56 protein-coding genes and 2 pseudogenes (1 of these 58 running past the window's edge) are annotated in these 55,676 nt (G+C 58.4%); 31 read left to right on the plus strand and 27 right to left on the minus strand.

Features of this window, described 5'->3' with window-relative positions:
• Both ACR0CA_RS13740 and ACR0CA_RS13745 read right to left on the minus strand, forming a co-directional pair.
• Window positions 1-224, minus strand: a pseudogene (locus tag ACR0CA_RS13740) (hypothetical protein); the annotation flags it as partial.
• 54 nt (window positions 225-278) lie between these two features.
• A complete protein-coding gene (locus tag ACR0CA_RS13745) occupies window positions 279-992 on the minus strand; it encodes a uroporphyrinogen-III synthase (RefSeq protein ID WP_480899635.1) in 714 nt (237 codons plus the stop codon).
• A 97-nt stretch (window positions 993-1,089) separates the two neighbouring features.
• Between ACR0CA_RS13745 and tsaD the strand changes: the two genes are divergently transcribed.
• Genes tsaD through ACR0CA_RS13765 form a run of 4 tightly spaced genes read left to right on the plus strand, consistent with a single transcriptional unit; the run spans window position 1,090 to window position 3,830 of the window.
• The gene (tsaD, locus tag ACR0CA_RS13750) at window positions 1,090-2,184 is read left to right on the plus strand and encodes a tRNA (adenosine(37)-N6)-threonylcarbamoyltransferase complex transferase subunit TsaD (protein WP_480899637.1); all 1,095 of its coding nucleotides are present in this window, start codon (window positions 1,090-1,092) and stop codon (window positions 2,182-2,184) included.
• Window positions 2,181-3,137, plus strand: coding sequence for an NAD(P)H-dependent glycerol-3-phosphate dehydrogenase (locus tag ACR0CA_RS13755; protein WP_480899638.1), 957 nt, complete (start codon window positions 2,181-2,183; stop codon window positions 3,135-3,137). The genes tsaD and ACR0CA_RS13755 overlap by 4 nt, the downstream gene beginning before the upstream one ends.
• A gap of 1 nt (window position 3,138) precedes the next feature.
• Window positions 3,139-3,408, plus strand: coding sequence for a YciI family protein (locus tag ACR0CA_RS13760; RefSeq protein WP_170771262.1), 270 nt, complete (start codon window positions 3,139-3,141; stop codon window positions 3,406-3,408).
• Window positions 3,408-3,830, plus strand: coding sequence for an EVE domain-containing protein (locus ACR0CA_RS13765; protein WP_170771264.1), 423 nt, complete (start codon window positions 3,408-3,410; stop codon window positions 3,828-3,830). Before ACR0CA_RS13760 ends, ACR0CA_RS13765 begins: the two co-directional genes overlap by 1 nt.
• Window positions 3,831-4,034: 204 nt before the next feature.
• Here the strand turns inward: ACR0CA_RS13765 and ACR0CA_RS13770 are convergent, their stop codons facing one another.
• Together ACR0CA_RS13770 and ACR0CA_RS13775 are read right to left on the minus strand one after the other, a co-directional pair.
• A complete protein-coding gene (locus tag ACR0CA_RS13770) occupies window positions 4,035-4,376 on the minus strand; it encodes a DUF2853 family protein (protein WP_170771266.1) in 342 nt (113 codons plus the stop codon).
• A gap of 124 nt (window positions 4,377-4,500) precedes the next feature.
• Window positions 4,501-5,376 carry a LysR family transcriptional regulator gene (locus ACR0CA_RS13775; protein WP_480899640.1) on the minus strand — a complete coding sequence of 292 codons (876 nt, stop codon included), beginning with the start codon at window positions 5,374-5,376 and terminating at the stop codon, window positions 4,501-4,503.
• A gap of 92 nt (window positions 5,377-5,468) precedes the next feature.
• Between ACR0CA_RS13775 and ACR0CA_RS13780 the strand changes: the two genes are divergently transcribed.
• On the plus strand, window positions 5,469-6,545 hold the full coding sequence (locus ACR0CA_RS13780; RefSeq protein ID WP_480859464.1) for an L-dopachrome tautomerase-related protein: 1,077 nt from the start codon (window positions 5,469-5,471) through the stop codon (window positions 6,543-6,545).
• A 32-nt stretch (window positions 6,546-6,577) separates the two neighbouring features.
• Here ACR0CA_RS13780 and ACR0CA_RS13785 read toward each other — a convergent pair whose 3' ends face one another.
• From ACR0CA_RS13785 to ACR0CA_RS13795, 3 genes are all read right to left on the minus strand, one after another.
• Window positions 6,578-7,324: an extensin-like domain-containing protein gene (locus ACR0CA_RS13785; RefSeq protein WP_170790180.1), complete on the minus strand. Its 747-nt coding sequence runs from the start codon at window positions 7,322-7,324 to the stop codon at window positions 6,578-6,580.
• Window positions 7,325-7,337: 13 nt separating this feature from the next.
• Complete coding sequence (gene ahcY, locus ACR0CA_RS13790) at window positions 7,338-8,726, minus strand: adenosylhomocysteinase (RefSeq protein WP_170771582.1); 1,389 nt, start codon at window positions 8,724-8,726, stop codon at window positions 7,338-7,340.
• Window positions 8,727-8,827: 101 nt separating this feature from the next.
• Complete coding sequence (locus ACR0CA_RS13795; protein ID WP_170771275.1) at window positions 8,828-9,148, minus strand: hypothetical protein; 321 nt, start codon at window positions 9,146-9,148, stop codon at window positions 8,828-8,830.
• 205 nt (window positions 9,149-9,353) lie between these two features.
• Here ACR0CA_RS13795 and ACR0CA_RS13800 point away from each other — a divergent pair, with 205 nt between their 5' ends.
• On the plus strand, window positions 9,354-9,947 hold the full coding sequence (locus ACR0CA_RS13800) for an HD domain-containing protein (RefSeq protein WP_170771277.1): 594 nt from the start codon (window positions 9,354-9,356) through the stop codon (window positions 9,945-9,947).
• On the opposite strand, the gene ACR0CA_RS13805 is transcribed toward ACR0CA_RS13800, so the two are convergent.
• The 4 genes and pseudogenes from ACR0CA_RS13805 to ACR0CA_RS13820 all read right to left on the minus strand — a co-directional run bounded on the left by ACR0CA_RS13805 (window position 9,944) and on the right by ACR0CA_RS13820 (window position 12,198).
• Complete coding sequence (locus ACR0CA_RS13805) at window positions 9,944-10,315, minus strand: VOC family protein (RefSeq protein ID WP_170771279.1); 372 nt, start codon at window positions 10,313-10,315, stop codon at window positions 9,944-9,946. The two genes, ACR0CA_RS13800 and ACR0CA_RS13805, sit on opposite strands and share 4 nt — an antisense overlap.
• 101 nt (window positions 10,316-10,416) lie before the next feature.
• Window positions 10,417-10,922: pseudogene (locus ACR0CA_RS13810) on the minus strand (DUF2199 domain-containing protein).
• A 14-nt stretch (window positions 10,923-10,936) separates the two neighbouring features.
• Window positions 10,937-11,491 carry an ActR/PrrA/RegA family redox response regulator transcription factor gene (locus tag ACR0CA_RS13815; protein ID WP_170771283.1) on the minus strand — a complete coding sequence of 185 codons (555 nt, stop codon included), beginning with the start codon at window positions 11,489-11,491 and terminating at the stop codon, window positions 10,937-10,939.
• Window positions 11,492-11,577: 86 nt separating this feature from the next.
• Window positions 11,578-12,198, minus strand: a complete 621-nt coding sequence (locus ACR0CA_RS13820; RefSeq protein WP_480899644.1) for an SCO family protein — start codon at window positions 12,196-12,198, stop codon at window positions 11,578-11,580.
• A gap of 93 nt (window positions 12,199-12,291) precedes the next feature.
• Here ACR0CA_RS13820 and regB point away from each other — a divergent pair, with 93 nt between their 5' ends.
• The 8 genes from regB (at window position 12,292) to trxA (ending at window position 24,118) form a co-directional block, all read left to right on the plus strand.
• A complete protein-coding gene (gene regB, locus ACR0CA_RS13825; protein ID WP_170790184.1) occupies window positions 12,292-13,689 on the plus strand; it encodes a sensor histidine kinase RegB in 1,398 nt (465 codons plus the stop codon).
• A 64-nt stretch (window positions 13,690-13,753) separates the two neighbouring features.
• Window positions 13,754-15,262: a PAS-domain containing protein gene (locus ACR0CA_RS13830; RefSeq protein WP_480899646.1), complete on the plus strand. Its 1,509-nt coding sequence runs from the start codon at window positions 13,754-13,756 to the stop codon at window positions 15,260-15,262.
• A gap of 41 nt (window positions 15,263-15,303) precedes the next feature.
• Window positions 15,304-15,777, plus strand: coding sequence for a tRNA (adenosine(37)-N6)-threonylcarbamoyltransferase complex ATPase subunit type 1 TsaE (gene tsaE, locus ACR0CA_RS13835; RefSeq protein WP_480899648.1), 474 nt, complete (start codon window positions 15,304-15,306; stop codon window positions 15,775-15,777).
• The gene (locus ACR0CA_RS13840; protein ID WP_170790187.1) at window positions 15,774-16,778 is read left to right on the plus strand and encodes an aminoglycoside phosphotransferase family protein; all 1,005 of its coding nucleotides are present in this window, start codon (window positions 15,774-15,776) and stop codon (window positions 16,776-16,778) included. Before tsaE ends, ACR0CA_RS13840 begins: the two co-directional genes overlap by 4 nt.
• On the plus strand, window positions 16,775-17,461 hold the full coding sequence (locus ACR0CA_RS13845; RefSeq protein WP_170771296.1) for a nucleotidyltransferase family protein: 687 nt from the start codon (window positions 16,775-16,777) through the stop codon (window positions 17,459-17,461). The genes ACR0CA_RS13840 and ACR0CA_RS13845 overlap by 4 nt, the downstream gene beginning before the upstream one ends.
• The gene (gene addB / locus ACR0CA_RS13850; RefSeq protein ID WP_480899650.1) at window positions 17,454-20,381 is read left to right on the plus strand and encodes a double-strand break repair protein AddB; all 2,928 of its coding nucleotides are present in this window, start codon (window positions 17,454-17,456) and stop codon (window positions 20,379-20,381) included. The genes ACR0CA_RS13845 and addB overlap by 8 nt, the downstream gene beginning before the upstream one ends.
• Window positions 20,378-23,737, plus strand: a complete 3,360-nt coding sequence (addA, locus tag ACR0CA_RS13855) for a double-strand break repair helicase AddA (protein WP_480899652.1) — start codon at window positions 20,378-20,380, stop codon at window positions 23,735-23,737. Before addB ends, addA begins: the two co-directional genes overlap by 4 nt.
• A gap of 60 nt (window positions 23,738-23,797) precedes the next feature.
• A complete protein-coding gene (gene trxA / locus ACR0CA_RS13860) occupies window positions 23,798-24,118 on the plus strand; it encodes a thioredoxin (RefSeq protein WP_170771302.1) in 321 nt (106 codons plus the stop codon).
• A gap of 136 nt (window positions 24,119-24,254) precedes the next feature.
• Here the strand turns inward: trxA and ACR0CA_RS13865 are convergent, their stop codons facing one another.
• Window positions 24,255-24,449 (minus strand): DUF1127 domain-containing protein, encoded by a 195-nt coding sequence (locus tag ACR0CA_RS13865; protein WP_480899654.1) that lies wholly within the window; start codon window positions 24,447-24,449, stop codon window positions 24,255-24,257.
• Between the two features lie 197 nt (window positions 24,450-24,646).
• Here ACR0CA_RS13865 and hslV point away from each other — a divergent pair, with 197 nt between their 5' ends.
• Window positions 24,647-25,207 carry an ATP-dependent protease subunit HslV gene (hslV, locus tag ACR0CA_RS13870; RefSeq protein ID WP_480899656.1) on the plus strand — a complete coding sequence of 187 codons (561 nt, stop codon included), beginning with the start codon at window positions 24,647-24,649 and terminating at the stop codon, window positions 25,205-25,207.
• Here hslV and ACR0CA_RS13875 read toward each other — a convergent pair.
• Complete coding sequence (locus ACR0CA_RS13875; RefSeq protein ID WP_480899658.1) at window positions 25,196-26,437, minus strand: MFS transporter; 1,242 nt, start codon at window positions 26,435-26,437, stop codon at window positions 25,196-25,198. The genes hslV and ACR0CA_RS13875 overlap by 12 nt on opposite strands.
• 172 nt (window positions 26,438-26,609) lie before the next feature.
• Here ACR0CA_RS13875 and hslU point away from each other — a divergent pair, with 172 nt between their 5' ends.
• The 3 genes from hslU (at window position 26,610) to ACR0CA_RS13890 (ending at window position 30,331) form a co-directional block, all read left to right on the plus strand.
• A complete protein-coding gene (gene hslU, locus ACR0CA_RS13880) occupies window positions 26,610-27,917 on the plus strand; it encodes an ATP-dependent protease ATPase subunit HslU (protein ID WP_480859446.1) in 1,308 nt (435 codons plus the stop codon).
• 123 nt (window positions 27,918-28,040) lie between these two features.
• Window positions 28,041-29,114 (plus strand): alpha/beta hydrolase, encoded by a 1,074-nt coding sequence (locus tag ACR0CA_RS13885; protein ID WP_480899660.1) that lies wholly within the window; start codon window positions 28,041-28,043, stop codon window positions 29,112-29,114.
• On the plus strand, window positions 29,114-30,331 hold the full coding sequence (locus tag ACR0CA_RS13890; RefSeq protein ID WP_480899662.1) for an MFS transporter: 1,218 nt from the start codon (window positions 29,114-29,116) through the stop codon (window positions 30,329-30,331). The genes ACR0CA_RS13885 and ACR0CA_RS13890 overlap by 1 nt, the downstream gene beginning before the upstream one ends.
• Here ACR0CA_RS13890 and ACR0CA_RS13895 read toward each other — a convergent pair.
• Genes ACR0CA_RS13895 through ACR0CA_RS13905 form a run of 3 tightly spaced genes read right to left on the minus strand, consistent with a single transcriptional unit; the run spans window position 30,328 to window position 32,608 of the window.
• Window positions 30,328-30,915 (minus strand): Smr/MutS family protein, encoded by a 588-nt coding sequence (locus ACR0CA_RS13895; RefSeq protein ID WP_480899663.1) that lies wholly within the window; start codon window positions 30,913-30,915, stop codon window positions 30,328-30,330. The two genes, ACR0CA_RS13890 and ACR0CA_RS13895, sit on opposite strands and share 4 nt — an antisense overlap.
• Window positions 30,915-31,949, minus strand: coding sequence for a murein transglycosylase A (gene mltA / locus ACR0CA_RS13900; RefSeq protein ID WP_480899665.1), 1,035 nt, complete (start codon window positions 31,947-31,949; stop codon window positions 30,915-30,917). Before mltA ends, ACR0CA_RS13895 begins: the two co-directional genes overlap by 1 nt.
• A complete protein-coding gene (locus tag ACR0CA_RS13905) occupies window positions 31,946-32,608 on the minus strand; it encodes a Tim44/TimA family putative adaptor protein (RefSeq protein ID WP_480899667.1) in 663 nt (220 codons plus the stop codon). Before ACR0CA_RS13905 ends, mltA begins: the two co-directional genes overlap by 4 nt.
• Before the next feature lie 108 nt (window positions 32,609-32,716).
• On the opposite strand from ACR0CA_RS13905, the gene ACR0CA_RS13910 reads away from it, so the two are divergent.
• Both ACR0CA_RS13910 and secB read left to right on the plus strand, forming a co-directional pair.
• Window positions 32,717-33,208 carry an FxsA family protein gene (locus ACR0CA_RS13910; RefSeq protein WP_480899669.1) on the plus strand — a complete coding sequence of 164 codons (492 nt, stop codon included), beginning with the start codon at window positions 32,717-32,719 and terminating at the stop codon, window positions 33,206-33,208.
• 64 nt (window positions 33,209-33,272) lie between these two features.
• Window positions 33,273-33,776: a protein-export chaperone SecB gene (secB, locus tag ACR0CA_RS13915; RefSeq protein WP_170771325.1), complete on the plus strand. Its 504-nt coding sequence runs from the start codon at window positions 33,273-33,275 to the stop codon at window positions 33,774-33,776.
• A gap of 27 nt (window positions 33,777-33,803) precedes the next feature.
• On the opposite strand, the gene dnaQ is transcribed toward secB, so the two are convergent.
• The 4 genes from dnaQ to ACR0CA_RS13935 are packed head-to-tail and all read right to left on the minus strand — an operon-like array spanning window position 33,804 to window position 36,538.
• The gene (gene dnaQ / locus ACR0CA_RS13920) at window positions 33,804-34,526 is read right to left on the minus strand and encodes a DNA polymerase III subunit epsilon (protein WP_480899671.1); all 723 of its coding nucleotides are present in this window, start codon (window positions 34,524-34,526) and stop codon (window positions 33,804-33,806) included.
• Window positions 34,519-35,112 carry a dephospho-CoA kinase gene (gene coaE / locus ACR0CA_RS13925; protein ID WP_170786191.1) on the minus strand — a complete coding sequence of 198 codons (594 nt, stop codon included), beginning with the start codon at window positions 35,110-35,112 and terminating at the stop codon, window positions 34,519-34,521. The genes dnaQ and coaE overlap by 8 nt, the downstream gene beginning before the upstream one ends.
• Window positions 35,109-35,942: a shikimate dehydrogenase gene (locus ACR0CA_RS13930; RefSeq protein ID WP_480899675.1), complete on the minus strand. Its 834-nt coding sequence runs from the start codon at window positions 35,940-35,942 to the stop codon at window positions 35,109-35,111. The genes coaE and ACR0CA_RS13930 overlap by 4 nt, the downstream gene beginning before the upstream one ends.
• Window positions 35,939-36,538, minus strand: coding sequence for a Maf family protein (locus tag ACR0CA_RS13935; RefSeq protein ID WP_480899679.1), 600 nt, complete (start codon window positions 36,536-36,538; stop codon window positions 35,939-35,941). The genes ACR0CA_RS13930 and ACR0CA_RS13935 overlap by 4 nt, the downstream gene beginning before the upstream one ends.
• A 404-nt stretch (window positions 36,539-36,942) precedes the next feature.
• Between ACR0CA_RS13935 and ACR0CA_RS13940 the strand changes: the two genes are divergently transcribed.
• The 7 genes from ACR0CA_RS13940 (at window position 36,943) to ACR0CA_RS13970 (ending at window position 44,318) form a co-directional block, all read left to right on the plus strand.
• Window positions 36,943-37,392 carry a CopD family protein gene (locus tag ACR0CA_RS13940; RefSeq protein WP_480899681.1) on the plus strand — a complete coding sequence of 150 codons (450 nt, stop codon included), beginning with the start codon at window positions 36,943-36,945 and terminating at the stop codon, window positions 37,390-37,392.
• Window positions 37,393-37,540: 148 nt separating this feature from the next.
• On the plus strand, window positions 37,541-38,812 hold the full coding sequence (rho, locus tag ACR0CA_RS13945; RefSeq protein ID WP_170771337.1) for a transcription termination factor Rho: 1,272 nt from the start codon (window positions 37,541-37,543) through the stop codon (window positions 38,810-38,812).
• A 30-nt stretch (window positions 38,813-38,842) separates the two neighbouring features.
• Window positions 38,843-40,129: a tRNA uridine-5-carboxymethylaminomethyl(34) synthesis GTPase MnmE gene (gene mnmE / locus ACR0CA_RS13950; RefSeq protein WP_480899682.1), complete on the plus strand. Its 1,287-nt coding sequence runs from the start codon at window positions 38,843-38,845 to the stop codon at window positions 40,127-40,129.
• Between the two features lie 12 nt (window positions 40,130-40,141).
• Window positions 40,142-42,010, plus strand: coding sequence for a tRNA uridine-5-carboxymethylaminomethyl(34) synthesis enzyme MnmG (gene mnmG, locus ACR0CA_RS13955; protein ID WP_480899685.1), 1,869 nt, complete (start codon window positions 40,142-40,144; stop codon window positions 42,008-42,010).
• Entirely contained in the window at window positions 42,007-42,609 is a 603-nt protein-coding gene (gene rsmG / locus ACR0CA_RS13960) for a 16S rRNA (guanine(527)-N(7))-methyltransferase RsmG (RefSeq protein WP_480899687.1), read from the plus strand. The genes mnmG and rsmG overlap by 4 nt, the downstream gene beginning before the upstream one ends.
• Window positions 42,602-43,402, plus strand: coding sequence for a ParA family protein (locus ACR0CA_RS13965; protein ID WP_170786181.1), 801 nt, complete (start codon window positions 42,602-42,604; stop codon window positions 43,400-43,402). The genes rsmG and ACR0CA_RS13965 overlap by 8 nt, the downstream gene beginning before the upstream one ends.
• A 19-nt stretch (window positions 43,403-43,421) precedes the next feature.
• Window positions 43,422-44,318 (plus strand): ParB/RepB/Spo0J family partition protein, encoded by an 897-nt coding sequence (locus tag ACR0CA_RS13970; RefSeq protein WP_480899689.1) that lies wholly within the window; start codon window positions 43,422-43,424, stop codon window positions 44,316-44,318.
• Here the strand turns inward: ACR0CA_RS13970 and ACR0CA_RS13975 are convergent.
• The 4 genes from ACR0CA_RS13975 to rph are packed head-to-tail and all read right to left on the minus strand — an operon-like array spanning window position 44,308 to window position 47,131.
• Window positions 44,308-44,661, minus strand: coding sequence for a YbaN family protein (locus ACR0CA_RS13975; protein ID WP_170790205.1), 354 nt, complete (start codon window positions 44,659-44,661; stop codon window positions 44,308-44,310). The genes ACR0CA_RS13970 and ACR0CA_RS13975 overlap by 11 nt on opposite strands.
• A gap of 1 nt (window position 44,662) precedes the next feature.
• Complete coding sequence (hemW, locus tag ACR0CA_RS13980) at window positions 44,663-45,817, minus strand: radical SAM family heme chaperone HemW (protein WP_480899692.1); 1,155 nt, start codon at window positions 45,815-45,817, stop codon at window positions 44,663-44,665.
• A complete protein-coding gene (gene rdgB / locus ACR0CA_RS13985; RefSeq protein ID WP_480876457.1) occupies window positions 45,807-46,421 on the minus strand; it encodes an RdgB/HAM1 family non-canonical purine NTP pyrophosphatase in 615 nt (204 codons plus the stop codon). Before rdgB ends, hemW begins: the two co-directional genes overlap by 11 nt.
• Window positions 46,418-47,131 carry a ribonuclease PH gene (gene rph, locus ACR0CA_RS13990; RefSeq protein ID WP_170771356.1) on the minus strand — a complete coding sequence of 238 codons (714 nt, stop codon included), beginning with the start codon at window positions 47,129-47,131 and terminating at the stop codon, window positions 46,418-46,420. The genes rdgB and rph overlap by 4 nt, the downstream gene beginning before the upstream one ends.
• A 112-nt stretch (window positions 47,132-47,243) precedes the next feature.
• Here rph and hrcA point away from each other — a divergent pair, with 112 nt between their 5' ends.
• A complete protein-coding gene (hrcA, locus tag ACR0CA_RS13995) occupies window positions 47,244-48,308 on the plus strand; it encodes a heat-inducible transcriptional repressor HrcA (RefSeq protein WP_170771358.1) in 1,065 nt (354 codons plus the stop codon).
• 10 nt (window positions 48,309-48,318) lie between these two features.
• Window positions 48,319-48,882 carry a nucleotide exchange factor GrpE gene (locus tag ACR0CA_RS14000; RefSeq protein ID WP_170771360.1) on the plus strand — a complete coding sequence of 188 codons (564 nt, stop codon included), beginning with the start codon at window positions 48,319-48,321 and terminating at the stop codon, window positions 48,880-48,882.
• Window positions 48,883-48,940: 58 nt separating this feature from the next.
• On the opposite strand, the gene mutS is transcribed toward ACR0CA_RS14000, so the two are convergent.
• A complete protein-coding gene (gene mutS, locus ACR0CA_RS14005) occupies window positions 48,941-51,556 on the minus strand; it encodes a DNA mismatch repair protein MutS (RefSeq protein ID WP_480899817.1) in 2,616 nt (871 codons plus the stop codon).
• Window positions 51,557-51,717: 161 nt separating this feature from the next.
• Here mutS and ACR0CA_RS14010 point away from each other — a divergent pair, with 161 nt between their 5' ends.
• Window positions 51,718-53,982, plus strand: coding sequence for an NADP-dependent malic enzyme (locus ACR0CA_RS14010; protein ID WP_170786172.1), 2,265 nt, complete (start codon window positions 51,718-51,720; stop codon window positions 53,980-53,982).
• Window positions 53,979-54,848, plus strand: a complete 870-nt coding sequence (locus ACR0CA_RS14015) for a ribokinase (RefSeq protein ID WP_480899696.1) — start codon at window positions 53,979-53,981, stop codon at window positions 54,846-54,848. Before ACR0CA_RS14010 ends, ACR0CA_RS14015 begins: the two co-directional genes overlap by 4 nt.
• Here ACR0CA_RS14015 and msrA read toward each other — a convergent pair.
• Entirely contained in the window at window positions 54,845-55,516 is a 672-nt protein-coding gene (gene msrA / locus ACR0CA_RS14020; RefSeq protein WP_480899699.1) for a peptide-methionine (S)-S-oxide reductase MsrA, read from the minus strand. The two genes, ACR0CA_RS14015 and msrA, sit on opposite strands and share 4 nt — an antisense overlap.
• An 89-nt stretch (window positions 55,517-55,605) precedes the next feature.
• Window positions 55,606-55,676, minus strand: partial view of an SCP2 sterol-binding domain-containing protein gene (locus ACR0CA_RS14025; RefSeq protein ID WP_170771368.1) — the 3' end only. 211 nt of this gene lie beyond the right edge of the window; the window shows 71 of its 282 coding nt (coding positions 212-282); the start codon falls outside the window, past its right edge; the stop codon is at window positions 55,606-55,608.

A 55,676-nucleotide genomic window follows, 5' to 3' on the forward strand; every position in this document is an offset into this window, starting at 1 on the left:
GCTTCGGCTTCGGCTTCGGCTTCGGCTTCGGCTTCGGCTTCGGCTTCGGCTTCGGCTTCGGCTTCGGCTTCGGCTTCGGCTTCGGCTTCGGCTTCGGAAGGGGCCTCGTCTAGCGCTGCGACCTCGTCAACCGATGCTTCGTCAGATACGGAAACAGCATCGACCGCCTCCTCCAACTTGGGGTCATCCACCGGTTTTTGATCGGACTTCTTCTTACCAGCCACCGCAATATTCCCCTTATCGAATCCGAAATGCTTGGAACAACAGACCCAGTCAAGTTAGTCGGTGGCCACGTCGCCCTCAACCCGCAACGCATGTTTCACAAGTTTTTTAACGGCCTTACGCATTTTCTTTGGTGTCGGCTCTTTCGCGACCTTCAACCGCGCATAGGGCAAAGAATAAAGGGGTTCGGCGGTGGCCTGGCTGATGGCAGCCACCCAAAGCGGGGCAGAACCGCGCCAGATGTCGGCAAAATGTCGCGCCGTTCTGGGCGAAAATATTGGAGCCAAAACAGCGGATTTGCCGTTTGCTGCGGCAGTCGCCTCCGGTGTCAGCGGTAACAGGTTTTGCTGGTAAACGGGCTGTTCGCGCACGGTCAGGCCGGATTCGGTCAGCCGCTCGGCAATATTGCCCCGGCTGTGCTCGCCGCGCAGGTGCAGTAGCGGACTGAGCGGGCGGGTTTGCAAAAGGGCTGCGATTAACTCCTCGGCGGTCTGGCCCAACAATTGCGCGTCCCATCCGACGCCCTTGGCCGTCCCGGTTGTCGCCGGTCCGACGCAAAAAGCCGGCAGCGACCGATCAACCCCCATTGAGGCCGCCGCGTTCACCGCATTGGCCGAGGTAAAGATCAGACCCTGCACGCCGCGCATATCCGTGCTCACCGGCAGGGGTTTGATTTCCAGAATCGGGGAATAGATGACCTGCACCCGAGACCTGACGCGGGTCGGAAGCTGCGCGACGAACCTTTCAGAGGCCGCGCGCGGGCGGGTCATCAACAAATACAACGTTCGGCGCCTTGGGCCTTGGGATTGTTTGCATCCGCGCAGGGTGATACCCCGCTTGGCAACCAAGGTGTAACGGATCAGGCCAATGGTGCAAACACTTACTGTCCTCGGGTTGGAAAGCAGCTGTGACGACACAGCCGCCGCCGTTGTGCGCCATGGCGAAAACGGGGCCGAGGTTTTGTCGTCTGTCGTGCATGGCCAAACCGAGCTGCATAGCGCCTTTGGCGGCGTCGTGCCCGAGATTGCCGCCCGTGCCCATGCCGAGAAGCTGGATACCTGCGTCGTGCAGGCACTGGCGGATGCCGGGCTGGGCCTGTCCGACATCGATGCCGTCGCAGTAACCGCTGGGCCGGGCCTGATCGGAGGCGTCATGTCCGGCGTCATGTGCGCAAAGGGGATCAGTGCGGCAACCGGGTTGCCTTTGATCGGGGTGAACCATCTGGCAGGCCACGCGCTGACGCCGCGCCTGACCGACGGGATCGCGTTTCCTTACCTAATGCTGCTGGTTTCGGGCGGGCATTGCCAATACCTGATCGCCCACGGGCCGGACCGCTTTACCCGTTTGGGCGGCACGATCGACGACGCGCCGGGTGAGGCGTTCGACAAAACCGCCCGCCTGTTGGGACTGCCGCAACCGGGTGGCCCTTCGGTAGAAACCGAGGCCCGCGCAGGTGATCCCAAACGGTTCCGCTTTCCGCGGCCTTTGTTGGACCGCCCCGGATGTGATCTGTCTTTTTCGGGCCTGAAGACTGCACTGATGCGGATGCGCGATCAGGTCGTGGCCGAGAAAGGTGGGCTGACCCGTCAGGACCGCGCCGACCTTTGCGCCGGATTTCAGCAAGCCATCGTGGATACACTGGCAGAGAAAACCCGCCGCGCGATGGATCTGTATTTGGACGAAAACCCCGCGGAGCCGGTGATTGCCGTGGCCGGAGGCGTCGCAGCAAATTCAGCCATTCGCTTTGCGTTAGAGGATGTTTGTGTTGAGAAAGGCGCGCGTTTCACCGCACCGCCACTGGCCCTGTGCACCGACAACGCCGCCATGATCGCCTATGCAGGGATCGAGCGGTTTCGCACCGGCGCGCGCGACGGGTTGGACCTGACCGCGCGACCCCGCTGGCCCCTGGACCAGACCAGCCCCGCCATGCTGGGCAGCGGCAAGAAAGGGGCCAAGGCATGAGCGTGTCCGTTCTGGGTTCGGGCGCGTTTGGCACAGCGCTGGCGATCTCATTGGCGGGGAACGGGCCGGTGACGCTGTGGGCGCGGGACTCGGAACAGGCGCGGGCGATGCTCACTACGCGTGAAAACGCGGCACGACTGCCGGGTGTGGCTTTGCCAGATGCGATCACTGTAACCTCTAACATCACGCAGGCTGCGGAAAGCCAGATATTGCTGGTCTCGGTTCCGATGCAGAAACTGCGTGGCGCGTTAGAGGATCACGCCGAGGTTCTGACCGGGAAAACGCTGGTGGCTTGCTGCAAGGGGATTGAACTGTCCACAGGGCTGGGTCCGATCTCGGTCATCCGCCAGACCATTCCCGACGCGCGCCTTGCCCTGCTGACCGGCCCGAGCTTTGCCGATGATATCGCACGCGGATTGCCCACCGCGCTGACGCTGGCCTGCGCTGAGGATGCGCATGAGCTACAGCATGACCTGACCACGGCGAACCTGCGCCTGTACCGCACCACAGATCTGATCGGGGCGGAACTGGGCGGCGCGTTGAAAAACGTCATGGCCATCGCTTGCGGAGCAGCGATCGGAGCCGGTTTGGGCGACAGCGCCCGCGCTGCGCTGATGACGCGGGGATTTGCTGAAATGCAGCGTTTTGCCCTGATGCGTGGCGCGCGGTCCGAGACCTTGATGGGCCTGTCTGGACTGGGCGATCTGGTATTGACCTGCTCATCTGAACTGTCCAGAAATTACCGATTTGGCCTTTGTTTAGGTCGAAAACAGCCATTTGACAGTACCACCACGGTCGAAGGTGTCGCCACCGCCCGCGCGATGTCGGATATCGCGAAAGCCGAAGGTCTGGACATGCCCATCAGCGCCACGGTGGCAGATCTTAGCCAGGGCACCTACAGCGTCATGCAAGCCATCGAAACCCTGCTCAACAGACCCCTGAAGGAGGAATAATATGCTCATCGCTCTGATCGCCCGTGACAAGGACGGCGCATTGCAAACCCGGCTGGACAATCGCGCCGACCACCTGGCTTACATCGAAGAAACCGGTGTCGTTGCACAGGCTGGACCCCTGTTGGATGGCGACGCAATGATAGGCTCGCTGATCATCCTTGAGGTGGAAGACATGGCTGCCGCCCAAAGCTGGGCTGACAATGATCCCTATGCCAAGGCGGGGTTGTTCCAGTCCGTCGATCTGATTGCCTGGAAGAAGGTCGTCGGCTGATGGCATATTGGCTGTTCAAGTCCGAACCCTCGACCTGGAGCTGGGACCAACAGGTCGCCAAAGGGGACGCAGGCGAGGAATGGGACGGCGTGCGCAACTATCAGGCGCGCAATTTCATGCGTCAGATGGAAGTGGGCGACCGGGGGTTCTTTTACCACTCGCAAAAGGACAAGGCGATCGTCGGCATTGTCGAGGTCTGCGCCGCCGCCCATCCCGATAGCACCACCGATGACGAACGCTGGGAATGTGTGGATATCAAAGCGGTTCGGCCCTTTGCAACGCCGGTCACGCTGGACCAGATCAAGGCCGACGAACGATTGGGCGCGATGGTGCTGGTCAAGAACTCGCGCCTGTCGGTTCAACCGGTCACAGATGCCGAATGGCAGGTGATCTGCGATCTGGGGCAGACCCCGGCCGAATAGTCGCAGGCAGAATAATAAAGGGAAGGTTCCGACGATGCAGAACCTTCCCTACCCCGCGTGCTCCCGACTCACCACACGCGTATAGAAATCTATTGGTTCTGACCGTCCTGGTCACATCCAGACATTAGCCGTTTGCAGCCGCGCATACAAACACCAAGTACCTAAAATTGAAAACGCCCGTCACAGGGACGGGCGCGTTTGTCATCAGCCGTAGACCGACTCTTTGCCAAAATGCTTGGTCAGCATGTAGTAGACGACCGCGCGGTATTTGTTACGCTCGGACTGGCCATAGGTCTCCAGCACCGACTGAATTGCCTCGTCCAGCGCAGGGCCGTCCGACAGGCCCAGTTTCTTGATCAGGAAATTGTTCTTGACCGTCTCGATCTCACCGTCCTGCGTTGCCGCCACGGTCGAGGCATCTGCATCGTAAATCGCCGGGCCGCAGCCAATCGTGACCTTGGTCAACAGATCCATATCGGCATCCATACCGCATTTGGATTTCAGATCTTCGGCATATTTGGCGATCAACTCGTCGCGTTTTCCCATGAATAACTCTCCGGTAAGGCGGCAGGGCCGCTGTTGTGTGAAACCTTGAAACACGTGCAGATAGGTTAATATGTCGGATGCAGGCCACAAAGGGGAAATTTAGCGGGTTTCCCCCCGCAGCGCTTTAATGGAAGGCGCGGCTTGCCAATTCCGAGAACGCCCGCACCTTGCGCCCGGCGGTGGTGCTGCCCGCATGCACGAAGGAAATCGGCGCATCAGGAGACCGCAGGCACCCAGGCAGAACCTCGATCAAAGCGCCGTTTTCCAGTTCACGTTGCACGGCCAACCGAGACTTAACGGCCAGTCCCAACCCCTGTACTGCCGCCTCGGTCAGCATGTCCGAGTTTGACACGGCAATGCCGCGCGGGATCGTGAATAATGTGGCGCTATGTCCGTCCGTTATATCCAGCCGCGTCTGCCACGGCAGGCATGCCCAGCGCATCACGCGCAGGTCCTCGACTGAACGCGGCATGCCATGCGTGTCGCAAAACGAGGGCGCAGCACAGATGATCCGGTCATTGTCGCTGAGCTTGCGCGCCTTTAGCGTGCTGTCAGCCAGCCGCCCCACCCGGATCGCGCAGTCTATCCCCTCATCCACCAGCGAGACATAGCGGTCAACGGCCAGAAACTCGACCGTCAGGTCCGGGTTTTCGGCCTGAAACGAGCTCATCACCGGCATGATGAAGCGCGACAGAATCCACGGGGAAAGCGTGACGCGTAGATGCCCGCGCAATGCTCCGCTGCCGCTGCCGGCATCCAGTTCGGCCTCGCGCAGATCGGCCAAAAGTGGTTCGATCCGGTCCAGAAAGATCAACCCCTCATCGGTCAGTTGGACTTTGCGGCTGTTACGGTGAAAGAGTTTGAGGTTCAGAACCTCCTCAAGTTTCGTGATGCGATGGCTGACTGTCGCCGCCGAGATCCCCTGCGCTTTGGCGGCGGACCCCACGCCGCCGGTTTTCGCGACCGAGACAAAGGTCAGTAGGTCATTCACATGATACATTCGAAATTTCCTAACGCTGGTTTCAAGATTGAGCCAGTTATCGCGGAAAATTTCAAATGGTATCTGCTGGATCACGACCAGAGGAGGACCTGATGAAATCACTTTACGCAGCCACATGCGCGCTTGCGCTGGCCTTGCCCGCCGCAGCAGCCGAGTTGGAAACTTATCTTGAGTTTGAAAAGGCCATGCCCCCGGGCAATCTGGCCATTGGCCCGGATGGGCGCATGTTCATGTCGGTGCATGAATTCTACGGCCCTGAATTGCGCGTGGTTGAGGTGATGCCTGATGGCTCCACCAAGCCTTACCCGACCGAAGACTGGGCCCGCGCACCCAACGACGATGCGGATGGGTTGAACGGCGTTTTGGGCCTGCGTGCGGATCGAGATGGTATCCTTTGGATGCTGGATGGTCAGGGAGAAAACCAGACCGGGCGCGTCGTCGGCTGGGACACCAAAACCGAAACCCTGCACGCGATCCATTATATCGGTGCGCCTGTGGCGCGGCCGACCTCATTCCTGAATGATCTGGCTGTAGACCGCGATCACGGGGCTATCTACATCTCAGATACAGGCGACGGGCAGAACTCGGCCATTATTGTGGTTGATCTGGATACAGGGCGCGCGCGGCGCGTTCTGGAGGGGTCGCAATACACGATCCCCGAAGATACGCCGATGGTGATTGACGGGCGCGAGATCACGCTGGGCGGCAATCCGGCCAAGATTGGCATCAACCCGATCACAGTCGATCCGACCAACACATGGGTCTATTTCGCCCCAATGACGGCAAGTGCGATGTACCGCATCCCCACCGCCGCGCTGCTGGATGAAAGCCTATCAGATGCCGATCTAGAGGCCAAGGTTGAACGCTATGGCGACAAGCCGATTTCGGATGGGTCGACCGTGGATACCGGCGGCAATGTCTATATCACTGCGATGACCGACAATGCGCTGGGCGTCACCAAGCCGGATGGCAGCTATGAAGTGCTGTTCCAGTCGGACGATGAATTGCCGTGGCCTGACGGATTTTCGATCGGTGCTGACGGGTATGTCTATGCCACGATTAACGAGCTGCACCGCTCGCCCGTACTGAACAATGGCGAGGATGCCTCGAAGGGTATCTACAAGATCGTTCGGTTCAAATCGCTGGCTGATGCGGTCAGCGGACGCTAAGCCAATCTCCGGCCCCGGTTCTCGGGGCCGGATTATCTGCAATAGCCCCAGCCCGGCCCCTGCAAATGGAAGTGGTCCGCGTGCAGCTTGTTGAAATTGGGGCTCAGCACCACCCGGAACCAATCACAAGCGCCCTGCCCGATCTGGCGTAGGAATTCGGATTCGGGCCCTTCAGTTGGCCAGTCGCGCAACAGGTTTAGTGTGCGTCCATCGGCCAGATCGACCCCCACGATATCAATGGAATCTGCAGTTGCATGACTGCTCCATCGGCTGTCCTGCCCCTGCGCGGTCCGCATCCGGCGGCAGTTATAGCTGCCCAGGTGCCGCAGAGCACGCGCCTCAGTACCCAAAATGTCCCGCGCAGCAGGCTGAACCACGTGATGTTCCCACATGGCAAGACGCAGAGCTGTGGTACAGCGCGTTTCGACCCCTCGGACATCTGCGGTAACAACGCGCGACAGAAGGCCCCGTCCGCTGATCCCGCAATTCTGATCGACGACCAAATCCTCCATCTCAGCAAACGCCACTTCGTCCGCAGACAGTACCGCCTTGCATTGCGCCCCATCCGCCAAAGCACGGTTCAACTGAAACCGCGTAACCAGAGTAACCGGGGCCGTAATCGACAGATCGCGCAGGGGGTTCCAATGGTCAGGCAAGGGTGACTTCGGGTGTGTCACCAGAAGGAATCCGGCAGAGCCAACAAGAAATAGAAATACGATGATGGAAAAGAAAGACGCCGCCAGTTGCGTGAACCGGCGGCGTCCTGTGCGTTTCGTCATACCCGATCCGCGATCAATAGCGGTAGTGCTCGGGCTTATAGGGGCCTTCGGGTTTCACGCCGATATAGGCCGCCTGTTCGCTATCCATCTGGGTCAGCTTCACGCCGATCCGGTCCAGATGCAGACGCGCGACTTTTTCATCCAGATGCTTTGGCAGGATATAGACCTTGTTTTCGTACTCATCACCCTTGGTAAACAGCTCGATCTGCGCCAGAACCTGGTTGGTGAAGGACGCCGACATCACGAAGGAGGGGTGGCCCGTGGCGTTGCCGAGGTTCAGCAACCGGCCTTCGGACAGCAGGATCAGACGATTGCCCGAGGGCATCTCGATCATGTCCACCTGTTCTTTGATGTTGGTCCACTTGTGGTTCTTCAGGCTGGCCACCTGAATTTCGTTGTCGAAGTGGCCAATGTTGCCGACGATGGCCATATCCTTCATCTCGCGCATATGCTCGATGCGGATCACATCCTTGTTGCCGGTGGTGGTGATGAAGATATCCGCGCTGGAAACTTCGTCTTCCAGCAGTGTCACCTCGAACCCGTCCATCGCGGCCTGTAGCGCGCAGATCGGATCAACCTCAGTGACTTTCACCCGGGCACCGGCACCGCGCAGTGAGGCGGCCGACCCCTTGCCTACGTCGCCATAGCCGCAGACGACGGCAACCTTGCCGGCCATCATGGTGTCGGTAGCGCGGCGGATACCGTCAACCAGCGATTCCTTACAGCCATATTTGTTGTCAAACTTCGATTTGGTGACCGAGTCATTGACGTTGATTGCCGGGAACGGCAGGTGGCCGTCTTTGACCAGTTGATACAGGCGGTTCACGCCGGTGGTGGTTTCCTCAGACACACCCTGGATCTGATCGCGCATCTTGGTGAACCAGCCCGGACTTGCGGCCATGCGCTTGGCGATCTGCTTCTTGATCACCTCTTCCTCTTCCGAACCCGGAACGGGGATGATGTCTTCGCCCGCTTCGGCACGCGCGCCCAGCAGGATGTACAGCGTCGCGTCGCCGCCATCGTCCAGGATCATGTTCGGGCCTTCGTCGAACAGGAAGGACTTGTCCAGATAATCCCAATGTTCTTCCAGCGTCTGGCCTTTGATGGCGAAGACGGGGATACCGGCCTCGGCAATCGCAGCGGCAGCATGGTCTTGGGTCGAGAAGATGTTGCACGACGCCCAGCGCACATCCGCGCCCAGCGCCACCAGCGTTTCGATCAGAACAGCGGTTTGGATGGTCATGTGCAGAGAGCCGACGATCCGCGCACCGCTTAGCGGCTTGCTTTCGCCATATTCCGCACGCAGGGACATCAGCCCCGGCATCTCGGTTTCGGCAATATCCAGCTCTTTGCGGCCGAACCCGGCCAATGAAATGTCTTTGACGATATAGTCCCCGGCCATCAGGTACTCCATTCCGGTAAATCTTGGTCCGGGTTGCCCCTAGCATCCCTTTGGGGACGTGGCAACGCAGATGGCCGGAAACGGGATTTTATGCGCCAAACTTAGCTAGGCGTGCCTTCTACCTTGATCTTGGGGATCGCTTCGAAAAAATCGGTGCCAACGGCGACGATACAACTCAGGCCGTTCGCATGGGTCACCAAAACGGTATAGCTTCCCGTTTCCCGTGAGGTCCAAACCTCCATCACCGATTGCCCGCCGCGTGATTTCTGCAATCCGCCAAACGCCAGCTGTTCCGAATAGCTGTCTTGTAGCTTGGCGATCACGTGGTCACGTTGCGCACAACTTTGCTGCTGGGCAAACGCCGGAGGGGCAGTGGCGGCCATGCCAAAGGCCAGTGCAATTCCAAACAAACGCTTGAACATAACAAGCTCCTTTCGATTCTGGTTTCAATCGAGAGGGGCACACCGGGAGAAGCATGCGCCCCCCTCGGTACTTCATGTCGGTATCACCGCGCACTTGTTCAAAGCACGAATGCTCAAGAAAAAGTTGGCAGCTGGTGATCTTGACAGGTAAACCATACCACAAAATTGCGGCGCAATCGCGGCTGTTCGGACAAGGCATGGTATAATGGCAACACAACCCCGCGCATGGCAGAGGATGCTGTCTGGCCGCAGGCTGGATCTGCTGGATCCGACCCCGGTGGATATCGAGATCGAAGATATCGCCCATGGACTGGCCTTTGTGGCGCGCTGGAACGGTCAGACGGCAGGGGATTTTGCTTATTCCGTGGCCGAACATTCGCTGCTGGTCGAAGAACTCTATGGCCGCATCGCCCCGAAGGCTCCGGTCAAATGGCGGTTGGCTGCTTTGTTACATGACGCCCCCGAATACGTGATTGGAGATATGATTTCTCCAGTCAAATCCGCCGTCGGTCCCGACTATGGCGCGCTGGATGACCGGTTGGCCGCGGCGATCCACATTCGGTTCGGCCTGCCCGCCGCCATGCCGAAAACGGTGAAGCGTCAGATAAAAAAGGCCGACAAGATCAGCGCCTGGATGGAGGCCACGCAGATCGCAGGCTTTTCCGAGGCCGAGGCGACGAAGTTTTTTGGACACCCCGACAAGACCGCGATGGAGGGGCTGAACATCGTTCTGCGCCCCCCGATCGAGGTACGGCGTGCTTACACGGACAGACACGCCGCCCTCTTGGCACAGCTTTAAGCAAACATATAAAAGCAGATTTTGTTGCCGTCGTGGTCTCGCACATAAGCGCCAGTGAACCGACCCGGCACACGGACACCCGGCGCGCCTTCATCGGTTGCACCAAGGCTGAGGGCTTTATTATAGAGCGTTTTGATCTCATCCTCGGATTCGGCGGCAAACGAGATCATGACGCCATTGCCAACAGAGCATTCATTTCCGTCATAGGGCTCGCAGACGGCCAACATCGCCTCTCCGGGTTTGGTTCCGATAAACGCGATGCGCCCTACATCGTTGACCACCTTTGCGCCGCGATCCGAAAGCAGTTCCGTATAGAATTTCTTCGCGCGTTCCATATCCGAGACGCCGATGGTCACATAGCCGATCATCTATGAAGTTCCTGTCTTGTTAAGTGTTTTCCAGAAGCGAACACTTGGTCTCAGGGCGCAGAGGTGCAAGTCACGAAGCTGTGACATGAGGTTTCCGAAAATTACAGTTCCGGATGCAAAAGGTCGTGGACCATCATTTCCAACTTTGCCTGGGACAGCCCGTCACGCTGATCGAAGTATAGCTGGTTGTCTGCTTCGTGAACTATGACGAGCGGTCGGGATCCAGCGTCAACCAATTGAACAGAAGTAGCAAGATTCAAAGTGTCCTCATAAAAGGGGAGCTGAACATTCAACCAACCAAAAAATGGGCCAACATGCGCTCGCTTTTTTCACCAAACATTTCTCGCCATTGCGCATAACTGTCTAGGCTTAATGAACACCAGACCAACCATACAAAGGGTTCAGTTTGTCCTATGATAGGGAGCTGCAACCTACCCCGAACAAAATAGTATTGATCATCAATGATGCAATCATCAGTGCCAAGCTCGGCGCGTGATTTTTGGTCTTCTTCGTCCAAAACCGCGTAGCTTAGTGGAGCCTCGGGCCCGAAACTCGGAAGACCTTCATGTCTCTCGCCGCAAGTTTTACACTTAAAGCTGAATGACATTCAAAAAATCCGCTTCACCGCGGGCTGCGCTTCGCCAAAATTCGCTGCAACGTCCGGCGGTGCATGTTCAGCCGCCTCGCGGTTTCCGAGACGTTCCGGTCACACAGTTCATAGACCCTCTGGATATGCTCCCAACGTACGCGGTCGGCGCTCATAGGGTTTTCCGGGGGCGGCGGCAGCTCGTCATCTTTGGTCAGCAGCGCATTGGTGATGTCGGTGGCATCGGCGGGTTTCGACAGGTAGTCGGTCGCGCCAATCTTTACGGCGGCCACGGCAGTAGCAATAGCGCCATAGCCGGTCAGAACCACGACCCGGCTGTCGGGGCGCTTTTCACGCAGCACTTCGACCACGTCCAGCCCGTTGCCATCCTCAAGCCGCAAATCCACAACCGCGTAGGCAGGTGGGCGGGCGGTGGAAATGGCCCGTCCTGCGGCGACCGAGCCTGCGGTCTCAACCTCGAAACCGCGCTTTTCCATGGCCTTGGCCAGACGTCTCAGAAAGGGCTCGTCATCATCCACCAGAAGCAGGGATTTATCCGGGCCGATATCCAGGTCAGAGCTGTCCGCCATATTCTATTCTTTCCGCTATTTCACGCCGTTGGCTTGGTACTGAGTAATAGCAGCGCCAAGGCAAAGGTCAAACAGGCCATTAAGTCCTAGATCTTGTCCAGGAAGCACCCGACCTTATCCGCCATCTGCTGGGCTGTGTCATTCCGGTTGAAAAACTCGATAAACCCGTCCTGAGGGGTGACCAGATAAGTAAAGGTGGAATGATCGACCAGATAGTATTCGTCGCTTTTGTCATGGGCCTTGTAATAGGTCTTGTAAGCTTGGCTCGCAGCCTTGACCTGTTCGGCCGAACCGGTCAGAGCGATGGTCTTTCCACCCAGGTTGAAGGCATAGTCAGCCACAACTTCGGGCGTGTCGCGGTCCGGATCGATCGAGATGAACAGCGGCGTCACCGACTGGCCGCGGGTTTCCAAAATATCCACGGCCTCGGCATTGCGGGACATATCGAAGGGGCAGACATCGGGGCAGAAGGTGTAGCCGAAATAGACCAGCGTGGGTTCGGTGATCACGTCGGTATCGGTGACGGTTTGACCTTCGCCGTTGATCAGCTCGAACGGTCCACCAATGGCGGCGGTGCCGCCTGCGATCTGGCTGGACCGGCATTGCGCGAACTTGTCGTCCGAACCGGCTCCGCGCGTCAGCAACCACATAGCCCCCAGACCTATGGCAAGAACAACAGCGGCGAGAATGGCGTAAAGGCGGACCATAGCATCAATCCTAAAGATCAGAGGGGTTGTTGATCGTTTCGGCCCGGACACCTATCAAGATGGTCAGCCGATGCAACAGGACAAAATGGACCCATGGCCAATTCCAACATCACATTCTGGCGTGGACAGGAACGCAGCAGCTGGATCAGGCTGCGCACGCTGATCCTGTTGCGCTGGGTGGCCATCATCGGCCAGATCACCGCCATCACCGTCGCGCAACAGACCTATGGTGTGCAGCTGGACGTGATGCTGTGCTATCTGGCGATTGGCGTATCCGTCATGGGAAACCTGACGGCGATCCTTGTTTTTCCTCGCAACAAGCGCCTGTCCGAGTTCGAAAACTTCCTGATGGTGCTGTTCGACCTGCTGCAACTGACCATCCTTTTGTATCTGACGGGCGGGTTGAACAATCCGTTTGCCCTGTTGTTGGTGGGGCCGGTCACGATCTCGGCCAGCGTGATGAGCACACGCTCGACCCTGATCATCGGCGGTGTGGCCATCGCGCTGACCACCCTGCTGGCCGAGTTTCATGTGCCGCTGCGCACGGATGTGGGCATGGATCTGGATATCCCCGACATCCTGCTGTTCGGCAACTGGGCCGCCATCGTGATCGCTATCGTCTTTCTGGGGGCCTATTCCCATCGGGTCAGCTCTGAGGTGCAATCCATGTCCGACGCGTTGTCCGCCACGCACATGGCGCTGGCGCGGGAACAGAAGCTAACTGATCTGGGCGGCGTGGTCGCCGCCGCCGCGCATGAGTTGGGCACGCCACTGGCCACGATCAAGCTGACCAGCTCTGAACTCTATGAGGAACTGGACGACCGCCCCGACCTAAAGGAAGACGCCGCCCTGATCCGCGAACAGGCCAACCGGTGCCGCGATATCCTGCGTGACATGGGTCGGGCAGGCAAGGACGACCTGCATTTGAGGCAAGCCCCGCTATCCACCGTGGTGCATGAAGCCGCAGAGCCTCATATCAACCGAGGCAAGAGCGTTCATTTCCTGGAAGGGCCCGCCGATGACGGCGATGTGCAGCAACCCTCGATCCTGCGCAAACCCGAGATCATTCACGGGCTGCGCAACCTGATCCAGAACGCGGTGGATTTCGCGCGCGCCAATGTCTGGGTCGAGGCCGAGTGGACGGCCGATCAGATTACCGTCCACATCATGGATGACGGGCGCGGGTATCCTTCGCAGATGATCGGCCGCATCGGTGACCCGTTCATGCGCCGCCGCCGCGCCGAGACGGACCAGCGCGCGCGCCCGGAATATGAAGGTATGGGGCTGGGTCTGTTCATTGCCAAAACGCTGCTGGAACGGACCGGGGCCGAGCTGGACTTTGCCAATGGCTCGGACCCCTATCAGACCTATTCCGATAATCCCGATCACCGGGGGGCAATCGTCAGGGTCACATGGCCCCGCAAATTGCTGGATGCCCAGACCGGCGACACCCCTGTGCCATCCGGTGCCAATCAGCGCATTGAGGTCTGAGTTAAGACCCTGTTAACCATTGCAACCCATTATCCGACGCCACGAGCAACCCTGCGAGGAACTCATGGTGGACTGGATCATTCTGGCTGTTATCGGTCTGGTTTCTGCCAGCCTTGCGGTGCAGTGGCTGCTGCCACGTCGCAGGCAAAGAGGCGACAATTTCGGCCTTTCCTCGCCCTCGTCGCTGTTCGATGCGGTGTTTCTGTTTGATGGGGATCGTTTGATCAGCCATTCGGACATCGCGCTTGAAGGGTTCGACGACCTGCGCGACTGGCCGGACCTGCGCCGTCTGTTGCAGCGGGACTTCCCTTCGTTCCCCGAAACGCCCGAACGTATCCGGCAGGAAGGCAACATGGTGATCCCCGCGATTGATTGCACGGTAGAACGCGATGTCCTGTGCGAATGGATCGATGGGATTGTACGGGTTCAGTTGCGTGACAGTGGCGGGTGTCCCTCGACTGTTCATCGCGAAACCAACGATCCAATCCGATTGGCCATGGAACGTGCGCCCTACCCGGTCTGGTTGCTGGATCACCAATCCAATGTGCGCTGGTGTAACGCAGCCTATATTGCATTGGTGCGCAAAGTGCGCGGGCAGGATACGGACCTGACCGCACCGCTCTTTCCGGGCCTTGAAGACGACGCAAAACCGTCAGGAAAGTCGCGCGTTTCGATCTCGACCGAGGGCAGCGACAGCAAGCTCTGGTTCGACCTGACGCTGGCGGATCACCCCGAGGGGCATTTGTGCTATGCAGTCGACATCAATGCCATCGTCGACGCCGAAACCGCCCAGCGCAAATTTGTGCAGACGATGACCAAGACGTTCGCACAGCTGTCCATCGGACTGGCCATTTTCGACCGAAACCGTCAGTTGGCCCTGTTCAACCCCGCCCTGATCGACCTGACCGCCCTGCCGCCCGATTTCCTCAGTTGTCGCCCCAGCCTGTCCAGCTTTTTCGACCGGCTGCGCGATCAGCACATGATGCCCGAACCAAAGAATTATCGCGGTTGGCGCAGCCAGATGAACGATCTTCTCGAAGCGGCCGAAGACGGGAATTATCAGGAAACATGGTCCCTGCCCTCGGGCTCGGTCTATTCGGTCAGCGGCCGCCCACACCCTGACGGTGCCGTAGCCTTTCTGTTCGAGGACATCACGGCCGAGATCACCCTGACCCGCCGCTTCCGGTCAGAGATGGACCTGATGCAATCCATTCTGGACAAGCTGGCGGATGCAATCGCTGTGTTTGGTGCGGATGGAACCCTAGCTTTCACCAATTACGCCTATCAGGAATTGTGGGGTGAAACCGACGACAGCGGGTTCGAGCCTGACTCGATCCTTGATGTGACACGGGGCTGGCAGGATCAATGCCTGGCAACGCCGGTCCTTGGCGAAATCCGAGATTTCGTAGCCATGCGCGAAAACCGATCCGAGTGGTCCGCGGACCTGCGATTGCGTAATGGCACGCGCCTGATCTGCACCTTGTGCCCGATGCAGAACGGCGCGACGATCGTGCGGATTTCACCGGATGCGGACGCGATGATAAGTCAGGATATTCACCAGATCAGCGCCTGAACCGGGTTGCAGCCAACCGGGCGCAAGGCCATTGTGGCGCCATGACAAGCGCGCCCAATGTAATCACCCTGAATTCGCCCGAGGAAACCGCCCGATTGGCGGTTTTACTGGGCCGCGTGCTGCGCCCCGGCGACGTTCTGTTGCTGGACGGCGAGATCGGCAGCGGCAAGACACATTTCGCGCGCAGTCTGATCCAATCCGTGATGACCCACCCCGAAGATGTCCCCTCGCCCACCTTCACGCTTGTGCAGGTCTATGACACCTCCTTGGGCGAGATTTGGCACTGCGACCTCTACCGGCTAAGCGCACTGGAAGAGGTCGAGGAACTGGGTCTGACCGACGCATTCGAAACCGCGATCAGCCTGATCGAATGGCCAAACAAACTGGGGCCGTTGGAACCGGCCTCAGCGCTGACGCTAAAGTTTGAAACAGATCCTGATACACTGGAAAAACGCCATCTGACGATCAGTTGGTCGGACCCGCGCTGGGCTGAATTGCCGGAGGCGATCACATGACAAACCGCGCCATTCTAGCCGAAGCGCTGATCGCGCAGACACCTTGGGCGAATGCCCTGCGCGCGCCCTTGGCCGGGGATGCCTCGAACCGCAGGTACGAGCGGCTTACCAATCCCGAGACAGGGGCAACGGCCGTGCTGATGGATTCCCCCCCCGGTCAAGCCGAACCGGTCGAAGCGTTTGTGCGGATGGCGCACCACCTGCGCGCGACCGGGCTAAGCGCGCCCGAGATCTACGCTGAGGACACCGAGTTCGGGTTCCTTCTGTTGGAAGATTTGGGCGATGACCTATTCGCGCGTGTCCTAGAAACCCGCCCTGAGATGGAACGGGAGCTCTATCAGGCTGCTACGGACGTTCTGATCACACTGCACGCGGCACCAACACTGTCCCTGCCGTCTTACGGTCCCTCGCTGATGGCCGAGTTGTCGGCGCTGTCCTTCACCAAATACGCGCAGGCCATTCTTGGCGCGCATGATCAAGACGCGCGTAGTCGGTTTGAGCATCGCTTTGCCGACATCCTGCACCAGGAAACATCGGGACCAAAGGTCGTGGTCCAGCGCGATTATCACGCCGAGAATCTGATTTGGCTGCCCGATCGAAACGGGGTAAAACGCGTGGGCCTGCTGGATTTCCAAACCGCGATGCTGGGGCATCCGGCTTATGATCTTGTGTCCTTGTTGCAAGACATTCGTCGCGACGTATCCTTGGGAACCGAGATGCGTATGATTGATCACTATATCTCGCAGACCGGAGTGAACGATCATGACTTCCGCACCGCTTATACGGTGCTGGGGGCGCAAAGAAACCTACGTATCCTGGGTGGTTTTGCCCGGCTGGCCACGGAGTACGGCAAGCCCCAATACGTGGACCTGATCCCGGCCACATGGGCGCATTTAATGCGCGATCTAGAGCATCCCGCGCTGGTCGGCGTGGCTGATCTGCTGCGCAGCGCCCTGCCCGCGCCCACCGAAGAAAACCTGAACAGGCTACGACAGAAATGACGCAATCACCCGACGCTGTGATGGTATTCGCCGCCGGGTTCGGGACCCGTATGGGCGCGCTGACCAAAGATAGACCCAAACCGCTGATCGAAGTTTCGGGTCGGCCGCTGATCGACCATGCACTAGAGCTGGTTGATGCGATCAACCCTCAGCGGATCGTCGCCAACCTGCACTATCTGCCCGAGCAGCTTGAGGCGCATTTGGCACCGAAAGGTGTGACGCTGACTTACGAAACAGACGACATCCTTGAAACAGGGGGCGGATTGCGCGCCGCTCTGCCGATGCTGGGGCCGGAGCCGGTGTTCACTCTGAATCCCGATGCAATCTGGTCCGGCCCAAATCCGTTAACACTTTTGCGTAAGGCATGGGACCCAGATCGAATGGACGCGCTGTTGATGTGCGTACCTGTGGCACAAACCTTGGGCTACACCGGCACTGGAGATTTCACCGCAGATGCGGATGGGCGCATCTCGCGCGGGCCCGGATTGATCTATGGCGGGGCGCAGATTTTGAAAACTGAAGGTCTGATGGATATCCCTCAGACATCCTTTTCCCTGAACCTGCTGTGGGACCGGATGCACAGCGACAACCGTCTGTTTTCACTGACCTATCCTGGCCGATGGTGCGATGTAGGCCATCCAGAGGGTATCGCGCTGGCCGAAGGGTTGATTGCCGATGTTTGACCCCTCCACGGCTCCGCGCGTTTTTGCCGTTCCACCGGGTTCGGATTTTCCCAAGGCGCTGGTGGCGGGATTGCACGCACGCAGCACCGGCCAACCGCCCGAGGCGCTGGCTCGCGTACAACTTGTCGTCAACACGCGGCGGATGGCGCGTCGGGTCCGCGATCTGTTCGATCAAGGGCCTGCGTGTTTGCTCCCGCGACTTTCGCTGGTCACGGATCTGGGCGAAAGCATTAATCTTGCGCAGATTCCGCCCGCGATTCCAGCACTGAGACGACGGTTGGAACTGACTCAACTGGTTTCGAAACTGCTGGAACAACAGCCCGATCTGGCGGCGCGGTCCTCGCTGTTTGATCTGTCCGACAGCCTGGCCGCCTTGATTGACGAGATGCAGGGCGAAGGCGTTTCCCCCGAGGCGATCCGGCAGTTGGATGTCAGCGACATGTCTGGCCATTGGGCCCGCGCTCAGGCGTTTATCGGTATTGCCGACAGGTTCGTGGAAACTGGCGATAATGCGCTAGACGCACAGGCGCGCCAACGGCGCGTTGTCGAAAACCTTATCGCGCGTTGGCAGGTGGAACCGCCACAGCATCCGGTCATTCTGGCGGGGTCAACCGGGTCGCGTGGGACGACGCTGATGCTGATGGAGGCAATCGCCCGCCTGCCACAAGGCGCGTTGATTCTGCCCGGCTATGATTTTGACCAACCCGACGCCGTCTGGACCCGGCTGGATGAGGCGCTGACCTCGGAAGATCACCCGCAATACCGATTCCGTAAACTGATGACGATGTTGGGTCTGCGGCCCGATCAGATTGAACGCTGGACGCGGGATGCCCCACCCTCAGCCCCGCGCAATCGGCTGGTGTCACTGGCATTGCGCCCAGCGCCAATAACGGATGCGTGGATGACCGAGGGTCCGCAACTGACAGATTTGGCCGAGGCCACCGCAGACCTGACCCTGGTTGAGGCGCAATCTCCGCGCAGCGAAGCCTTGGCCATCGCGCTTCGGCTGCAACAGGCGGCAGAAACAGGTCAAACTGCGGCGCTGATCACGCCGGACAGGATGTTGACCCGACAGGTCAGCGCTGCTCTGGATCGTTGGAACATCACACCCGATGACAGTGCGGGTCTGCCTTTGCAACTGTCCCCGCCCGGCCGGTTCCTGCGCCATGTCGCGGGCCTGTTTGCCCGGCGGCTGGATGGTGAGGCGCTTTTGACGCTGCTCAAACATCCTCTATGCCACGGTGGCGACGAGCGCGGATCGCATCTGCTGCACACCCGCGATCTGGAATTGGATTTGCGTCGCCATGGTCCTCCTTTTCCAGACGGGCCCAGCCTGACCGCCTTTGCGATCCGCAAAGAAGTGTCTGAGGGTTGGGTCCAATGGTTGATCCAGCATTTCTGCGATCAACAGATCTCGGGCGAATTGCCGTTGTCCGAATGGGTCACTCGTTTGCGTCGTCTGGCAGAGGCGATCTCGACCGGCAGCTCCGGCGAAAGCGGTCCGCTTTGGGACAAGAACGCGGGTCAAAAAGCGCTGACCGTTCTGACTGCGCTTGAGGATGAGTCCGGCCATGGCGGCCAGATGACGGCGCATGATTTCGCCGATCTGTTGGGTGCGCTGCTGGCAGGGGAAGAGGTTCGCGACCGTGACGCGCCGCATCCCCGGATCATGATCTGGGGGACGCTTGAGGCGCGGGTTCAGGGGGCTGATCTTCTGATCCTGGGCGGTTTGAACGAGGGCAGCTGGCCCGAGGCCCCAGCCCCGGACCCTTGGTTGAACCGGCAGATGCGTGACAAGGTCGGTTTGTTGCTGCCGGAACGGCGGATCGGGCTGTCGGCACACGATTTCCAGCAGGCCATCGGCGCGCCCGAGGTCTGGTTGACCCGCGCCACCCGCTCGGACGACGCCGAAACTGTGCCGTCGCGCTGGTTGAACCGGTTGACCAATCTGCTGCAGGGCTTGCCGGATCAGGGCGGACGCTCGGCGCTTACCAAGATGCGCGACCGGGGCGGCCAATGGTTGCGTTGGTCGGAACAGCTGGAGCATGCACCTGAGATCAAAGCGGCAGCGCGCCCCTCACCGCGCCCGCCCGTCGCGTCGCGGCCCCGTCGCTTGAGCGTCACCGAGATCAAACGCCTGATCCGCGATCCTTACGCTATTTATGCGAAACATGTACTGCGGCTGAAACCTCTGGACCCATTGGTGCAAGCACCGGATGCCTTGCTGCGCGGGATCGTGATTCATGAAATCCTCGAACATTTCGTGAAAGACAGCGTTTTGGACACAGCCCTGCTGAACCGTGAGAACTTTCTGAAACGTGCCGAGATGCTCTTGGACCAGCATGTCGCCTGGCCAACCACACGCAAATTGTGGCTGGCGCGTTTGGAGCGTATTGCCGACGATTTTCTGACTGCTGAAACCGCGCGCAGGGGCGATGGCGGGCCGGTGGCGTTCGAAGCGGCGATGAAACTGGTCCTCGCCCCGATGGATGTCACGATCGTTGGTAGGGCCGACCGGATCGACCTGAACACGCGCGGTGCAGTGCGGTTGATCGACTATAAAACCGGGACACCTCCCACCGAAAGTCAGCAAGCCAAGTTCGACAAGCAATTGTTGATCGAAGCCGCCATGGCCGAGCAGGGCGGGATCGAAGGGTTTGACCCTCTGCCCGTGGCCGAAGCGGTGTTTATCGGCATGGGCGGAAGCTACAAAGAGGTGCCGGCGCCCTTGGCCAAGGAACCGACTGACAAGGTGTTAGCTGAACTAAAAGAGTTGATTTCTGCCTATTTAGAGCCTGATCAGGGGTTCTCGTCACGGCGAATGTTGCACAAGGATACGGATATCGGGGACTACGATCACCTTGCCCGTTTTGGCGAGTGGGACCGAACCGCCGAGATCAAGCCCGAGGATCTGTCATGAGCGCCCGCAACGACGCCACCGAACGGCAGGTGCAGGCAGCGCGGCCTGATGCCTCGACCTGGTTGGCCGCGAATGCGGGTTCGGGCAAGACGCGGGTTCTGACCGACCGGGTGGCGAGGCTTTTGTTGGACGGCGTGCAGCCGCAGCACATCTTGTGCCTGACCTACACCAAAGCTGCCGCCAGCGAGATGCAGAACCGCCTATTCAAGCGCCTTGGCGAATGGGCGATGCTGGGTGATGACCCGTTGCGCAGGCAGCTGACCGATCTGGGCGTGGCGGGAATGATCGACCCGGATCGCCTGGCGCAGGCGCGTACTTTGTTTGCCCGCGCCATCGAAACGCCCGGTGGGTTGAAGATCCAGACGATCCATTCGTTCTGCGCGGCGTTGCTGCGCCGATTTCCGCTTGAGGCCGGGGTCAGCCCGCAATTCTCTGAGATGGAAGACCGCGCCGCCGCCTTACTTCGTGTGGAAATCGTCGAAGATTTCGCCACGGGACCGCAGGCCGAATTGATCGAGGATGTGGCCCGGTTTGTAACCGACTCTGGATTTGACGCTCTGACAGCCGCCGTGACCCAGAAACGGAACCTTTTCGCAAACGCGCTGGGCTGGGGCGACATTCTGGGCAAATTTGACCTGCCCGACGGGTTTGACGAAGACGCATTGTTGAGCAAGGTCTTTCTGGGAGGTGAGGTCGATCTGATCCGCTCGATACTGCCGGCACTGTCCGAGAGCGGCGGCAACAACGCCAAGGCTGCCGCAAAACTGGCCGCCTTTACCGAGCCGCGATTGGGCAGCCTGCCAATCCTCGAAGGCGTTTTCCTGACGGGGAAGTCCGCCAGGGAGCCATTTTCAGCCAAGATCAACAGCTTTCCAACCAAGGCCCTGCGCGAAGGCGCTTTGGCCGACCGAATGCCACAGCTTGAGGCGCTGATGTTGCGCATCGAGGACGCGCGCGAACAGAGGTTGGCGCTGGCCGCCGCGCGCAAGACCCATGTGTTGCACCGTTTTGCCTCCGCCTTCCTGCCGGAATATGAGCGTCGCAAACAGTTGCGCGGCTGGCTGGATTTCGACGACTTGATCCTGCGTGCGCGGCAAGTTCTGAACGACCCAGCGGTGGCCGAATGGGTGCTGTATCGGCTGGACGGCGGAATCGACCATATTCTGGTGGACGAGGCGCAGGACACCAGCCCCGACCAATGGGATGTGGTCGAGAAACTGGCGCAGGAATTCACCAGCGGGGAAGGTGCCCGGTCCGGGGTCGAGCGCACGATCTTTGTGGTCGGCGACAAGAAACAGTCGATCTATTCCTTTCAGGGCGCGGACCCTGCCGCGTTCGATCGCATGCAGCGAGAGTTTGGGCGGCGGCTGAAGGAATCAGGCTCTAAACTGTGGGATTCGACGTTGGAATATTCCTTCCGGTCCTCCAGTGCGATCTTGTCTCTGGTCGATATCCTGTTCGAAAACCGGGCCGAGGCCGGGTTTCACAAAGACAGCCAGCACCGGGCGTTTAAGGCCGATTTACCGGGGCGCGTAGATCTTTGGCCCGTGGTGGAAAAGGTCGAAGCGGATGAGGATGCCGACTGGACCGACCCGGTCGACCGACCTGGCGCGCGCCATCACACTGTTATTTTGGCTGAGCAGGTTGCGCAGTCCATCAAAACGATGATCGACTCGGGCGAAACCATCCCCGAGGATGGCGACATCCCCGGCACATTCGTGCGCCGCAGGGTGCAGCCGGGCGATTTCCTGATCCTCGTGCAGCGCCGATCCGACCTGTTTGCCGAGATCATCCGCGCCTGCAAATCCCTGCACCTGCCCATCGCAGGGGCGGACCGGCTGAAGGTCGGCGCAGAGCTGGCTGTGAAAGACCTTGCCGCCTTGCTGAGCTTTCTGGCCACGCCCGAGGACAGCCTTTCGCTGGCAACCGTGCTGAAATCTCCGCTATTCGGGTGGAGCGAGCAACAGCTCTTTGATCTGGCCCATCGGCGGCAGGAACAATTTCTATGGGCGGCTTTGCGCCATCGCGCGGATGACTTTCCTGAAACGCTTGAGGTTCTCAACGATTTGCGCGGCCAGATCGACTTTCTGCGCCCCTATGACCTGATCGAACGCATCCTGACGCGCCATGACGGGCGGCGCAAATTGCTGGGTCGTCTGGGGGCCCAGGCCGAGGATGGCATCAATGCGCTGCTGTCGCAGGCGCTGGCCTATGAGCGCACGGATATTCCCAGTCTGACCGGATTCCTCGTCTGGATGCAGACCGACGATCTGGAAATCAAACGACAGATGAGCGGCGTCGGCAATATGATCCGCGTCATGACGGTGCATGGCTCGAAAGGGCTGGAGGCGCCCATCGTGATCCTGCCAGATACGGGCAGACGACAGGCCCCGCGCGATGCCGAGATTATGGTGGGCGACGGTGTTCCTGCCTGGAAATTACCAGCCGATGCCTCACCCAGCCTGATTGCCCGCGCGCGGGCGCAGGCTCGGGAACGGGAAGAGAATGAACGGTTGCGCCTACTCTATGTGGCTCTAACACGGGCGGAGAAGTGGTTGATCGTGGCCGCAGCGGGAGATGTCGGAACGGATGGAACCAGCTGGTATCAAATGGTGCAGGCTGCCATGGAACGGGCAGGGGCTGTTGCCATCGAAGGCACGGAGATCCTGCGATTGGCGCATGGGGACTGGGACGGATTGCCAGAAACCGAACACAAAGACACCCGTGCAGCAGAGCAGATCTTGCCCGATATGTTCCGCTCGAACCCGGACGCGCCTGAGGTTGAACCGGACACTCTCAGCCCATCAGATTTGGGTGGGCCAAAGGCGTTGTTCGGAGATGCGGGGCAAGATGAAGAGGCCGCAAAGCTGCGCGGCACGCGCCTGCATCTGCTGCTGGAGCATTTGCCGTCGACTCCGCCGGAAAACTGGCCACAGCTTTGCGCGCGCATTCTACCGGATATGTCCGACGCAGACAGGTCCGAGCTGTTGGCCGAGGCCAAAACCGCCCTGACCGCAGATCATCTGCGCCCAGTCTTTGCGCCGGACACGCTGGCCGAAGTTCCGGTGACGGCCACGCTGAACGGGCGGCGTTTGCATGGGGTCATCGACCGGTTGATCATCTCGGATACCGAGGTGCAGATCATTGATTTCAAAACAAATATGAGCGTACCAAACAGCCCTGAAACCTGCCCTGATGGGTTGTTGCGGCAGATGGGAGCTTATGCGCACGCGCTGGCGCAGATCTATCCCGGTCGGAATATCAAAACCGCGATCCTGTGGACGCGTACCGCGCAGCTTATGTGGTTGCCACACGATATTGTGACGGATGCACTGACACGCGCCCACATATCTTGACCTTGCCAAGTCGCGCCCCTACGTTCTGTTCCCGAGTTTACCCCATTCAGGAGACAGAATATGTCGACCGTAGCCGTAACCGACGAAACCTTTGACGCCGAAGTCAAGAATTCCGACATCCCTGTTGTTGTCGATTTCTGGGCCGAATGGTGTGGCCCCTGTAAGCAGATTGGCCCCGCGCTGGAAGAACTGGCGTCGGAATATGGCGGCAAGGTGAAAATCGCCAAGGTGGACGTGGACAGCAACCCCAACTCGGCTGCTGCAATGGGCGTCCGCGGTATTCCTGCGCTGTTCATTTTCAAGGATGGTCAGGTTGTGTCGAACCGCGCTGGCGCGGCACCGAAAGCCGCGCTGCAAAGCTGGATCGAAGACTCGATCTGACCCGGGTTTCGAACGGAATTCAAAGGCGCCTCGTTCGGGGCGCCTTTTTTCATGGGTAGCCAAAGAAACGGATGCGCAAAGAAAAAGCCGCTCAGGGGCTGAGCGGCTCATCTTGACGGTGTGGTCGGTGCAAAGATCAGAGCTTTGCGATATCCGCACGGCACAGGCCAACATCGTCCAATTGGGCGTCGCTGAGGTTCGACAAAAGCTTGCGGGTCTTGCGGGATTCATTCCACGCTAGTGCTTTTTCGTAGGTTCCGAAAATTGCGTCCACTACATGCAGGATGGTAGCTGCTCCGAGCGGCGCATGGATATTTGCGGTGGTTGCCATTTGCGCATTCCTTTTAACTGAAACAGCCGACCTCTTGTCGGTTGTGAGGCTCATGTAGGACCAATACCCGAGTCTCACAATTGCTAGTCTGGTAACCCCGAATTGCAATTAGTGCATATCTTTTGAGCAGTTTTAGAAGAGTTGCGCTGAACGCACGCCCGGCCCATATAGGGGGCCAGTGAAGAACGGAGGCCCCAATGGCAGACAGCGATTTTCCCGGATGGCATGGCACGACAATTATTGGCGTCAAGAAAGGCGGCCAGGTGGTGATTGCCGGGGATGGTCAGGTCAGCCTGGGCCAGACGGTGATCAAGGGCACCGCCCGCAAGGTGCGCCGCCTGTCCCCCGGTGGGTTTGAGGTCGTCGCAGGGTTCGCCGGATCAACCGCCGACGCATTCACTCTGCTCGGGCGGCTGGAAGCCAAGCTTGAGGCCACACCGGGTCAGTTGGCCCGCGCCTCGGTCGAGCTAGCCAAGGATTGGCGTACCGACAAATACCTGCAAAAGCTTGAGGCGATGCTGATCGTGACCGACGGCAAAGACCTGTTGGTGATCACCGGGGCAGGGGATGTGCTGGAGCCCGAACACAACGTCGCCGCCATCGGATCGGGCGGCAATTTCGCATTGGCCGCCGCCCGCGCGATGATGGACAGCGACAAACCCGCCGAAACCGTCGCACGCGAGGCAATGGCGATTGCCGCCGATATCTGCGTCTACACCAACGGCAATCTGACGGTCGAGGAAATCTCAGGCCAATAAAACCTTAATCTCCTTCCCTTTCCAGCGGCGGTGCATGCCGATCAGACCCAGTATCGCCGCAAGGATGACGATGTAGTAGGGCACACGGATGTCGATGCTCATCAATCCGCCGCCGATCAGAGACATGACCCCTCCGGCCAGGCAGAAGACGGCTGTCGTCACGCCCATGACCCAGCCCTGATCAGTTTCGCTGACACTTGCGGAAAACAGGCCCAGTAGCGTCGGGTAGGATACGCCGAAGAAGAAATAGAAGAAGAACACCGGCACGTAGCTCAGCCATCCGATGGGACTGAAGGCAAAGGCTAGCCCGCAGATTACCATCGTGATCAGCGAGACATAAATGATCTTGTGCTTACTGAACCTTTCCTGCGCGGGCTTCACCAGGAAGGTACTGGAAAAGGCTAGTGCAAAGCCGATCACAACCATCGCCATACTGCCGCCGATCACGCCATAGCCGAACCGGCTGGTCAGGTAGTTGTCGACAAAAACGTAAAAGGTGACATTGGCGATCATGAAGAAGGAATAGACCGGCAAGATTTTCAGAACCATTGGATGCCCGCGCACAGCGAACAGGCTATCGGTGATATCACGCGGGCGAAAGACAAAGGGTTCACGTTCGGTGCGGGTGTCCTTGAAGAAGGTGATCACCAGGAAAATGGCGATCAGGACCAGAGCAAACGCGCCATAGAACGGCGTTTTAAGGGTGGCCACGCTGCCCAGCAGGGCCGCATCAGACAGGACGGCGCCTATGATGGGCCCTCCGACCAGACCAAAGCTGACACCGGTCACGATATAGCCCATGTTTCGGTCGCGATCGGCGGCGTTCGTGCTGCCATCAATCATCGCCGCCTGCGCGATGGGCTGGTTGCCAGCCGTGAACCCGGTGATTGACCGCCCGATGATCAGCAGCAGAAGGCTGTTGAGGTAAAGCGACGCAATCGTCAGCGCATAGCCCGCCAACGCCCCGGCCAGACAGACCAGAAGCGCGTTCTTGCGCCCTATGGAATCCGAGACTTTGGAGACATAGACCACACCCAGAAACCAAGACAAAAAGAAACACCCGATCACCAGCCCATAGTAGAAATGCCGCTGCCCCATCGGCGTGCTGTCGGGAAGGAAGCCGGATTTCGTCTCCATGATCAATGAGTTGATGATGGGAAAGACCAAACCTTGTCCGATTAGGTCCACAAACACCACGAACAACAGGGTGATCTTGGCAATTTTCGTCATTCGCGCGCTCCTGACCCTCAACATATTGAAATGATTGTATCAGAGCACAAACGTTTCACCTATGGAAAGCATTTGCAAACCGGCAGGCGCATTGCTAACCAACGCTGCCGCAGTTGTTTTCGCCTGTGCGGTGACTACGTAAGCCAAACCGCTGATCGAAAGGACCCAACCCGTGACCGACCTGACCCCGCGCGAGATTGTCTCGGAACTGGACCGTTTCATTATCGGTCAGAAAGATGCCAAACGCGCGGTGGCCGTGGCGCTGCGCAACCGCTGGCGGCGCAAGCAGCTGGCTGATGATATCCGCGATGAGGTCTACCCCAAAAACATCCTGATGATCGGCCCCACCGGTGTCGGCAAAACCGAGATCAGCCGCCGTCTGGCCAAGCTGGCCCGCGCGCCTTTTATCAAGGTCGAGGCCACAAAGTTCACCGAGGTCGGGTACGTGGGCCGCGACGTGGAACAGATCATCCGCGATCTGGCCGATGCGGCGATCATCCAGACCCGCGAGTATATGCGCGAGGACGTGAAAGCGCGCGCTTATCAGGCCGCCGAGGATCGCGTCATCACCGCCATTGCCGGCGAAGACGCCCGCGAGGGCACGCGCGAGATGTTCCGCAAAAAGCTGAAAGCGGGGGAACTGGACGATACGGTGATCGAACTGGAACTGTCGGACAGCTCAAACCCGATGCCGATGTTTGACGTGCCGGGACAGCCGGGCAGTCAGATGGGGATGATGAATTTGGGTGATATCTTCGGCAAGGCTTTTGGCGGGCGCACCGTCAAGAAACGCATGACCGTGGCCGAAAGCTATGACGCGCTGATCGGGGAAGAAGCCGACAAGCTGCTGGACGATGAAACGGTCAACCGCGTGGCTTTGGAATCGGTTGAACAGAACGGCATCGTGTTTCTGGATGAGATCGACAAGGTCTGCGCGCGCGCGGAAGCGCGCGGTGGCGATGTCAGTCGCGAGGGGGTGCAGCGCGACCTGCTGCCCCTGATCGAAGGCACCACCGTATCCACCAAACATGGTCCGGTGAAAACCGACCACATCCTGTTCATCGCGTCTGGCGCGTTTCACATCGCCAAACCCTCGGATCTGTTGCCGGAATTGCAGGGGCGTCTGCCGATCCGGGTGGAACTGCGAGCGCTCACCGAAGAGGATTTCGTCCGCATCCTGACCGAGACCGACAACGCCTTGACCCGCCAATACACTGCGCTGATGGGTACTGAAGAGGTTGCGGTCAGCTTTACCGATGACGGCATCGCCGCTTTGGCCAAGATCGCGGCAGATGTGAACCAAAGCGTCGAAAACATCGGCGCGCGGCGGCTTTATACGGTGATGGAGCGTGTGTTCGAAGAACTCTCGTTCACTGCACCCGATCAGGCCGGGGCGGAAATTACTGTGAACGCGCAGTTCGTGGATGACAATCTGGGTGAGCTGACCAAATCCACCGACCTCAGCCGATACGTCCTGTAACAGACACTGGCCGATTTTCGCTGCTTGGTTGAACCCGTCGCGCTTGGACCCGCGGCAGGAATTCGTTAGCTTATGCGCAAACCCTCGAGGGCTATTTTCGTGCTGCGCAATATTTCCATTTTTTTGATTGCATCTCTTCTGACCGCCTGCGTCGACCGTACCATCTCGGAAACGGTGCCGTCGGCTTTGGATGTGGGCACGCCCCAAACCATCTACGCCACCACAACCCGCGCGCGCGAGGCTGATGGCACTTACGGGTTCAAGCGGGGAGATGGGTTGCAGTTTCTGGAAATGACCGTCTCGATCCCGCCCAATCACACACCCGGAACGTTGGATTTCTCTTACGCCAATCCAAACCCCGAAAAGCAGTTCGTGATGGCAGCCGTGGATGAGTTACAAGGGCCCGGCGATCTGAAAGCCCGGTTGGGCAACGTGGATGAGGTGTCGATCTTCATTCACGGCTACAACACAACACAGTCCGAAACTACGTTTCGCGCCGCGCAGCTTAGACACGATCTGAATATTCCCGGTGCCACAATGGTTTATTCCTGGCCCAGCCAGGCGACCGGATATGGCTATGCCTATGATCTGGACAGTATGCTGTTTGCCCGCGACGGGTTGGAGCAGACCGTCCGCCACTTGAAAACCATGGGAGTCAAACGCGTGGTTCTGGTGGCGCATTCCATGGGCACTGCCTTGACGATGGAGATGATGCGACAGGCCGAATTGCGCGAACCAGGCTGGGCCAGTCGCAATCTGGAAGGCGTGGTGCTGATTTCACCGGATCTGGACGTAGATCTGTTCCGCTCGCAGATGGATGTAATCAAGACACCGCCGGATCCGTTCATCGTCATCACCTCGCAAAAGGACAAGTTGCTGAATATCTCGGCCCGGCTGCGCGGCACCACCAAGGGTGAGCGTCTGGGCAATATCAGTTCGGCCGAGGCGCTGTCTGAATACAAGATCAACATTCTGGACACGACCGCTTTCAATGACGATGCGCAATCCTCGCATTTCGTGGCCGCGACCTCGCCAGCGTTGCTGGCAATTATCGCATCGGCCCGCCGGGTCAGCGACACATTCGGTACCGAGCAGCGGGGGATTGACGTCATCGCCCCGGCCAATGTGCGCAACCCAACCGGCGCGACCGAGATCGTTCTGACCGAAACCGGACAGGCACAGGTAAGCGCCCCGTGATGTCGCCTCGGCCCGGCGGGTTTCTGCGCGACAACGCAGCATGGCTGGGCGCGGGGTTTTTGCTGACATTTCTGTCCAGCTTTGGGCAAACCTTCTTCATCTCGATCTTTTCCGGCGAAATCCGCGCCGCGTATGGCCTGAGCCATGGGGCGTGGGGCGGGCTTTATTCGCTGGGCACGACAGTGTCGGCCGTGGTCATGATCTGGGCCGGGGCGCTGACCGATATGTTTCGCGTGCGCGTTCTGGGGCCGGTTGTCCTGGTCGGTCTGGCCTTGGCCGCGCTGGCGATGGCGCTGAACGCATGGCTGTTCCTTTTACCCATCATCATCTTTCTGCTGCGCCTGTTCGGGCAGGGGATGTCTGTGCATCTGGCCCTGGTGGCAATGACACGCTGGTTCACCGCCACGCGGGGCAAAGCGCTGTCCATTGCCTCGGTCGGGTTCTCGGTTGGCGAGGCGCTGCTGCCGGTCATTTTTGTCGCCGCGATGGCTGTGCTGGATTGGCGGATACTTTGGGTGATTTCAGCTGGAATGGTGCTGTCAGGCATCCCGGTTCTGGTGCGTTTGCTGCGACAGGAACGCACGCCGCAAAGCCTGGCGTCTGAGCATTCCTCAACCGGGATGCAAGGGCGTCATTGGACGAGAAAACAGGCTCTATTTAGTCCACTTTTCTGGTTTATGGCTCCAGCATTGCTGGGACCATCCGCCTTCATCACCGCGTTTTTCTTTCATCAGGTGCATCTGGCCGAGATCAAGGGCTGGCAGCATATCGAACTGGTTGCGTTGTTCCCGATCTACACCGCTGTGTCCCTGCTGGCGATGTTTGCAACCGGCTGGGCTCTGGACAAATGGGGCACCGCGCGGATGATGCCTTATTTCCTATTGCCCATGGCGATCGGGTTTGCCCTTGTCTCGTTTGTGACAGGGTTGGTGGGGGCCAGTTTGGCGTTGGTTTTTCTGGCATTGACCGTGGGGGCCAATAGCACACTGCCCAGCGCGTTCTGGGCCGAGTTCTATGGCACCCGCCACATCGGTGCGATCAAGGCCATGGCAACCGCCGTGATGGTCTTGGGCTCGGCCATCGGGCCGGGACTGACCGGAGTGTTGATCGACCATCGCGTCGCGCTGGATCAGCAATTCCTGTGGATAGGAGCGTTCTTCGTCGCAGCCAGCGCGTTGGTCTGGATCGGGATCACCCGAGCCGCGCGCAGTTTTTAACGGATACGCCGCAGGTAAACGTAATACGCCCCGTCGCCACCATGGCTGATATGGGCAGGGGTTACTTGCAGCACGGCCTGCGCCAGCGGCGGAATGCTCAGCCAATGCGGCACTTGGTTGCGCAATACGCCGCGCGGGGTGGGGATGGGGCCGGGCTCGTCCCGGTCCTTGCCTTTTCCGGTGACGACCAGAACCAGACGTTTACCTTGCGCTTGGGCGGTCAGAACAAAGCGCACCAACGCCGGATGGGCCGTATCCACGCGCATTCCATGCAGGTCCAGCTTGCCTTCCGGCTTGAGCTTGCCGCGCTTCATCCGACCAAACGCTTTGTTGTCCATCTGCACGGGGCTAGCGCGCAGGCTTTCCGTGATAGAAGGTTTCAGCGCATGGGGTGATGGTTTGGAGGGCACGGTCTGCCCAGGCTCAAACGTGTCGATCCGCGCTTTTGGCGTTTTGGTGGGCTTCGGTTTCGGCAGGGTGGTCGGATGCACGGTTTGCGGGATCTCGGGGTGCATCCGCTCGGCCTGTTTGGCGACCTTGCGCCATAGTTCGATTTCGTCCGAGGTGAGTTTGCGCCGTGCCATCAGAACGAATCCAGTGCCAGTGCATAGGCACGCTGAATCGGCAGTAAAACGATCATGCGTCCGGGGTCTTTTAAACGCCCCGCGGCGCGGCCCGCTTCATCGCCAGTGCCAAAGAAAATATCTGCCCGCTGCGCGCCCTTGATGGCCGAACCGGTATCCTGCGCGATCATCAACCGTCGCAACGGGTTCTTTCCATCCTTCTCGACCCAAACCGGCGCGCCCAAAGGCGTGAAGCCCGGATCGGCCGCAATGCTGCGCATCGTGGTGACGGATCGGTTCATGGCGCCCAAAGGCCCAAGCTCGGGCGCGACGCGGGTGACTTCGCGGAAGAACACGTATGAGGGGTTGTGAAACAGCAGCTCGGCCCCGGCCTCGGGGTTCTTGCGCACCCATGTCTTGATCATCTGCGCACTGACCTGATGGGCGGCCAATGCGCCCTTTCGGATCAACTCCGACCCGATGGAGCGGTAGGGATGCCCGTTTGCGCCCCCATAACCCACCCGCAACGCACCGCCATCCGGCAGGCGGATACGGCCCGAGCCCTGGATTTGCAGAAAGAACAGCTCGACTGGGTCATCGACCCAAGCGATCTCAAGCCCGCGACCTTGCAAAACATCGCTGGTCAACAGGTCCCGACGTGACAGCCATTGCCCAGCCCCACGCGCCTCGGGCGGCATTTTGTACAGCGGATATCGGAACCGATCCGATCGGGTGCGCGATCCGTCCAATTCTGGCTCAAAATACCCGGTGAACAACGCGTCCTTGCCGTCTTCGACCAGAACGGGGCGGAAGAACAGCTCAAAGAAAGATCGGGCGGCATCGGCTTCATAGGTCTGCGCGACACTGCAGAGTGCGCGCCAATCCGGGTCATCCAGATCGCCACACGTGTTCAGAAAAACCGAAAGAGCCGCCCCGTGGTCATCGGCGGCCCAGCCATCCAGATCGTCAAACGACAGAATGGACCGCGTCGCTTCGGCGCTGGCAGAGGTTGCCATCACAGCCCCCAGCAAAAGCAACCGAAGCGCAGCAATCATGCGTCCGTGGCAACAAGCAGCCAGTTCGGATCGTCGCTGCCCATCACGCGGGCAAAGGTCCAGCTGTCCTTTTGGCGTTTGACGGTGTTGGGGTTGCCTTCGATGATATCCCCACCGCGATCCCGCACGACCGAGGTCAGTTCACCTACAAAGCGCATGGTAATCTCGGCCTCGTTGGTGTCCTTGTCGAACTTTACATCGGCCAGCGCGGTTTCTCGCACCCCAATGAATTCAGCTTCAATCGTCAGGCCCTGATCCTCACGCGCTGCGACGACATCGACGAAAGTGTCAAACACCTCTTCGGACAGGAAGGGCTGGATTTCGTCCAGATTGCCCTTTTCGAACCCCATCACGATCATCTCATACGCGCCGCGCGCGCCTTGAACAAACTCGGACACCGAAAAGCTAGGCTCAACCCGCTTCATAGCGGTCAGGGTCTGGGCCTGTTCGCTGTCTTCGGCAACGTGGTCGGTGATGTCGTGATCCGGGCCGCCTTCGATCACCTCGAAGTCACGGCGCGAATTCTGCCCGTCTGGCTGCTGCTGAACGGGGGGCTTTTCAAAACCCTCACGCGTCCCCAGCACGCTTTTCAGGCGCAGGATCAGGAAAACGGCAATTCCGGCCAGGACCAGCAACTGGATCATTGGGTTTTCGCTCATTTCATTCTCTTTTCAGCGCCGGGACTTTGTGTACGCGGCCTCATGACACTATGTAGGTGACAGTTCGGGACAAGTCCACCGCCCGACCGCTGGTAAAGGATAACGCAAATGTACCTGTTCTTGGCATTTTTGCTGGTACCGATCATCGAGATCGCCCTGTTCATTCAGGTAGGCGGCCTGATCGGTCTGTGGCCAACGCTTGCGATTGTCGTTCTGACGGCTGTGTTGGGCACGGCTTTGGTACGGACACAAGGTCGCATGGCATTGGCCAATCTGCAGCGATCCTTTGCCGAACTGGACGACCCGACCAAGCCGCTGGCCCATGGCGCTATGATCCTCTTGTCTGGCGTATTGCTGCTGACACCGGGGTTTTTCACCGATGCCATTGGTTTTGCTTTGCTTATTCCCGGAGTTCGGGTGGCCGTTTTCAATTTTCTTAAGTCCAGGGTAACCATCACCCAGTTTCAGATGGGTGGTGGCGCGCAGTTCCGCACCGGTCCTGACCCTGCACCGCAAGACGACGTGATCGACGGGGAATACACCGAGGTTCACCCCCGCCGTGACCCATCAAAACCATCGAAATGGGTCGAAGGTCCGTGACCTGCATTGAGGTGCCGCGCCCAACTTGCTAAGCAAAGGCAAATTTTAGTTTCGGAGTAGATAAATGGCCGAAGAAGACGCCAAAGAAAACACAGCCGCCGCAGCCCAGGCGGCACCGCAGATCCAGATGCGCGTTCTGGGACAATTCATTCGTGATCTGTCGTTTGAAAACGTGATGGCCCAAAAGGGCGTATCCGGCGACGTGCAGCCCGAGATTTCCGTTCAGGTCAATCTTGATGCAAAGAAGCGCCCGACTGAGCATCAGTATGAGGTTTCGGTCAAACTGAACCTCAAATCCAAAGCCAAGGGCATGGAAGACATCCTGTTCCTGTGCGAGCTGGATTATTGCGGCCTGTTCCACGTTGAAGGTGTGGCCGATGACCAACTGCATCCGTTCCTGATGATCGAGTGCCCGCGGATGTTGTTCCCGTTCCTGCGCCGCATCGTCAGCGACGTAACCCGCGATGGTGGTTATCCGCCGGTGAACCTGGACAATATCGACTTCGTGGCCCTGTACCGCAACGAGTTGATGCGTCGTCAGGCCGAAGCACAAAAAGCCGAAGCCTAACCCATTCGACCCGCGCCGGATAACCCCTCAGGCGCGGGTCCACAGGGCGTTTTCGCCCAGTTTTTCCACAAATGTTTCATGTGCTGCGCGTTCTTCATCGGTGATCTTTGACGCCAAGGGTGTCGGTCGTGCCGTGGGTCGCCACTCTTCGCCGCCCGCACCTGCCGCAGAGGCGACAGTCGAAAGGCCGAAATCCGGCTGCCGTCCACCGATCAGCTCCAGATAGACCTCGGCCAGAATCTCAGAGTCCAGCAGCGCTCCGTGCAGCGTTCGGTTCGAGTTGTCGATATTGAACCGCCGGCACAGCGCATCCAACGAGGCGGGTGAACCCGGAAAGCGTTTGCGCGCGATGGCCAGCGTATCGAGCGCCTGATCCATCGGAATCTGCGGCAGGCCCATCCATTTCAACTCGGCGTTCAGGAACTTCATGTCGAACAAGGCGTTGTGGATGACCAGTTTCGAATTCTTGATGAAGTCGCGAAATCCCTGACCGACCTTGGCAAAAACCGGCTTGTCCTTCAGTGTTACTTCACCTTTTTCCGGTGGTCGCGGAGTTTCCAGCAGGTCGGGGCCGATACCGTGAACGCCAAACGCCTCTTCCGGCATCGAACGTTCGGGGTTGATATAGACGTGATAGGTCTCGCCCGTGGCCACGTGGTTCCAAAGCTCGACCGCGCCGATTTCCACGATGCGGTCGCCACTTTCGGGATCGAACCCCGTGGTTTCGGTATCCAGTACAATTTCACGCATCTGCCAAACCCGCCCGTATCTGCCTGACCACATCCTGCACCTGCGCGCGGGCATGGTCCAGACTGTCCGTCACGATCACGAAATCAGATCGTGCGCATTTTTCGTCATTCGGCATCTGTTGGGCGCGGATCTGCTCGAACTGCGCCTCAGACATCGTTCCCCGCGCCATGACGCGGCGTTTTTGTTCATCCGCCGGGATCGACACGCAAGCCACGGCATCCATCGCAGCATCTCCACCGGTTTCGAATAGCAAGGGAATGTCGAAAACCAGAATATCCGCGGTAGCGTTTGCTCGAAACGCAGCGCGGTCTGCGGCAACCAAGGGGTGCACGATGCCTTCGATCTGCTTGAGCGCAGCCGGGTCATTTGTGATGATCTGTTTCAGCGCATCGCGGCTGACCGCGTCGTCAACGATTGCGGCGGGAAAAGTGGCTTGCATCGGTTCAACTGCAGCACCGCCCCTTGAATAGAGTCTATGCACTGCTGCATCAGCATCCCATAACACGCAGCCTTCATCGACAAACATTTGCGCTGTGGTGCTTTTGCCCATTCCGATCGAGCCCGTCAGGCCAAGCGCGAAACTCATGACAAAACAGCCGCGCGCAGGTCTACATTGACTTCAGGGCGGACACCGAACCAGCTTTCGAAACCCGGCACAGCCTGGTGCAGCAACATGCCCAAACCATCGACGGTGGTGCAGCCGGCCTCTTCGGCGGTTTTCAGCAGATGCGTTTTCAGCGGTGCGTAGACCAGGTCCGTCACAACCGCACCGGGCTGCAACCCGTCCAGCGGCACGCGTAACTCGGGCTGCCCCTGCATCCCCAAAGAGCTGGTGTTGACCACCAATTCGGCATCCTCGATCACATTTCCGGCCTGAACCCAATCGACAACCGTGATGCTGGGCCCAAATTCATCTCGCAATGTCTCGGCCCGCTCCCGGGTACGGTTGGTTAGCAAAATCTCGGGCACATCTGCCTCGACCAAAGCCTGAAGCACCGCTCGCGCGGCACCGCCTGCCCCGAACACAACCGCAGGTCCGTCCGTCGGGGACCAATCCGGCGCGCCGCTGCGCAGGTTCTCGAGAAATCCATAGCCATCGGTGTTGTCGGCGTGGATTCGGCCATCGTCCTGAAACACCAGCGTATTCGCCGCGCCAATCTTGCGCGCTCGGTCCGTGGCCTCATCGGCTAGACGTAGCGCAGCCTCTTTATGCGGAACGGTGACATTGGTTCCCACGAACCCAGCCTTGGGCAAAGCGCGCAACACATCCTGTAAATCGTCCGGGGACACATCCATCGGCACGTAGTGACCCGACAACCCATAGGTCTTTAACCAATGCCCATGCAACTGAGGCGATTTCGAATGGGCCACTGGGTGCCCGATCACCCCGGCCAGAGGAATCTTTGCCTTGCTCATTGATCAATCACCCCTTTGACGGCCAGAAAATTCAACAGCTCCAATAAGGGCATACCCAAGACGTTAAAATAGTCTCCGTCAATGGTGGCGAACAGGCGCACACCTTCTTCTTCCAGCTTATAGGCCCCAACGGCGTGACGGATACTGTCCCAGTTTCGATCCACGTAGCCCCGCAGATATGCGTCCGAGCTCATCCGCATCTGCAAGCGAACCTGACCCACATGCCGCCAGATCGGCTCGCCATCCTGATAGATCACGGCCGCCGATAGCAGCATATGCCGTTTCCCCCGCATGGCCCTAAGCTGCGCCAGCGCGTCGTCAGGCGTTTGTGGTTTCGATAAAAGCTGACCGTCGAAGTCCAGCACTTGATCGCATCCCAACACCATCGCGCCGGGACGTTTGTCGCTGACCTTGCGGGCCTTCATCTCGGCCAGAGCATCTGCAATATCGCGGGGCGAGGCGCCTTCAGCCAGAAGGGCGCGTTTAGCTGTGTCTTCATCGACGCGCGCGGTTTGCACGCTGAACGGCACCTGCGCATTGCGCAACAACTCCGCCCGGATGGACGAGCCAGAGGCCAGAATGATGGGGACAGACATGTGGAAAACCCCCTGAGCAAATCGTTAACGGTTCCGGGATGGTTTGTATGGTTTTCCTGTTGACACGCAAGCCCACGATTTTCGCGTCAAACATCCCGGATTCGCCCGAATACTATCCAGTAGGGACAAGGATAAGTCGACAAACGGGAAAACCGGGGTTTTCCAAACATACCCAAAGACTTATCCCCGGTGATTCATATTCAAGAAAAGTATAAATCACTGAAATTAATAAGAAAAATTTTCTCTCAACAGAATCATCCGGACAGAACCGGATTCTGTCCACTTGGGGAAAACATATGTGTAAAAAAGTAATCCACGGATTTGAACCACCCTACAAAACCATCATCCTTTTTCTTTTCTTATTTTTTTATTAGGGAGGGTCCCGGGAAACCTTCGGAGCCAACATGATCGACCTTCTTTTTGCAATCTACCCTTGGGTAAAGTCGGTTCACATCATGGCGGTGATCTCTTGGATGGCAGGATTGTTCTATCTGCCCCGCTTGTTTGTCTATCACGTAGAAAAGGCTCAGGCGGTCGACGGAGCGCAGGAGATCTTCTTTGAAATGGAAGAGAAGCTGCTGCGCGTGATCATGCGCCCGGCGATGGTCGTGGCGTGGGTCTGCGGGCTGATCATGGTCTTCACGCCCGGCATTGTCGGCTGGGACTGGGCCTGGCCCTGGGCCAAAGGGACTGCGGTGATCGGGATGACCTGGTTCCATCATTGGCTGATGGCGCGGCGCAAGGATTTCATAGAGGGGCGAAATAAGCTCAATGGGCGGCAGTACCGCATGATGAACGAGGTTCCGACCGTTTTGATGGTTATCATCGTCCTGGCAGTCGTTCTGAAGTTCTGAGGGCACATTTGTGCTCAGGAGATATATGGGCGGTTTGACTCCAACAAAGGTCACGCTTATGTAGGGGTCAACACGCCCGTCCGGGCGGCGTATCTTCCGTACTGAAATTCCACTTCGTGCCGCACTGACAGCGGTGAAGGTTTGTATCATGTCCAATGAATCCCTGAATCTGGCCGATCTGAAAGCCAAAAGCCCCAAAGACCTTCTGGCCATGGCCGAAGAGCTGGAGATCGAAAATGCCTCGACCATGCGCAAGGGCGAGATGATGTTCCAGATCCTGCGCGAACGCGCGGATGAGGGCTGGACCGTTGGCGGCGATGGCGTGCTGGAAGTGCTGCAAGACGGCTTTGGCTTCCTGCGTTCGCCCGAGGCAAACTATCTGCCGGGTCCTGACGACATTTATGTCTCGCCTGACATGATCCGCCTGCATTCGCTGCGCACTGGCGACACCGTTGAAGGTGAAATCAAGGCGCCCGATGACAACGAACGGTATTTTGCGCTGACCAAGGTCACAAAGATCAACTTTGAAGACCCCGAGAAAGCTAAGCACAAGATCCTGTTCGACAACCTGACACCTTTGTACCCAGACGAACGTCTGAAGATGGAGATCGAAGATCCCACCATCAAAGACAAGTCCGCTCGCGTGATCGACCTTGTTGCACCAATTGGTAAAGGACAGCGGTCGCTGATCGTGGCGCCTCCGCGGACGGGTAAGACGGTGATCCTGCAGAACATCGCGCACTCGATCGAACAGAACCACCCCGAGTGCTATCTGATCGTCCTGCTGATCGATGAACGTCCCGAAGAGGTGACGGACATGCAGCGCTCGGTGAAGGGTGAGGTCGTGTCTTCGACCTTTGATGAACCGGCGACGCGCCACGTGGCCGTTTCGGAAATGGTGATCGAAAAGGCTAAGCGTCTGGTTGAGCATAAACGAGATGTTGTGATTCTTTTGGACTCGATCACAAGACTTGGTAGGGCGTTTAACACTGTGGTCCCATCTTCGGGTAAGGTTCTGACCGGTGGTGTGGATGCGAATGCTCTGCAACGACCCAAACGGTTCTTTGGTGCGGCCCGGAACATCGAAGAGGGCGGTTCGCTGACCATCATCGCCACAGCGCTGATCGACACCGGCAGCAGGATGGACGAGGTGATCTTTGAAGAATTCAAAGGCACGGGTAACTCGGAAATCGTGTTGGACCGCAAAATCGCCGACAAGCGTGTGTTCCCGGCGATTGACATCCTCAAATCGGGCACTCGGAAAGAGGATCTGCTGGTCGACAAGGGTGATCTGGCCAAAACATTTGTTCTACGCCGCATCCTCAACCCGATGGGGACGACCGACGCGATCGAGTTCCTGCTGTCCAAGTTGAAACAGACGAAGACGAATGGCGAGTTCTTCGATTCAATGAATACCTGACACAGGTCTTAACGGACGCGAGGCCTTCGAATGGATACGATATTCGCCTTGGCCAGCGCGCAAGGCAAAGCAGGGGTGGCGGTTATACGCCTCTCTGGTCCTTTAGCGCACTCGGCGGTCAGGGATCTGACGGGCGGGGAACTTCCCGCGCGCGGTATGAATTTACGCACGCTGCGCGGGCCCGATGGGTCTCGTCTGGATGACGGGTTGGTGCTGACGTTCCAGGCACCGGCCAGTTTCACCGGCGAGGACGTCGCAGAGCTGCAAATTCATGGTAGTACTGCATCGGTGAACGCAGTGATGCGGTGTCTGGCCGATACCGATGGTTTGCGACTGGCGGAACCCGGAGAATTCACCCGTCGTGCGTTGGAAAACGGCAAGATGGATCTGACTCAGGTCGAAGGTCTTGCCGATTTGATCGACGCGGAAACTGAAGCGCAACGCAAACAGGCGCAGACTATTCTGGCCGGGGGTCTAGGGCAGCTTGCTGAACGTTGGCGCCGCGACCTGATCCGCGCCGCGTCTTTACTTGAGGCCGTGATCGACTTTGCGGATGAAGAGGTGCCCACCGATGTCACGCCTGAAGTTCGGGCCTTAGTTGAAGGTGTCATGTCCGACCTGATGCGTGAAGCCGAAGGCGTCAAGATTGCTGAATGTATTCGCACAGGATTTGAAGTTGCTATTGTCGGCTTGCCCAATGCTGGAAAGTCTACTTTGCTGAATGCGCTGGCCGGGCGAGAAGCCGCGATAACATCGGAATATGCCGGAACTACACGCGATGTGATCGAAGTGCGGATGGACTTGGACGGTCTGCCGGTAACACTGTTGGACACGGCCGGATTGCGCGAAACCGAAGATCATGTGGAATCATTGGGGATTGCGTTGGCAAAGAAACGAGCGGAAGCTGCGGATATGCGAGTGTTTCTGACAGCTGACCCGTCCGAATTGGATGTGCAGTTTCAGTCCGATGATATCCAAGTTTTCCCTAAATCCGACCTTCGAGATGAGGGTGAAAATGGCATTTCTGGGAAAACAGGCCACGGAGTGGATGCACTTGTTGCCCGTATATCGCGTATTTTGTCATCGCGAACCACGACATCTGGTATTGCGACACGAGAAAGGCACCGTGTTGCGCTGATCAATGCGCAACAGGCCTTGAACGCGGCAATCTCGGTTCTGGAATCAGGCCCAGACCTGTATGATATCGCTGCCGAAGAAATGCGCACAGCTATCAGAACGTTGGAATCTCTGGTTGGGAGGATCGGGGTTGAAGACTTGTTGGACGAAATATTCTCGAGTTTCTGCTTGGGCAAGTAAGGAGTGTTTCACGTGAAACATTCGGATTTTGATGTCATCGTCATCGGCGCGGGCCACGCAGGAACCGAGGCAGCCCACGCCGCCGCACGGATGGGTGTGAATACCGCGTTGGTGACTTTGTCAGCCGCCGACATTGGTGTCATGTCATGCAACCCAGCAATCGGAGGGCTGGGCAAAGGCCACTTAGTACGCGAAATCGATGCCATGGACGGCGTTATGGGGCGCGTCGCAGATCGGGCCGGAATTCAGTTTCGGTTGCTAAATCGTCGCAAGGGGCCCGCGGTGCAAGGTCCCCGAACGCAGGCAGACCGGACTTTGTACCGGGCGGCAATGCAAAAAGAAACTCAAGCTCAACAAGGGTTGAGCGTTATTGTCGGTGAAGTGACTGATTTCCTGATCGTCGCCGATCGTGTTGCCGGTATCCGATTGGCGGACGACTCAGAAATCCGAGCAAAAGCAGTGATCTTAACATCCGGGACATTTCTGCGTGGTGTGATCCATATTGGGGATGAGGCCAAACCGGGCGGACGAATGGGCGACAGACCGTCGGTTCGATTGGCAGAAAGATTAGATAGCTTTGAGTTACCACTTGGTCGTTTGAAAACGGGCACTCCGCCAAGATTGGACGGACGAACGATTGATTGGTCAGATCTAGAGCGTCAAGACGGAGACGATGAACCAAGCCTGTTCTCTTTTTTGTCCAGTTCGGTTGTAGCTCCCCAAATCTCGTGTGGTATTACACATACGAATGCCCAAACACACGAGATAATCGAAAAGAACTTGGCGCGTTCAGCAATGTATGGCGGTCACATTGATGGCGTCGGCCCGCGGTACTGTCCTTCAATTGAAGACAAGATTATTCGATTTGCCGAAAAGGACTCCCACCAGATATTTCTGGAGCCGGAAGGGGTCAATGATCACACAATATATCCAAATGGAATCTCAACTTCGTTGCCGCAAGGCGTTCAGCGCGAATATGTCCAGTCTATTAAGGGCTTGGAAAAAGCCAAGATTCTGCAACCAGGATACGCGATCGAATATGATTACGTGGATCCCCGTGTGTTAACTTCCTCGCTGTCTCTGCCTTCTGTGCCAGGTTTATTTTTGGCAGGTCAAATTAATGGAACCACTGGGTATGAGGAGGCGGCTGCTCAGGGCTTGGTAGCGGGACTAAATGCCGCCCTGGCCACCTTGGATAGAGAACCTGTTCATTTTACACGTGCAGACAGTTACATAGGGGTAATGATTGATGACCTTACCACCAAGGGAGTCGCGGAGCCTTACCGGATGTTCACGTCTCGTGCTGAGTTTCGCCTGTCATTGCGAGCAGACAATGCAGACCAGAGGTTAACGCCGGTCGGAATTAAGCTGGGGTGCGTAACACCTAAACGGGAAGAAGTGTTTTCCGAGAAGATGAAGAAGTTAACGGCGGCAAAGTCGTTGCTAAATAAGCGGAAATATTCGCCGAAAGAGATAAACGCGGCAGGAATTTCGGTTAATAACGACGGCAATCGTCGAGATGGCATGGCGATTCTGGCGTTTCCCAAAGTCAATTACTCGGATTTGATCCCACTAATTTCGGGCTCGGAGGCCGTTGACCCTGATATCCGCCAACAACTGGAGCGTGACGCGCTGTACGCGAACTATATTGAGCGGCAGAAAAGAGATGTCGAAGCAATGCGCCGGGATGAAGCTTATGAAATTCCTAGGGGTTTCGATTTTTTTGCCCTGGAAGGCTTGTCGTCAGAGATGAAACAAAAGCTGTCCCAAGCAAAGCCGGAGAATATTGGTCAGGCTAGTCGCGTCGAAGGCGTTACGCCTGCAGCTCTGACATTGGTTTTGGCCAGACTTCGCCGCAACCAGAAAGTGCGAAAGATATGAGGGACGACTTGAATGTTTCACGTGAAACATTTTCCCGGCTGACCACTTACGTGGATTTGGTCAAAAAGTGGAATCAAAGCATAAATCTTGTCTCGAGGAACAGCCTGGAGGACATATGGGAGCGGCACATCAAAGATTCTGTGCAAGTTTATCGCTGCGCCGACAGCTTCAATTCTTGGGTTGATCTGGGTAGTGGGGGCGGATTTCCAGGTATGGTCTGTGCGATTCTGGCTATGGAAGAATATCCGGACGCCTTGTTCACACTGGTGGAGAGTGATCAAAGAAAATCAGCATTTCTGCGAAATGTGGCGCGTGAATGCAGCACGAATTGCCGGGTAATTTCCAAACGAATTGAATCCATTGACCCCTTGAATGCCGATGTTTTGTCAGCCCGCGCGCTTGCAGAATTAAAGGTCTTATTATCGTTTTGCGACAGGCATTTAGGCGAATCTGGGACAGTCCTGTTGCCGAAAGGCGCGAAGTGGAAAAAAGAACTGTCGGACGCGCAGGAGGAATGGAATTTCGATGCCGAGCCGATTAAAAGTTTAACCGAGCCCCAAGCCGTTATCCTTAAGATAAAAGGAGTTTCTCGTGGTTGATTTGTCTCGTCCTTCTGGCCCTCGGATAATTGCGGTAGCTAATCAGAAGGGCGGTGTTGGAAAGACAACAACTGCGATCAACCTCGCTGCGGGCCTGGCAGAAGCTGGATGCAAAGTTCTCGTGGTCGATTTGGACCCGCAGGGCAACGCGTCCACCGGTTTAGGTGTCGAAGACCGGGATTGGACGACATATGATCTGATCCTAGATGATGCACCGCTGGAGGCGGTCGTTCAGGAAACAGAAATTGGTGGGCTTTTTGTTATCCCGGCGACTGTGGATCTAAGTTCGGCTGATATCGAACTTATTTCCAACGAAAAACGCAGCTATCTGCTTCATGACGCATTGCGTCAAACCGCTATCGACAAGTTTGGGTTTGACTTTGTTCTGATCGATTGCCCGCCTTCGCTGAACCTTTTAACCGTCAACGCAATGGTTGCGGCGCATTCTGTGCTGGTTCCGCTGCAAAGTGAGTTCTTTGCGCTTGAGGGCCTATCGCAGCTCATGCTGACCATTCGAGAGGTTCGGCAAACGGCAAACCCCGACCTCAGAATCGAAGGTGTTGTGCTGACTATGTATGACAACCGCAACAACTTGTCCCGTCAGGTCGAAAAAGACGCGCGTGACAATCTGGGTGAGATGGTATTTAAAACCAAGATACCCAGAAATGTTCGGGTCAGCGAGGCGCCGTCTTACGCTTTGCCAGTTCTACAATATGATTCTGGGTCCTTAGGGGCGATGGCGTACCGACACTTGGCGCGCGAGGTCATGCATAAGAATAAAAAAGCCGCCTGAATGGCGGTAGGAGGGCACAGTGGCAGCTAAGAAATCGAAACCTCGGGGGTTGGGGCGCGGATTGTCTGCATTGATGGCGGATGTAACGCAGGAAACCGAAGGCCGCGTCGTGTCCGAGCCACGCCGCCCGGACATGAAAGTCCCGATTGAAAAACTACACGCCAATCCGAACCAGCCGCGCCGTACTTTTTCACGAGAGCAGCTGGATGAACTGGCGGCTTCGGTCAAGGAAAAGGGCATCATCCAGCCTTTGATCGTGCGTGAAATCTCGGAAGGTGATTATGAGATTGTCGCTGGTGAGCGGCGATGGCGCGCTGCGCAGATGGCGCAACTGCATGAAATTCCAGTTATTGTGCGGGATTTCGACGACACCGAGGTTCTGGAAGTCGCGATAATTGAGAATATCCAGCGTGCTGACCTGAACGCTGTAGAAGAGGCCGCGGGTTACAAACAGCTTATGGACCGCTTTGGCCATACGCAGGAAAAAATGGCGGAGGCTCTGGGTAAAAGCCGGAGCCATATCGCAAACCTGCTGCGATTGCTGTCATTGCCAATGGATGTGCAGCATTTCGTGGTCGAGGGAAAGCTGTCCGGCGGCCATGCGCGGGCGTTGATTACCGCCGAAAACCCAACTGACCTGGCGAAAATTGTGATCCGCGATGGCCTTTCAGTCCGCGCGACCGAGGCGTTGGTCAAGAAACAACAGCAGCCGAATGAAGCCAAACCGGTCCCTCGGGCGCGTAATCTGGATGCAGGGAAGGATGCGGATACGCGGGCATTGGAAAAGGATCTGTCAGCCATTCTGGCGATGAAGGTTGTCATCAACCATAAAGCGGGGACCGAGACGGGGCAGGTTGTATTAACCTATGAAAACCTGGATCAACTCGACGATCTTTGCGCCAAGCTCAGCCGTTAGGGCGGGTCCAGATAAAGGTTAGCACAGCGCCCAAAACGATCGCCTGGATTGCAAGAACGTACCCCGGTACAGAAATCAGGACTGAAATTCCAAAAACGGCGGCAATCGACACGGTTGCCGCTTTTTTTGCACTTGCACGAATGGCGCCGGAGCTTTGCCAATCAATAATCATTGGGCCGAACGTGCGATGTGTGATCAGCCAATTATGCAAACGGGACGATGAGCGCGCGAAGAAGAAGGCGGCCAACAGCAGGAACGGGACGGTCGGTAGCAGTGGCAGCACGACACCGATGACTGCAAGCGCCACGCAAATCAATCCCAGAGTAGCCCAAAGATACTGCATGCTACCCCAGTAATTCCCGGATAACGGCATTCAACACGGCGCGTCCGTTTTTGGTGGCCTTAAGCCGACGGTCTTGCACCTCGACCATGCCGATTTCACTCAGATCGTTGAGTTTGCCATGTGGCAGCTCATACGATGATAGTGCACTGTAGCGATCTATATCTAGACCATCCGAAACACGTAGCCCCATCATAAGGTATTCATTCGCCTGATCTTGCGGGCTGAGCGCGGTGCGTTCCTTTTCACCCGATCCCTTGAGGGCAGCGGTCAACCACGCGGTGGGCGACAAGTAGGTTTCAGTGGCGTATTTGGTGTTATGAACCGTGATGCGCCCATGAGCGCCGGGTCCGATGCCCACATAATCCCCGTAGTTCCAATAGATCAGATTGTGCCGCGACTCCGCGCCTGGTCGGGCGTGGTTTGACACTTCATAGGCGGGCAGGCCGTGGGCCTCACAAATCTCCTGCGTGGCGAGGTACATGTCAGCGGCGTGGTCATCCTCGGGCAGGCCGCGCAGTTTGCCCACCGCGTAACGGTCGCCAAAGGCGGTGCCTTCCTCGATCGTCAGTTGGTACAGTGACAGATGATCAACGGCCATCGACAGGGCTTCGGTTAGTTCCGCGCGCCAATCGTCCAACGTTTGATGCTGGCGGGCATAGATCAGGTCGAAACTGACGCGGTCAAAGCAATTACGGGCGATATCAAAGGCGGCGCGGGCCTCGGCCACCGTGTGGATACGGCCCAGACGACGCAGATCTTTATCGTTCAGCGCTTGTACCCCCATCGAGATCCGGTTCACGCCGGCATCACGATAGGCAGCGAAGCGCCCAGCCTCGACCGAGCCGGGATTGGCCTCAAGCGTGATTTCCATGTCATTGGCGGGCCGCCACAGGGCGCGGGCCTCATCAATCACAGCGGCGACGGTGTCGGGGTTCATCAGGGATGGGGTGCCGCCACCGAAGAAGATCGTGTTCAGGACGCGATTGGGCGTTTCTGTGGCCGAGCGACGCAACTCGGTCAGATATGCCTCAAGCCATTGTTTTTGATCGATATTACGCGATACATGGCTGTTGAAATCACAATAGGGGCATTTGGCCTCGCAAAAGGGCCAATGCACATACAGGCCAAAGCCCCCGTTGCGCCAATCATCCGCCAAAGCAGCCCTTCACGAACATCTCCACCGCGCGACCGCGATGGCTGATCTTGTTCTTTTCCCAGCGATCCATCTCGGCAAAGGTAATGTCATAGCCGTCGGGAACAAACATCGGGTCATATCCAAACCCGCCTTCGCCGCGAATGGGCCAGACCAGATGGCCGGGGGCGATGCCCTCGAACACTTCGTCATGACCGTCGGGCCAGGCCAGCACCAGCGTGCTGCGGAACTGCGCAGTACGCGGGTGGGGGGCGTTTTTCGCTTCCAACTCATTATGAGCGCGGGTCATCGCCATCAGGAAATCGCGGCCATTCCCGGTTTCCGCCCAATCGGCGGTGTAGACGCCCGGTGCGCCATCCAGCGCGTCGATGGTGATCCCGGAATCGTCCGAAAGGGCAGGCAGGTCGGTCGCTTTGGCCGCGGCATGCGCCTTGATCCGGGCATTGCCGACAAAGGTATCCTCTGTCTCTTCCGGTTCGGGCAGGTTCATCTCGCCCGCGCCGATAACGGTCACGCCAAAGGGCTCAAGAAGATGCGCCATCTCCTCAAGCTTGCCTCTGTTGTGCGTGGCGACCAGCAGCCTGTCGCTGTCGAACTTGCGGGTCATGCGGTGGCGGCTTTCTGTGCGGCTGCCAGTTCGCCGACGCCTTTCTCGGCCAGATCCATCAGCTGATCCATCTGCGCGCGGCTAAAGACCGAGCCTTCGGCGCTCATCTGTACTTCGATCAGCTTGCCCGAGCCGGTCATGATGAAGTTGCCATCCACACCGGCTTCGCTGTCTTCGGGGTAGTCCAGATCCAGCACCGGCTGACCGGCATAGATGCCACAAGACACGGCGGCGACAGGATCGATCAGAGGATCGGAAATTACATCGCCCGTTTTCATCAGCTTGTTCACCGCCAGACGCAGCGCGATCCAACCGCCGGTGATCGAGGCGCAGCGGGTGCCGCCATCGGCCTGAATGACATCGCAGTCGACAGTGATCTGTCGTTCACCCAGCGCCACCCGGTCGACACCGGCGCGCAGGGCGCGGCCAATCAGGCGCTGGATTTCCACGGTGCGACCGCCTTGCTTGCCTGAGGTCGCCTCACGCCGCATCCGCGTGTTGGTCGCGCGGGGCAGCATGCCGTATTCCGCCGTCACCCAACCCAGGCCCGAGCCTTTGATAAAGGGCGGCACGCGATCCTCGATCGTGGCGGTACACAGCACATGGGTGTCGCCCATCTTGATCAGGCAAGACCCTTCGGCATGTTTGGTGAAACCTGTCTCGATGGAAACAGCGCGCATTTCGTCTAGATTACGTCCTGAGGGTCGCATGAAATATCCTTTGTTTGCTGGCTTTGGGATACCGCCCCGTGGCGTTACGATGCAACCCCGATTGACCTTTCATTTACCCGCGATTTAATGACGATCCAGCAGGGGGCCGCCGATGAGCGAAGCAAGTAAAATTCTGAATGAGATGAACGACCGCTCGCGCGAAGTGTTCCGGTTGATCGTCGAAAGCTATTTGGAGAGCGGCGAGCCGGTGGGCAGCCGCACCCTGACCCGCACCTTGTCGGAGAAAGTCAGCGCCGCGACGGTGCGCAATGTGATGCAGGATCTGGAGTTTCTGGGCCTGCTGGACAGCCCTCATGTAAGCGCAGGGCGGATTCCGACGCAGCAGGGGCTGCGAATGTTTGTTGACGGGTTGCTTGAGGTTGGCGATCTGGGCGCCGACGATCGGCAGAAGCTGAATGAGACATTAGGCTCTAACACGGGTGATGTGGGCGGTATGCTGGACCGGGTGGGATCGGCTTTGTCACACGTGACACAAGGTGCGTCACTGGTGCTGACGCCCAAGCATGAGGCCGAGATCAAGCATATCGAGTTTGTCTCGCTGGGCCATGACCGCGCTTTGGTGGTGCTGGTGTTTTCGGACGGGCACGTGGAAAACCGCCTGTTCACTCCGCCGCCGGGGCAGACGCCGAGTTCCATGCGCGAGGCGGCGAATTTCCTGAACGCGCTGATTGAGGGCCGCACGATAAGCGAAGTGCGCAAGCAGATGCTGTCTCAGATCGACGCGCGTAAACAGGAAATTGATGTTCTGGCGCGTGACATGGTCGAAAGCGGAATCGCGGCCTGGGACGGGGACGGAGGCGACTCGGCCCGGTTGATCGTGCGGGGGCGGGCGAATCTGCTGGCGGATTCGGGCGAAGTTGAAGAGCTGGACCGCATTCGCACCCTGTTTGACGATCTGGAACGTAAGCGTGACATCGCCGAATTCCTTGAATTGACCGAAGATGGCGAGGGTGTGCGCATTTTTATCGGCTCTGAGAACAAACTTTTCTCACTTTCGGGTTCCTCTTTGGTGGTGTCTCCATATATGAACGCTGATCGTAAGATAATCGGTGCGGTCGGGGTTATTGGACCCACGCGACTGAACTATGGACGGATCGTGCCGATCGTGGATTATACGGCGCAACTGGTCGGCAAGCTGATTTCCGACCGGAGCTAGAGGGTAAGAGATGGCAGAGCCCAAAAACGAAGATTTTCTGGACGATATCGCAATGGCCGAAGCGGAAGAGCTGGCCGAGGACCTTGTTGAGATTAGCGAAGAAGAGCTTGAGATCGACGCGTTGCGCGCCGAGCGAGATGCGTTCAAGGACAAGTTCATGCGCGCCCTGGCGGATGCAGAGAACGCGCGGAAACGTGGCGATAAGGCCCGTCGCGATGCGGAACAGTATGGTGGGTCAAAGCTGGCCCGTGACATGCTGCCGGTTTACGATAACATGAAACGCGCGCTTGAGGCTGCGACCGATGAGCAGAAAGAAGTGGCTGCTGGTTTGATAGAAGGCGTGGAACTGACCATGCGCGCACTGAAGGACGTATTCCAAAAACATGGGATTGTGGTGATCACGCCGGAAGTTGGGGATCGGTTTGATCCAAACATGCATGAGGCGATGTTCGAAGCCCCGGTGCCTGGCACCAAGGCGGGCGACATCATTCAGGTCTCGGCTGAAGGATTCATGCTACATGACCGTTTGCTGCGTCCGGCGCAGGTTGGAGTGTCGTCGACACCTGCGAGCTGATTGGCCTCTGCGAGGCCAAGCCTCCGGCGGAGGTGTTTTTGAACAGAAGAAGGGGCGGTCAGTTTTTGGCCGCCTCTTTTAGTTTGTAGATCAGGTCGAGTGCTTCGCGTGGAGTGAGTTCGTCCGGCAGGATATCTTGCAGCATGTCTGAGACCGGCGAGGGTTTCGGCGTGTGTGGTGGAGGTGGTGGCGCAGCTGAGAAAAGTGGTAGGTCGTCAATCAGCGCTTTTTGCTTGCCGCCTTCGCGTTCGGTTTTTTCCAGTTGTTCAAGGACGGTTCGGGCGCGATCGACGACAGATGCTGGGAGGCCCGCCAACTGTGCGACCTGCACGCCATAGGAGCGGTCGGCGGCGCCTTTGTGGACCTCATGCAGGAAGATCACCTCGCCCTGCCATTCCTTGACAGCGACGGTGGCGTTGTCGACGCCTTCGAGTTTTCCGGCCAGTGCTGTGAGTTCGTGGTAGTGGGTGGCAAACAGCGCGCGGCATTGGTTGGCGGCGTGCAAGTGCTCCAGCGTGGCCCAGGCGATCGAGAGGCCGTCATAAGTGGCGGTGCCGCGGCCAATTTCATCCAGAATGACCAGCGCGCGGTCGTCGGCTTGATTGAGGATGGCGGCGGTTTCGACCATTTCGACCATGAAGGTCGAGCGGCCGCGGGCCAGATCGTCGGAGGCTCCGACCCGGCTGAACAGTTGGCTGACCACGCCGAGATGGGTCTGTTCTGCTGGGACATAGCTGCCCATTTGGGCTAGCAGGGCGATCAGCGCGTTTTGGCGCAAGAAGGTTGACTTACCGGCCATGTTGGGACCGGTCAGCAGCCAGATCGCGGCCCCCTGATCGGCGCTCAGATCGCAGTCATTGGCGATGAAAGCATCACCCGATTGCTGGCGCAGCGCGTGTTCCACGACCGGATGGCGACCGCCTTGCACGTTGAACGCGCGCGAGCTGTCGACCTGTGGGCGGCACCAGTTTTCACCCCGCGCTAGATCGGCGAGCGCGGTGGTCAGGTCCAGTTCCGCCAGCCCTCGCGCAGCTTGGTTGAGACGGGCGGCGAGGGTCAGAATATCGCAAGAAAGCCTTTGATAGAGCCGTTTTTCAATCTCAAGCGCCATGTTTCCGGCGTTTAGGATGCGGGTTTCGATCTCGGACAGTTCGACCGTAGTGAACCGTACTTGGTTCGCGGTGGTCTGGCGGTGGATATAGGTCTCAGAGAACGGCGGGTTCAGCATTTTTTCGGCATGTGTGGCCGTTGTTTCGATAAAATAGCCCAGCACGTTGTTGTGCTTGATTTTCAGCGACGTGATGCCGGTATGTTCCGCGTATTTCTGCTGGAATCCAGCGATGACGGATCGACCTTCATCGCGCAGGGTGCGCGCTTCGTCCAGTTCTGCGTCGAAACCGGGGGCGATGAAGCCTCCGTCGCGGGCCAGAAGGGGTGGCTCGGCCACCAATGCTTCGTCCAGAAGGTTTAGTAGATCGTCGAACCCTACAAGGTTTTGCAATGCGGTCGAGAGCAGAACGGGCAGATCCTGCGCCTCACAGATTTCAGCAATCGCGGCCGCCTGCGTCAGGCCGTTGCGGATTGCGGCCAGATCGCGTGGCCCGCCGCGTTCAAGTGACAGGCGCGACAGGGCGCGGTCCAGATCGGGGGTTTTGCGCAGCGCCTCGCGCAGATCTGACGCGATCAGGCTGTCCTCGGTCACGAAGGCCACCGCATCGAGTCGCGCATGGATCACGTCCAGATTGCGGGACGGGCTGGACAGGCGCTGCTCCAGCAGTCGCGCGCCGCCCGGCGTCACTGTGCGGTCAACCACAGAAAGTAGTGATCCGGCGCGCCCACCTGACAGGGATCGTGTGAGTTCCAGATTGCGGCGCGTGGCGGCGTCGATCTGCACCACGCGGTCCTCGGATTCCTTGAGCGGTGTTTGCAGCAAGGGCAATTTGCCCTTTTGGGTGATCTCAAGATAATCGATCAGCGCACCCATGGCGGACACTTCGGCCCGGCCAAATGACCCGAACGCATCTAATGCGCCCACGTGAAACAACCCGCAGATACGTTTTTCCGCAGCTGTACTGTCGAAACTGGCGCGTCCGATGGGGGTGAGCGAAATGCCCAGATCCCGCACCGTCTCGTTCAGCGCCTGTTCCATCCCGTCGCCGACGATCAGCTCGGACGGGGCCAGCCGCGCCAGTTCAGGGCTGAGCCGAACCGAGGTCAAAGGCATCACGTGAAACGCCCCGGTTGAGATATCGGCCCAGGCCAAAGCGGCCTCGTCCCGAACCTCGGCGTAAGCGGCCAAAAAGTTGTGGCGGCGAGCTTCCAGCAGGGCGTCCTCGGTTAGCGTGCCGGGCGTTACTAGACGCACAACATCGCGCCGAACCACTGATTTAGAGCCTCTTTTCTTCGCCTCAGCCGGGCTTTCCATCTGTTCGCATACGGCCACGCGAAAGCCTTTGCGGATCAGTGTCAGCAGATAGCCCTCGGCGGCATGAACCGGCACGCCGCACATTGGGATGTCTGCCCCGTTGTGCTTGCCGCGTTTGGTCAGGGCAATGTCCAGCGCCTCGGCGGCGTTCACCGCATCCTCGAAAAACATCTCATAGAAATCGCCCATGCGGTAGAACAGCAGGGCGTCTGAATGGGCCTCTTTGATCTCAAGATATTGCGCCATCATCGGCGTGACTGTGGACAAAAGCGGCCCCCTCTTGGCGTCTTCCGGTCGCGATCTTACAAATCCCCCAACCGTGACGAAAGGTGAAAACGTATTGTCGTTGAGGCGCAGCCCCGCCTGCGCTATGACGCATAAGCCCCGAAGTCATGGAAACGACCTAAAAGATGCCCAAAACGAAGATCACCGAAGCAGAGGCACTGGCCTTTCACCTAGACCCCACCCCCGGCAAGTGGGAGGTGCAGGCCACCGTTCCCATGACCACGCAGCGCGATCTGTCGCTGGCCTACAGTCCCGGTGTCGCGGTGCCTTGTGAGGCCATCGCTGCCGCGCCCGAGACGGCGTATGACTATACCAACAAGGGCAATCTGGTGGCTGTGATCTCGAACGGGACGGCAGTTCTGGGCCTTGGGAACCTTGGTGCACTGGGCGGTAAGCCGGTGATGGAAGGCAAGGCCGTTCTGTTCAAACGCTTCGCCGATGTGAACTCGATCGATATCGAGCTGGATACCGAGGACCCGGATGAATTCTGCCGTGCGGTGAAACTCATGGGGCCGACCTTCGGCGGCGTCAACCTTGAAGACATCAAGGCGCCCGAGTGTTTCATCATCGAACAGCGCCTGAAGGAAGAGATGGATATCCCCGTCTTCCACGATGACCAGCACGGGACTGCGGTGATCTGTGCAGCGGGTCTGCTGAATGCGCTGCATATCTCGGGCAAGAAGATTGAGGACGTGAAGATCGTTCTGAACGGGGCAGGTGCGGCGGGGATCGCCTGTATTGAGCTGCTCAAATCCATGGGCGCTCGGCATGAGAACTGCATCGTTTGCGACACCAAGGGCGTGATCTATCAAGGCCGGACCGAGGGGATGAACCAGTGGAAATCGGCCCATGCGATCACCACGGACCTGCGCACGCTGGAAGAGGCGATGAAAGGCGCAGACGTCTTCCTGGGCGTTTCGGTCAAAGGCGCGGTGACGCAGGATATGGTTGCCTCGATGGCCGACAACCCTGTCATCTTCGCTATGGCAAACCCCGACCCCGAGATCACCCCGGAAGAAGCGCATGAGGTCCGCGTCGATGCCATCGTCGCCACAGGACGCAGCGATTACCCCAATCAGGTGAACAACGTGTTGGGCTTTCCCTACCTGTTCCGCGGCGCGCTGGATATCCACGCCCGCGCCATCAATGACGAGATGAAGATTGCCTGTGCCCACGCGTTGGCAAATTTGGCGCGCGAGGATGTCCCGGATGAGGTCGCCATGGCCTATGGCAAATCGCTGACATTCGGGCGCGACTATATCATCCCCACGCCGTTCGACCCGCGTTTGATCCACCGCATTCCACCTGCCGTTGCCAAGGCTGGGATGGATACCGGCGCAGCGCGGCGTCCGATCATCGACATGGACGCCTATGAGCTGAGCCTAAAGTCCCGCATGGACCCGACCGCCAGCATCCTACGTGGTCTGAACGCCCGTGCCCGCGCCGCGCAAAGCCGGATGATCTTTGCCGAGGGCGACGACCCTCGCGTGCTGCGCGCCGCAGTGACATATCAGCGGTCGGGCTTTGGCAAGGCACTGGTTGTGGGGCGCCCCGATGACGTGAAGCAAAAGCTGGAAGAGGCCGGTCTGGGCGATGCCGTGCGCGAGTTGGAGGTGGTAAATGCTGCCAATACCAACCATCTCGAGACCTACTCGAATTTTCTTTATCAGCGTCTGCAACGCAAAGGGTTCGACCGCAAGGATATTCACCGTTTGGCCGCGCGCGACCGGCATGTGTTTTCTTCGCTGATGCTGGCCCATGGCCATGGCGATGGTCTGGTCACGGGGGCGACGCGCAAGTCGGCGCATGTGCTGGACCGGATCAACCATGTGTTTGACGCCGACGCCGCGCACGGAGCAGCGGGTGTGACGGCCCTTTTGCACAAGGGGCGGATTGTTCTGATCGGCGATACGCTGGTCCATGAATGGCCGGATGAGAATGATCTGGCAAATATTGCCGAACGCTCAGCCGCCGTTGCGCGCCATATGGGGCTTGAACCACGCGTTGCCTTCGTCAGTTTCTCGACCTTTGGCTATCCGGTGTCGGAACGCGCCGAAAAGATGCACCGTGCACCTGCGGTTCTGGATCAGCGCGGTGTCGATTTCGAATACGAAGGCGAGATGACCGTGGATGTGGCCCTGAATGTGGATCAACAGGCGGGCTATCCGTTCCAGCGTTTGACCGGCCCAGCCAATATCCTGATCGTGCCCGCGCGGCACTCTGCCTCGATCTCGACCAAGCTGATGCAGGAGATGGGCGGCGCGACCGTGATTGGCCCGATCCTGTCTGGGATCGACAAGCCGATTCAAATCTGTTCGACCGTCTCGACGGCGAATGACATCCTGAACATGGCCATTCTGGCCTCGTGTGACATTTCGGGCAAACCATGACGATCTGGAACCTCGGCTCGATCAATGCGGATATGATCTATGATGTGCCGCACCTTCCCGGACCGGGGGAAACGCTCTCGGCCAATCGGCTCGACCGGTTTCTGGGCGGCAAGGGCGCAAACATGTCCGTGGCTTCGGCCCGAGCAGGGGCGCGGATTGCGCATATCGGGGCCGTCGGTTTCGACGGGCGCTGGGCACGGGATCGGCTGACGGAATATGGCGTTGATACCCGTTATATCGCGCAGGTGTATGTGCCCACGGGCCATGCGATCATCGCTGTGGATTCCGAGGGTGAGAACAATATCATCCTGTTCCAGGGTTCGAACCACGCGATCTCTCAGGATCAGCTGGGGCAGGCGCTGTCATCGGCGTCAAAGGGCGACTTGCTGGTGATGCAGAACGAAACCAACATGCAGATTGAGGCCGCAAAGATGGGTCGCGAGTTGGGTCTGACGGTCTGTTACGCCGCTGCCCCGTTTCAGGCGGATTCGGTACAGGCGGTGCTGCCATTTCTGGATTTCCTGATCCTCAACTCGGTCGAGGCCGGGCAGCTGCGTGAGGCCACCGGTCAATCTGTAACTGACCTTCAGATTGAACATGTGATTGTCACACTGGGTGCCGAGGGCGCGCGGTACTATCACCGTGGAGAGGTCTCGGATTTTCCGGCCCACAAGGTGCATGCCGTGGATACTACGGGTGCGGGCGATACATTTACGGGGTATGTTCTGGCCGGGATGGATCGCGGGATGCCAATGGCGCAGGCGATCACCCAAGCAAATCGTGCCGCGGCCCTGATGGTCACGCGGCACGGTACGGCGGATGTAATACCGGACCTCAAAGACGTCCGGGAGGCGCGGTTCGATTAAGACCCGGCAAAGGGTGCGTCGCCGCCCCAAAGCTGTTTGACGCGGGCATCGCGGCCGCAGGCTTTGCGGTAAGCCTTATAGGCGTTCTTCTGACGCTTTGGGCCGAACCGGGTGAAGACCAGCTTGTCGCCCTTGTAGTAGTCCTGATGGTATTCCTCTGCCGGATAAAACGCGCCTTCTTGCAGGATCGGCGTTACGACCGTCTGGCCCAAGGCGCGTTGGGCGTCGGCTTTGGCAGCTTCGGCCTTGGCTTTTTCGCCTGCGTTGGAGACGAAAATCGCGGTGCGATAGCTGTCACCTCGGTCACAGAATTGACCGCCAGCATCCGTGGGGTCGACCGAGCGGAAGAACATGTTCAGCAGGGTTTCACGGGAAACGCGAGCCGGATCGAACGTGATCTGCACGGCCTCATAATGGCCCGAGCCACCTTTGGACACCTGATCATAAGTGGGGTTGGCCACCTGACCGCCTGTAAAGCCCGAAACCGCTTCGAGCACGCCGGGGACGGATTCGAAATCTGATTCAACACACCAGAAACACCCTCCGGCAACGGTCAGGGTTTCGGTCCCCGCAGCGGGCGCGGGGGCTGCACGCAGCAAAGCTGCGATCGTAATCAAAGCAAAAAGAAGCGTCGGTTTGACGTAGTCGAGATAAGCGATGCGGGTCATGGCAGGTCTCCTTCTGAGATCAAAGCTGCCCTCTCTTTTCGTCTCATGCAATCCGCTGACATGGTTTGTCACGCGGTGGTGAGACGAGTTTATCCCAGCAACTGCCCCAGCTTCATCGCCACGCCCATATTTCCCGAAATCTTGAGCTTGCCCAACGCGA

The organism is Ruegeria sp. F12, from assembly GCF_056533885.1.

Bases quoted from the DNA above. Each gene is read 5' to 3' on its own strand.
- ACR0CA_RS13745 (WP_480899635.1), bottom strand. From the start codon at position 992: ATGACCCGCCCGCGCGCGGCCTCTGAAAGGTTCGTCGCGCAGCTTCCG.
- tsaD (WP_480899637.1), top strand. From the start codon at position 1,090: ATGGTGCAAACACTTACTGTCCTCGGGTTGGAAAGCAGCTGTGACGAC.
- ACR0CA_RS13755 (WP_480899638.1), top strand. From the start codon at position 2,181: ATGAGCGTGTCCGTTCTGGGTTCGGGCGCGTTTGGCACAGCGCTGGCG.
- ACR0CA_RS13760 (WP_170771262.1), top strand. From the start codon at position 3,139: ATGCTCATCGCTCTGATCGCCCGTGACAAGGACGGCGCATTGCAAACC.
- ACR0CA_RS13765 (WP_170771264.1), top strand. From the start codon at position 3,408: ATGGCATATTGGCTGTTCAAGTCCGAACCCTCGACCTGGAGCTGGGAC.
- ACR0CA_RS13770 (WP_170771266.1), bottom strand. From the start codon at position 4,376: ATGGGAAAACGCGACGAGTTGATCGCCAAATATGCCGAAGATCTGAAA.
- ACR0CA_RS13775 (WP_480899640.1), bottom strand. From the start codon at position 5,376: ATGTATCATGTGAATGACCTACTGACCTTTGTCTCGGTCGCGAAAACC.
- ACR0CA_RS13780 (WP_480859464.1), top strand. From the start codon at position 5,469: ATGAAATCACTTTACGCAGCCACATGCGCGCTTGCGCTGGCCTTGCCC.
- ACR0CA_RS13785 (WP_170790180.1), bottom strand. From the start codon at position 7,324: ATGACGAAACGCACAGGACGCCGCCGGTTCACGCAACTGGCGGCGTCT.
- ahcY (WP_170771582.1), bottom strand. From the start codon at position 8,726: ATGGCCGGGGACTATATCGTCAAAGACATTTCATTGGCCGGGTTCGGC.
- ACR0CA_RS13795 (WP_170771275.1), bottom strand. From the start codon at position 9,148: ATGTTCAAGCGTTTGTTTGGAATTGCACTGGCCTTTGGCATGGCCGCC.
- ACR0CA_RS13800 (WP_170771277.1), top strand. From the start codon at position 9,354: ATGGCAACACAACCCCGCGCATGGCAGAGGATGCTGTCTGGCCGCAGG.
- ACR0CA_RS13805 (WP_170771279.1), bottom strand. From the start codon at position 10,315: ATGATCGGCTATGTGACCATCGGCGTCTCGGATATGGAACGCGCGAAG.
- ACR0CA_RS13815 (WP_170771283.1), bottom strand. From the start codon at position 11,491: ATGGCGGACAGCTCTGACCTGGATATCGGCCCGGATAAATCCCTGCTT.
- ACR0CA_RS13820 (WP_480899644.1), bottom strand. From the start codon at position 12,198: ATGGTCCGCCTTTACGCCATTCTCGCCGCTGTTGTTCTTGCCATAGGT.
- regB (WP_170790184.1), top strand. From the start codon at position 12,292: ATGGCCAATTCCAACATCACATTCTGGCGTGGACAGGAACGCAGCAGC.
- ACR0CA_RS13830 (WP_480899646.1), top strand. From the start codon at position 13,754: ATGGTGGACTGGATCATTCTGGCTGTTATCGGTCTGGTTTCTGCCAGC.
- tsaE (WP_480899648.1), top strand. From the start codon at position 15,304: ATGACAAGCGCGCCCAATGTAATCACCCTGAATTCGCCCGAGGAAACC.
- ACR0CA_RS13840 (WP_170790187.1), top strand. From the start codon at position 15,774: ATGACAAACCGCGCCATTCTAGCCGAAGCGCTGATCGCGCAGACACCT.
- ACR0CA_RS13845 (WP_170771296.1), top strand. From the start codon at position 16,775: ATGACGCAATCACCCGACGCTGTGATGGTATTCGCCGCCGGGTTCGGG.
- addB (WP_480899650.1), top strand. From the start codon at position 17,454: ATGTTTGACCCCTCCACGGCTCCGCGCGTTTTTGCCGTTCCACCGGGT.
- addA (WP_480899652.1), top strand. From the start codon at position 20,378: ATGAGCGCCCGCAACGACGCCACCGAACGGCAGGTGCAGGCAGCGCGG.
- trxA (WP_170771302.1), top strand. From the start codon at position 23,798: ATGTCGACCGTAGCCGTAACCGACGAAACCTTTGACGCCGAAGTCAAG.
- ACR0CA_RS13865 (WP_480899654.1), bottom strand. From the start codon at position 24,449: ATGGCAACCACCGCAAATATCCATGCGCCGCTCGGAGCAGCTACCATC.
- hslV (WP_480899656.1), top strand. From the start codon at position 24,647: ATGGCAGACAGCGATTTTCCCGGATGGCATGGCACGACAATTATTGGC.
- ACR0CA_RS13875 (WP_480899658.1), bottom strand. From the start codon at position 26,437: ATGACGAAAATTGCCAAGATCACCCTGTTGTTCGTGGTGTTTGTGGAC.
- ACR0CA_RS13890 (WP_480899662.1), top strand. From the start codon at position 29,114: ATGTCGCCTCGGCCCGGCGGGTTTCTGCGCGACAACGCAGCATGGCTG.
- ACR0CA_RS13895 (WP_480899663.1), bottom strand. From the start codon at position 30,915: ATGGCACGGCGCAAACTCACCTCGGACGAAATCGAACTATGGCGCAAG.
- mltA (WP_480899665.1), bottom strand. From the start codon at position 31,949: ATGATTGCTGCGCTTCGGTTGCTTTTGCTGGGGGCTGTGATGGCAACC.
- ACR0CA_RS13905 (WP_480899667.1), bottom strand. From the start codon at position 32,608: ATGAGCGAAAACCCAATGATCCAGTTGCTGGTCCTGGCCGGAATTGCC.
- ACR0CA_RS13910 (WP_480899669.1), top strand. From the start codon at position 32,717: ATGTACCTGTTCTTGGCATTTTTGCTGGTACCGATCATCGAGATCGCC.
- secB (WP_170771325.1), top strand. From the start codon at position 33,273: ATGGCCGAAGAAGACGCCAAAGAAAACACAGCCGCCGCAGCCCAGGCG.
- dnaQ (WP_480899671.1), bottom strand. From the start codon at position 34,526: ATGCGTGAAATTGTACTGGATACCGAAACCACGGGGTTCGATCCCGAA.
- coaE (WP_170786191.1), bottom strand. From the start codon at position 35,112: ATGAGTTTCGCGCTTGGCCTGACGGGCTCGATCGGAATGGGCAAAAGC.
- ACR0CA_RS13930 (WP_480899675.1), bottom strand. From the start codon at position 35,942: ATGAGCAAGGCAAAGATTCCTCTGGCCGGGGTGATCGGGCACCCAGTG.
- ACR0CA_RS13935 (WP_480899679.1), bottom strand. From the start codon at position 36,538: ATGTCTGTCCCCATCATTCTGGCCTCTGGCTCGTCCATCCGGGCGGAG.
- ACR0CA_RS13940 (WP_480899681.1), top strand. From the start codon at position 36,943: ATGATCGACCTTCTTTTTGCAATCTACCCTTGGGTAAAGTCGGTTCAC.
- rho (WP_170771337.1), top strand. From the start codon at position 37,541: ATGTCCAATGAATCCCTGAATCTGGCCGATCTGAAAGCCAAAAGCCCC.
- mnmE (WP_480899682.1), top strand. From the start codon at position 38,843: ATGGATACGATATTCGCCTTGGCCAGCGCGCAAGGCAAAGCAGGGGTG.
- rsmG (WP_480899687.1), top strand. From the start codon at position 42,007: ATGAGGGACGACTTGAATGTTTCACGTGAAACATTTTCCCGGCTGACC.
- ACR0CA_RS13975 (WP_170790205.1), bottom strand. From the start codon at position 44,661: ATGCAGTATCTTTGGGCTACTCTGGGATTGATTTGCGTGGCGCTTGCA.
- rdgB (WP_480876457.1), bottom strand. From the start codon at position 46,421: ATGACCCGCAAGTTCGACAGCGACAGGCTGCTGGTCGCCACGCACAAC.
- rph (WP_170771356.1), bottom strand. From the start codon at position 47,131: ATGCGACCCTCAGGACGTAATCTAGACGAAATGCGCGCTGTTTCCATC.
- hrcA (WP_170771358.1), top strand. From the start codon at position 47,244: ATGAGCGAAGCAAGTAAAATTCTGAATGAGATGAACGACCGCTCGCGC.
- ACR0CA_RS14000 (WP_170771360.1), top strand. From the start codon at position 48,319: ATGGCAGAGCCCAAAAACGAAGATTTTCTGGACGATATCGCAATGGCC.
- mutS (WP_480899817.1), bottom strand. From the start codon at position 51,556: ATGATGGCGCAATATCTTGAGATCAAAGAGGCCCATTCAGACGCCCTG.
- ACR0CA_RS14010 (WP_170786172.1), top strand. From the start codon at position 51,718: ATGCCCAAAACGAAGATCACCGAAGCAGAGGCACTGGCCTTTCACCTA.
- ACR0CA_RS14015 (WP_480899696.1), top strand. From the start codon at position 53,979: ATGACGATCTGGAACCTCGGCTCGATCAATGCGGATATGATCTATGAT.
- msrA (WP_480899699.1), bottom strand. From the start codon at position 55,516: ATGACCCGCATCGCTTATCTCGACTACGTCAAACCGACGCTTCTTTTT.